The sequence below is a fragment of the Dyadobacter frigoris genome, from assembly GCF_005280585.1.
Taxonomy (GTDB): Bacteria; Bacteroidota; Bacteroidia; order Cytophagales; family Spirosomataceae; genus Dyadobacter; species Dyadobacter frigoris.
The window spans coordinates 1-57671 of record NZ_SZVO01000001.1 but is presented as its reverse complement, the minus strand read 5'-3'; the positions used below and the strand labels follow the sequence as shown (position 1 = coordinate 57671).

Sequence of the window (57671 nt, the reverse complement as noted above, 5' to 3'; positions counted from 1 at the left end):
CATCAGCAAAAACAGTTGGAATGTTGGGAATTAAGGCTTTCGAAAAAGGTGTATTTGAGGATATTGTAACTTTTGAGCCTTACTATTTGAAAGATTTTATGGCGCCTCCTACCCGCAAAGCTACGCCTGCGGTGTAACACAATCTTCACTTTTATTGGCTAGTTGAAAACAAACTTTCCATCATTTGTGTTATTCTTTCAAACACAGTAAAATCTATGGAAACCGAAGAAATTGTTAACCGTGTAGCCACCAGTGGCATTGTATCATTTGATCTTGAAGAACTTTTCCATCCTGGTGAAAGAGTTATTTACGATTTGAAAGATAATCTTTACATGGGCATGATCCTTCGTGAAAAAGATTTTCGTGAGTTTTTGAAAGTCAATGACTGGTCTCAATATACAGGTAAAAACATAGCGATTATCTGTTCAGAAGATGCTATCGTTCCAACCTGGGCATATATGCTGCTTGCAATCCAACTTCAACCTTACGCAAACGAAGTTGTTTTTGGGGACTTAAATGCTTTGGAAGACAAACTTTTTGCGGATGCAATTGGTAAAATCGACACGGAAAAATTCCGTGGTAAAAAAGTGGTGATCAAAGGATGCAGCAAGCTCCCAGTGCCAATTTCTGCTTATGTTGAAATTACAAATCTGCTGAAACCTGTTGCACAAAGTCTAATGTTTGGAGAGCCTTGCAGCACGGTTCCACTTTATAAAAAACCGAAAGTTTAGGCTTAGGAATTTCCTTCTTTAATATCAATTTCCGTTTCTTCGATTTCTTCTTTCAGTAATCGAAAACTCATGCGGTGATAGGAACATGTTCCATGTAATCTGATCGCTTTTCTATGATGAATTGTTGGGTAGCCAACGTTTGTTTCCCAGCCGTAATGCGGATGTAGAAGAGCTAGTTCACTCATCAGATTATCACGATACGTTTTCGCTAAAACAGATGCTGCCGCAATAGATAAGTAATGCGCATCACCTTTGATAATACAAGTATGCGGAATCATCGGATAAGGCGTAAAACGATTTCCATCGACCAGCAAATGTTCCGGCTTGGTATGTAGCTTATCCACAGCAAGATGCATCGCTAAAAAACTTGCTTTCAGGATATTAATTCTGTCAATTTCAAAATTATCAACTTCTGCGACTGCCCAGGCAATCGCTTCCTGCATAATTTCCTTTTGCAAAATCTCCCGCTGAAGCCGGGTAAGTTGTTTTGAATCGTTAAGAAATTCGTGGGTATAATCTAACGGTAGAATTACAGCCGCTGCAACCACCGGTCCGGCCAGACAGCCTCGTCCTACTTCATCCAATCCCGCTTCACGGACGTCTTTGTTGTAATAAGATTTTAACATCAGTCTTCAAGAATATTAGCCATAAAGGTACTCTTTGTGCTCAAAGCAATCAAGAGCAGCGTCACGGCCCAATAGAGATAAACACGGTAATAATCACTCACATCACGGGAAACCACATTCCGCGATTTTACTTTTTCAATCTGATTTATTTGTTTGAAAACAGATCCCAAAGCCGTATTATCCGTAGCCCTGAAATATTTTCCATTCCCCAAATCAGCTATTTTCTGTAATTCACTTTCGTCAACAACTGCATTTGAAACATTTAAACTGTCAGAAGCTTTGATCAATTTTCTGGTTTTCCCAACTGAAATACTATAAACCCGAACGCCAAATGCTTTTGCTAATTGCGCAGCGGTAGTCGGCCCCAGATTCCCGGAAGTATTATCACCGTCGCTAATTAAAATCGCCACTTTACTTTCACCCGAAGTTTCCCTCATACGGTTTACAGCAACTGCCAGTGCACTTCCAATAGCAGTTCCGGCCGTCGGGATCATGGTTGGCTCAATTTCATCCAGAAAACCATATAATAATTCATAATCCGTTGTTAAGGGACAAAGTGATACGGCTTCTCCAGCGAAAATAATGAGCCCGATACGATCTTGTAAACGTCCCTGGATAAATTGCCTGGCTACTTTTTTTGCTGCTTCCAACCGATTTGGACTAAGATCTTTTTCCAACATGGAATCCGAAATATCAATCAAAAGCATAATATCAATTCCCTCAGAAAACTGGTCTGTTCTTTCAGAAACAATTTGCGGACGCGCCAGTGCAACAAGAATTAATGCAAGCGCCAACGCAATACAAACCGGTTGAAAGAACCGCAAAAGTGTCAGCCAATCCATTCTTGACCGCTCCTTATTATAAGTGATGACAAGCCTCTGACGATGTTTTCGGTGAAACGCACTTCTCAGCCAAAACAAAAACGGAATAGCCGGAAGCGCATACAAAAAGTACGGATACACCCACTCATAAGACCTGAGCATATCCAGCGTAAACCACTTCAACGAAAACCATTCTCCCATAATCAGATTTCAGAAGGTAAATTATTTTCCAGGATTTGCCTGCGTTTATTCCTATAAAGCCGCATCGCACCCATTTTCAGCACTTCAAGGGATTTATCCATTTCTTTGGATTTGCCCTGGCCATAAATGATTCCATCCATATTTTTTAATGCTATGGCTAGTCCTTCATCTGGCATGTTATCCATAATTTCCCTCGTCGTATAGGTTGCAAAAGGTTTTTTCTCCAATCGTTCCAAATAATTTTTCCAGACAATAATGGCCTTTTCTGCGTCTTTAATATCGTTATGCTCTCTGGCATTTTTCAGCAAACGGTTATAAGTCCGGTTATATTCCATATGCCTCCGCTGAAGCTTGAACAATTGCCACTGTTTGTAAATATCGCTACCAAAAAGCCAGTATACACTTCCTGCTACACCAATGGCCAGTGTTAAAAAACCGATAAATATGGAAAAATTGAACTCATTTCTCAGCGGCAACAAACCGACTTCCGGTTTTAAAGAAGTTCTATCTGTTGTACCTTTAAAGTTACTTTTTCGTAAAAAAATAGAATCTGTTGTTGTAAAAACAGATGTACAATCTTTTCCATTAAAAACAAAAACAGGTATTTTCAGTGTTTGTCCCGGCGTAATATTAAAGGTGACCAATTGATAAACCGCACTGTCGAGACTGCCTTTCTGATCTGTGCTTGAAGTGAAATTTTTCTTGGAAAGGACTTCAAATGTGGAAAAATTATACGTTGTATCCGGAAAGAAAACTTCCGTTTTAGGAGCATGTCTAAAACTCAGCGCATAGAAAAACGGTTTTCCAACCTCAATACTATCTGACAAAAATTTCCCCTTTGGCAGCGATTGCCCCAAAACATTTCCAGAAAATATATTCCCCAAAACGATCACGCAAAACAAAAAGATTGTTCGCAAAAAATAATATCTGATACTTTGGAAAAAAAAGGAAAACAAAATTTCTAGGTTTTAAGCTGAGCTAAAATTCAAATTTAAGATGAAACCATTCCGCCTTTTGCATAACGTCTGACTTTGAAAAGGCGGATCAGTGCCGGTACATAATCCTCCTGGGTGTTGATTGAAATATAATCTGCACGGTTCTGGTGACAAAGTTTTTCCAATTCTGCACTTCTGCTTTGAAAACGATTTGCCATATCTTCACGGTATTGGCTGGATGAAGTATTTACCCAGGTCGTTTTTTGTTTTTCCGCGTCATAAAGCGGAATAATTCCCAGCCTCGGCAAACTCGTTTCCCGAAGATCATACAAATGAATGACGATCAGATCATGTTTTCTGGCCAGGGCTTTCAGGTTATGCTGGTAATTGGTATCAATAAAATCAGAAATCAAAAAAATCAGGCTTCTTCTCTTCAATAAATTTAATGCTACCAATATGGCCTCCGAAATGCTCGTTTTAGTAGATTCCGGTATCAGTTTATAAAGTTCTGAAAGCAAACCATACCCATGTTTCATCCCGTCAGACGGGCGAATATATCTTTCGTTTTTATCTGAAAAACAAAGCAAACCAACACGGCTTGCCTCCTGAATGGCGGATAAGGTCAATACACCGCAAATTTCTTTGGCGATGTCAATTTTTAGTTTATTCACCTCTCCAACACGTTGGGAAGCACTTACATCCAGCATGAAAAATGCCGTTTGCTCTTTATCTTCCTTAAAAATTTTTATAAAAGTCCCATGACCTTTTGCTGACGTATTCCAGTCAATAGCACGGACATCGTCGCCATACTGATACAGACGCAAATCATCGTATTCCAGTCCGGAGCCTTTAAAAACGGAATGAAAGTTTCCATGTCTTTCACTCGTGACCGCTTTCCGCATCCGTATTTCGTACTTTCGGAGTTTCCCCAAAAACAGTTCAAACATGTGTTTTCCGAAAAAATTACCACCTTTGCAACTTATTGCAGCTAAACAAAGATAGGTATTTTGGGAATTATGACGCGACGGATTATTAATTTCTCGTTCAGTTTGATACTGATGGGAAGTATGTCAATCATTTTTGCGGGTTGTAATAAGGAAGAAACGCCGCCGGATGGCACGCTTTCAGAAGAGAAAATGGCGGATATTTTAACCGATATTCATATAGCAGAATCCCGCGTGACGCGCTTACAATTAAAGTCTCTGGATTCTTCCATCCTTATATTTGATCAATTGAAACAGGGGGTTTGGAAGAAATATAAAGTGGATACGCTTGTTTACAGAAACAGTTATTCTTTTTACATGACACATCCGCAATATATGACGCGTATCTATGAAAACGTGGCTAAGCAAATTGAGCAGCGGGAAAAAACCAAAAATATAAAGCCCTGAAACGGTGACGGTAAACACTTCTTTAACTATAAACTAATTGCCAGTGAACCAAAGCATTGTAGTAATCCCCACCTACAACGAAATTGAAAATATTGAAGCGATTATCAGAAAGGTTTTCAGCCTTTCAAAACCTTTCGATGTATTAATTATCGATGATGGCTCACCGGATCAAACCGGCGCTGCTGTGAAAGAATTACAGACAGAATTTAGCGAATCTCTCCATCTTGTTGAACGCAAAGGAAAACTTGGTTTGGGCACCGCCTATATCCACGGTTTCAAATGGGCACTTGAAAAAGGTTACGAGTACATTTTCGAAATGGATGCGGATTTTTCTCACCCGCCGGAAGATTTACTTCGCCTGCACGAAGCTTGTGCTGAACAGGGACATGACGCCGCCATTGGATCCCGCTATATTACGGGGGTAAATGTCGTAAACTGGCCTATTAACCGTGTTTTGATGTCCTATTTTGCAGGATATTATGTAAGGACAATTACCGGAATGCCAATCATGGACCCTACTGCCGGATTTATTTGCTACACACGAAAAGTTTTGGAAACGATTGACCTGGACAAGATCCGGTTTATAGGTTACGCTTTTCAGATTGAAATGAAATTCAATTCCTGGAAATTCGGGTTTGACATTGTAGAGGTTCCAATCATCTTTACAGACCGGACAAAAGGAGCCTCTAAAATGTCCCGCGGGATTTTTAAGGAAGCAATTTTGGGTGTGCTCAGCCTTAAAATCAACAGTTATTTTAAAAGATATATTCCTGCTAACAGGCAAGTTCAGAAATAGCCAGCCAGCTCATGAGTCCGGGTGCTATTTCCAGTGATGTTTCGTCTACATCGAAGGTTGGGGTATGCACGCCGGAAATAATTCCTTTGGCCTCATTACGCGTTCCTAATCTGTAAAAACAAGAATCGACAACCTGGGAATAAAATGCAAAATCTTCTCCTGCCATCCACAGGTCAAGATCTACCACATTTTCGGCACCCATATATTCCGTAGCAGCGGTTCTTACGCGACGTGTCAGTTCAGGATGGTTTTTCAAAAACGGATATCCTTTTACAATTTCAAAGACACAGCTTCCACCCATGGCTTCTGCCATGCCTTCCGCCATTTTTTTCATTTTTTTCAATCCGTCTTCACGCCATTGTTCATCCATGCAACGCCAGGTTCCCTGTAAGGTAACTTCGTTTGGAATTACATTCGTAACGCCGTCCGCAATAAAACGGCCGAATGATAAAACGGCAGGATTAGATGGTTTTCTATATCGGCTGATGATTTGCTGCAAAGCCACCACAATGTGTGATGCGATTAAAATTGGATCGATCAGCTGGTCTGGCGCAGCTGCGTGACCGCCTTTCCCGATAACGGTAACATACAATTCATCCGTGCTGGCCATATACATTCCTTCACGGAAACCGATTTTACCAACCGGAATATTGGGTGCTACATGCTGCCCCATCATACTTATCGGCCTCGGATTTTCGAGAACTCCTTCTTTGATCATCAAAGAAGCTCCGCCTGGTGCTTTTTCTTCAGCAGGTTGAAAAACAAGTTTTATTGTTCCTTCAAACTGATCTTTTATTTGATTTAAAATTCTTGCAGTACCAAGTAAGGAAGCCGTATGCACATCATGCCCGCAAGCATGCATAACGCCTGGTACCAAAGATTTATATGGAACATCATTTGCCTCAACAATCGGCAGTGCATCCATATCAGCACGTAATCCGACAATTTTTTTACCCGGATTTTTTCCCTCGATCAAAGCAACAAGTCCGGTTCCTGCAATACCTTCCTGCGGTGATAGTCCTAATGCACGAAGTTCTTCTGCGACAAATTGTGCAGTTTTAAATTCTTCAAACGACAATTCCGGATTAGTATGTAAATGCCGGCGGTTGGCAATAACGCTTGACGCCTGTTCCTTCGCGAGTGACTTTATTTTTTGTTGCAGGTCAAACATATATACAAAGAGAAAATGAATACTATGCGCATACCAGAATTCATTGTTATTCCGGCATAAGCCCGGCAAAGGTACGAAGAAATAGAATCGGGCAGAATCAGGAAAACCAAGGATTGATAAAAATCAGAAGATTTATATAGTCCTTTTAGTAACATCAATGCCTAATTTTAAAGTACTTCTAAGAAAAAAAAGTAATTTTGGCTTAACACATCAATATAGCAAAAAACGTAATGACGCATCAGGATTTTCTTAAAGCGTTGGTTTGTCCGCTTACCGGCAGTCCATTAACAATCGCCGAAGACGGCAAAACGCTTACCAGTGAAGATGGTACAATATATGAAGTAGGCGACACAGGTATTGTCAACATGCTTTATCCTAAGGAGTTACTACCAGGCGACGCACACGAACAATATCTTTACGACCAGGCATTCCTTCGTTATGACAAAGGTGTTTCCTGGGTTTTTGAAACTTTAAATCATTCGGATGAAGCAGCAACACGCCGCTTTTTCATTGATCTAATGGATTTGAAACCAGGTATGAAAGCGCTTGAAGTAGGCGCCGGAACGGGAAAAGATTCTGCTTTGATTTTGGAAAAAGTAAAACCAGGAGGAACTGCGGTTTTATCTGATTTATCTCCAAATATGCTGAAACTTGCTCAGGAGAAACTTTCTACTGACGATGTTAACGTTCATTACTTTTTAGGAAATGGTTCTTATCTGCCATTTGCCGACGATACTTTTGACGCTGTGTTCCATTTCGGTGGTATCAATACTTTCTCTGAAAGAAAAAGAGCATTTGATGAATTGACCCGCGTTGTTCGTCCGGGCGGAAAAGTTGTTGTAGGCGACGAAAGTGTTGCGCCGTGGTTACGGAATACACCAACTTATGCTACTCTATTAAAAGCAAATCCGCTTTTCCGTGCTGAGGTACCGATTGAAGATGTTCCTGCAAATATTGAAAATTTCAAATTGCACTATGTTTTCGGGAATGCTTTTTATGTAATGGAATACACGGTTACTGCAAAAGCTCCGGAAGTTGATATTGATCTTCCGATTCCTGGAAAGGATTTCGTAGATAACTGGCGTTTGCGCGCTGAAAAAGCGGAAGCTTAACAGAAATTTAGCAGTTGCTTTTACAGCAAATCAGTTTGTTGTAAATAATTTGCCGCAAGGCAGACTTTTGAAATCAATAAAAATATGTGGGTTAAAAAAGGAGTAGTATACAAGCCGGATGGAACTTTGCCGCACAGTCTTTCACATGCACAGGTTCCGTTCGCTTACAAGCATAAAGATTTTTTACGCGTTTATTTTTCATCCCGCGATGCAAGCGGTCAATCCAGACCAACTTTTATCGACGTAGATTACGAAGATCCTACAAAGATTCTTTATATCCATGACAAACCGGTACTTGAATTAGGCGGTCCTGGAGAATATGATGAAACGGGCGCAATGCCTGCCTGGTTTGTAGATATGCCAAATGGCGATATCTGGCTTTATTACACCGGCTGGAACAGAACCTGGAATTCTTACCGTTTGTCGATGGGACTGGCAGTAAGTAAAGATGGCGGATTAACATTTGAAAAAATGTTCAAAGGCCCGATCATGGACCGCAGTATTCAAAATCCGATCTGGGCTGCACAACCTTCTGTTTTACGTGAAGACGACGGAACCTGGAGAATGTGGTACATTTCTGGACATAAATGCGAATATATCCACGGTTATCCTGAGCCATTTTATCGTGGGCAATCGGCCACTTCAAAAGATGGAATTCACTGGGATATCAGCGATATTCCAACACTTGATTTTGACGATTTCCTTCACGCAGTTGGTCGTCCGAGTGTTTTTAAAGAAAATGACATTTACAAAATGTACTATTCTTACAGAAATGCAACGGATTACCGCACGGACCGTAACCAAAGTTATCGTTTGGGTTATGCAGAATCAACGGATGGGGAAACCTGGGAACGCAAAGACAATCTGGTAGGAATTGCAAAATCAGAAAATCCGGAAGATTTCGATTACCAGATGATCAACTACGCCAACTATTATGAACATAACGGCAAGAAATATTTGCTGTATAATGGTAATGGTTTCGGGGCGGCAGGATTTGCCTATGCTGTTTGGGAAGATTAATTTCCCGATCACAAAAAAGAATAACCAAAGTCATTATCTGACTACAAAAAGAATTATAAATTTGCGATTAACAAATTGAGATTGCTGTAAAAATAAATTTAAACATTTAATTACCAGTCAGTTATGTAAATTTAAAATATCAGTTTTGCAATTTGTTTTTCATTTTATAAATCTAAAATAAACAACAAGATGAGCACACTTCAGCAGCAATTTAACAACGACGGGTTTGTTATCCTTCGTAATTTTTTAGATAAAGATTTAATCAATTCAATTTATACCGAGGCACGCAAAATTTTTGCTGCCCAGATAAAAAGAGTAACAGGCGTTTCTGTTGATATTAACGATAAAGATGCTTTTGAAAATTCAATGTTCGAGTTTTTTGAAAAGGATTTCAACGCTTTTGTCAATACAGGAAAAACGGTTCAGCATTCATTTTCTTTACACAGACTGGGTGTTGATCCGCAAATTGAAAATTTGTTGAAGCAAGTTGGTATATCAAATCCAATTATCGGAGCACGTCCTGCGATGCAGTTTAACAGTCGTTTTTTGTCAAAAGATGGCAGCAAACACTGGAAACTGGATGCACATCAGGACTGGCGCACAGGCCAGGGATCTTTGGATAGCACGGTAATCTGGTTTCCAATGGTTGATGCAGGTGCTGATATTGGCGCTTTGCAGGTCATTCCGGGAAGCCATAAAACGGGTTTGAAAGAATCCAATACTTCTGGTTACCAAGGTGGAATCACTGCCGGAATTAAAGATGAAGATTTTGTTCAGACAGAATTTTCAGTGGGTGATATTCTGATCTTTTCTGCTTTTCTGGTACATCAGTCCGGAAATAACATTACCAATAATATCCGCTGGTCGGTTCAGTTGCGGTATAACAATCTTGACGAGCCAACATTCATTGAGCGCGGATACCCGATGGCTTATATTTACGCTCCTGAAAAGGAACTTGTGACGCCGGATTTCCCTAGCGTGCAGCAATTACAGCACGTATTTAGCTGAGAAAGTAATGGCTTTGCCATTTTGTGACGAAACGTGAAGAATATCAGCTAATCCATTGACAGTAGAACATTATGAATAAGGTAAGTGTAGTTATACTTACGTTCAACCAGGCCGCTTTTATTGGTAAAACGATAGAAAGTGCTTTGAATCAAACGACAAATTTTGATTACGAAATACTTGTAGGCGACGACTTCTCAACCGATGGAGCGAGAGATATTATTTTAGATTATCAAAACCGGTATCCCGGAAAAGTAAAGGCCGTTCTGCATTCCAAAAATCTTGGGCAGAACGGTCTTTTCAATACAATTGAAACACTAAAACTGGCTGACGGCAAGTACATTGCACCTTTGGATGGTGATGATTACTGGACCGACGTTACCAAGCTTCAGAAGCAGGTCGATTTCATGGATTCACATCCTGATTATTCTGCCTGTTTTCACAATGCACTTATTACTTATGAAGACGGATCACCTTCTGTTGAAGTAAACCCGCCTGATCAGAAGAAAAAAATTGAAATGGAAGATCTCATCGGAGAAGATGAGATCTGGTTCATGGCGACTTCGGCTGTGATGTTTAAAAATCATTTGATGTATTATCCTGAGTGGTTTTTGAAATCAACGAGCGGAGATATTCCCCGTTATGTGATTCTGGCAAAAAATGGCCCGATCGGATATGTTCCGGGTGTTATGTCAGTTTATAGAAAAAATAAAGGCGGAGCCAGCTTTAAAGATCATTACCGCGATGTACGTTTTTTGCGTAACCGGATTATGATGTATAAAGGTATCAATGAAGAAACGAATCATCAGTTTGATAAATCTTTGCGAAAAAACATTGCGAGATATTATCGTATGTTGCTGGATGCCAAACAAATGTCAAGAAGTTACTTCAGGAAGGCTGGGCTGGCTGCAAATTATCTTTTTCTTAAAGGCGCGGATTTAACTGAATGCAAGGAAGTTACCCGTGATTATATTTTGCCAAGATGGTTAATGAGTGCTTATAGTTTTGTAGCCCTGTTACCATACCGCTTTCGTCAATCAAGTCATTGAAAAATCTATTCTGAATGGCTATGATCAAAGTTTCTGTTTGTGTTCCGACATTTAATCACGAAGAATATATTGAGCACATGCTGAAAGGCGCGCTCATGCAGGAAACTGATTTTACGTTTGAAATTGTAATAGGTGATGATGCCTCCACAGACAATTCCCAGCAAATTATTCAAAAATACGCTGAGCAATATCCTGAAATAATAAAAGCTTATTTGCACAAAGAAAATCAGGGACCAGATAACCCGCGGGAATTTGCCGGAAGAAATAATGTATTGCAATTACTGAAAGCCTGCAAAGGCGAATATGTGGCGATGTGTGAAGGTGATGATTATTGGACGGATCCGCATAAACTACAAAAACAGGTTGATTTTTTGGATTCGCATCCGGATTTTGCCATATGTCACCACAATATGCTGGTAACTTACGAAGACGGATCGCCCAGTCATACGTTTAATAAAAATTCACAACCACTGGTTTCCACGATTGATGATATTCTTCAGGATCGGTGGTTTATGGCCACTGCCAGCTGGATGTACCGGAATTATTTCCTGACAGAAGATTTTGCTCCCTGGCATGCGCTTGCTGCCGCGGGCGACTGGGCATTAAGTATTCAGCTTGCTGCAAAAGGGAAAATTGGCTACCTACCTGAAACCATGGGCGTGTATCGAAAACACAGTGCCGGCCTTAGTAATGTGCATTCCAATGTTAATGTATGGTTTTTGAAAAACCGAAAAGAAATGTTTGAAAATGTAAACCTTTGGCTTGATAAAAAGTACGATGTTACAATTATCAAGACCGTTGCCAACTATGGCGAACAACTACGAAAACTAGAAAAAATTGGCAGTTCAATATAATACTCTTTAATTTGTACTGTTTTTCAATCCGAATATAGATGAAGCTAAGTGTTGTAATACCAGCATATAACGAAGAAGAATCGATCACTGATACTTTAAGGTCTCTTTACAAAACCTTGAAGAAGTACAATATTCCGCACGAAATTTTCGTAACGAATGACAATTCAAAGGACGGTACCGTACGTGTTTTGGATGAGCTTTCCATCGAAATTCCAACGCTGGTTTATCAGACCAATCTTGGACCGAATGGTTTTGGATATGCAGTACGTTATGGTCTTGAACGTTTTTCCGGCGATTGTGTGGCGGTATTTATGGCCGACTTATCCGATGATCCTGAGGATCTTGTAAAGTATTATTTCAAGATGCTGGAAGGCGATTATGATTGTGTTTTCGGGTCACGCTGGGAAAAAGGTGGAAAAGTGATTGATTATCCGGCGTTGAAAAAAGTAATCAACCGGGTTGCCAATCTTATCGTCAGAGTGGTGATGGGTATCAAATACAATGATACGACCAACGCTTTCAAATTATACAAAAGAGAAACCATTGACGGTATTAAACCCTTCCTTGCGCCGCATTTCAACCTTACGATTGAGCTTCCTTTAAAGGCAATCGTTCGTGGTTACAACTATGCTGTTGTACCCAATAGCTGGACAAACCGGAAATATGGCGAGTCAAAATTGAAGATCAAAGAAATGGGAAGTCGCTATTTCTTTATTTTGATGTATTGCTTCATTGAGAAATTCTTCTCCCGTGGCGACTACATGAAAAAATCAGTAGCTCCCAAAAAAGAGGTTAGCAGATAATCTCAACAAAATATCTTTTTTAGAAAGCGTGCATTTATGTACGCTTTTTTTATTTTATCCATTCCTGAATAAATGTCATTTTATGTGCGATGTAGGAGATAAAAAATCCCCATCCTATCGCACTTAACGTCATGTAAAGAAAAATAGAAGTTCTTGGAACCCGGAAAGCTACGGCCAGGGCAGTTCCAAAAATCGGCGTAAATAACGGAGGTGTCAAAAGCGCAATACCAATGATCCCGAATTTCTTCCAGATCCGTACTGCCATCCGGTTTGTTTTACTAAATCTTTTTGGCTCTGCTTTTCTATGTTTTTTCAAAAGCGCCTGGATACCTTTTCCGACATAAGTCACAATCAAAACGCTAAACATCATACCTGCAATGGAACAAAGTGCGGTTTCAATCCAGGTAAGGTTTAAGATAACGCCGGTAATTGGTCCTCCAAAAAATTTAAGCGTACTGGCTAGCGCAACGGATATATATTTCAAAAAAATTCCTTTCATCTATACTTTTACTTGTATCATTTCCAAAGCAAAGCGCCTTGTAGCTTCATTGGTATTCACGTAGTCAAGATAGGTCGGATTTTCAACATAGCCAATTTTAGCGATGCTTTCTATGATCACATCCGAAATTTCCAGAAATCCAATCCTGTCCTGAAGGAACGCTTCAACTGCAATTTCATTGGCTGCATTCACGATACAAGCCGCATTTCCTCTTTTTTCCAAAGCCTGATAAGCAATGGCAAGGTTCCGGAAAGTTTCAAGATCCGGTTTTTCAAATGTTAACGATGGATACGCAGCAAAATCGAATCTTGGAAAAGATGATTTCAGTCGATATGGATAATGAAGTGCATACTGAATAGGTAATTTCATATCCGGCAAACCCATTTGCGCTTTAATGCTTCCATCTTCAAACTGTACCATCGAATGAATAATACTTTGCGGATGAACGATCACGTCAATCTGACTGGCAGAAAGATCGAATAACCATTTGGCTTCGATTACTTCCAGACCTTTGTTCATCAGCGTAGCGGAATCAATAGTAATTTTTGCACCCATGCTCCAATTGGGATGTTTGAGCGCTTGTTGTTTGGTAACAGAAGCTAAAAAAGAACTTTCTTTTCCTCTGAACGGTCCGCCTGATGCGGTCAGGATTATTTTTTCAATCGGATTATTTCCTTCTCCTGTCAAACACTGGAAAATCGCAGAGTGCTCCGAATCTACCGGATAAATACTGACATTATTTTCCTTGGCCAGATTAGTAATTAATTCTCCGGCAACAACCAGCGTTTCCTTATTCGCCAAGGCAATATTTTTCCCTGCTTTTATAGCATGAATCGTAGGCAACAAACCCGCGTAACCAACCATTGCTGTCAATACGATATCGATGGAATCAGATTCTACAACAGAAACCAAAGCAGAATTTCCACCATATACTTTTATGGGAAAGGAAGAAAGTGCAGCAGACACTTTGTCATAAAACGACTCATTGCCTATCACGACCACCTTAGGCAAAAACTTCACTGCCTGTTCAATCAGCAAATCAGCATTGTTCTGAGCTGTGAGCACTCCCACAGAAAAAATTTCGGGATAGGCTTCGATAACATCCAAAGCCTGCGTACCGATAGACCCTGTGGAGCCTAAAATGGCTATTCTTTTTTTTGACATGATTTCTTTAATAAAAGACTTACAACGAATTAATCTTCGTCAACGCATCCGCAATATTCCGGTCGTTGGAAAGTCTGGGTACTTTATTTTGCCCGCCCAATTTACCGCTGGCTCTCATATAATCAATAAAGGAATTTTTACGTAACGGAGTCATTACCAACTGCCGTAAAATGCTCCCTTTAATTAAATCATCGTAATAAACATTTAATTCTGTAAGCCTCCGGTCAATGTCGCTCACAAATTGCTCCATATTTACGGGCATTTTTGCAAACTCGACAAACCATTCGTGATAGGGCAAACTTCCCTGGTTTGGCGTCACCATAGGTGCAACGGTAAATTCAACAACTTCCACTTCCGGATGGCGTTCCATGGCATAACGAAGTGCTTTTTCAATTTCTTCACCAATAACATGTTCTCCAAAAGCAGAAATAAAATGTTTGATTCTTCCGGTTACTAAAATCCGATATGGATCGGTTGAAACAAACTTGATGGTATCACCAATGGAATAACCCCAAAGGCCGGCATTACTACTTACGACAACCGCATAATTTTTACCAATCTCAACCTCTTTGATCGAAAGTCTTTTAGGATGTTCATCAAAAAAGTTTTCAACCGGAATAAATTCGAAAAAGATACCTGAATTTAACAGCAAAAGCAGCCCTTCTTCCTTCTGAGAATCCTGATAAGCGAAAAAACCCTCAGATGCAGGATACAATTCAATCGAATCAATTCTTTTTCCAATCGATTCATAAAGTTTTGCCCGATACGGTTCAAAGTTTACGCCACCATAAATAAAGAGAGAGAAGTCAGGAAAAACGTCTTTGATCTTCTTTCCCGTTTTGTCAATAATCCTGTCAAAATACATCTGGACCCAGGGAGGAATTCCGGAGATCAGCGACATGGGTTGGTCTATCGTTTCATCAATGATTTTGTCCAGTTTTGTTTCCCAATCTTCAATACAATTGGTCTCGTAACTTGGTAATTGATTAGCCCGTAAATAGGCAGGAACGTGGTGATTGGATATGCCCGACAAACGTCCGGTTAGTACACCACCAGTTTCTGTCATCACAGGACTTCCTGAAAGAAAAATCAGTTTATTGTCCAGAAATTCCGCTTTCCCGGTTTCAGCAATATAACTTAAAATGGCGTTTCTGGCCGAATTGATATGATTTGGAATCGATTCCTTTGTTATTGGAATATATTTGGTACCCGAAGTTGTACCGGATGTTTTGGCAAAATAAAGCGGTTTTCCCGGCCAGAGAATGTCAGATTCTCCCGCTTTAAGATGAGTGATATAACCCTTCAAATCTTCGTAATCACGAACCGGAACTGCTTCTTTAAACTCTTCATAAGTATGAATATCTTTAAAAAAATGATCCTTTCCGAACTGCGTTTTCATGGCTTTTTCAACCAGTTTCGCGCGCCATTCTTCCTGCACTTGGGTGCTTCTGGCTATCCAGTTCTGTTGTTCTTCTACGATATATTTAGCCAAAGGATGGCTCAAAAGTGCTTTGATTCCCATATTAAAAACAAATGTACACAGGATTTATAAATTCTATTCTACAAGCCTAAAACACACTGGTATACAGGCTAAAAAACATCCCCCAAGTGAAATTTGTTAAATGCCTTTGTTTGTGGGTAATAATCTGTAATTTTGCACACTTGAAATCAAAGTGAGCGAAAATTTTAAAAATATATATGGGATTGTTTGATTTTTTGACAAGTGATATTGCGATAGATCTGGGTACGGCAAATACCCTGATCATCCATAAAGATACAGTAGTTGTTGATGAACCATCGATTATTGCCATGGATAAAACCACCGGCAAAGTGTTAGCGATAGGCCACACGGCTATGCAAATGCATGAAAAGACGAATGAGAATATTAAGACCATTCGTCCTCTAAAAGACGGTGTAATTGCCGACTTTACCGCTGCGGAAATGATGATCCGCGGCATGATCAAGATGATTGATACCGGCAGCCGCTTTTTCACTCCTTCTCACCGTATGGTTGTATGTATACCATCGGGAATTACCGAAGTTGAAAAACGCGCTGTGAAAGATTCATGCGAGCACGCTGGTGCTAAGGAAGTTTACATGGTGCACGAACCGATTGCTGCTGCTATTGGTATCGGCATTGACATTACCCAGCCAAATGGTGTGATGATCGTGGACATTGGCGGTGGTACTACTGAAATTGCGGTTATCGCGCTTTCAGGTATCGTTTGTGAGCAGTCTGTACGTATTGCAGGTGATGTTTTCACAAGAGATATCGTGGATTATATGCGTCGTGAACACAATCTTTTGATTGGGGAACGTTCTGCTGAATTAATTAAAATGGCGATTGGATCTGCTTCTCCTGAACTGGAAAATGCTTTGGAAGATTATCAGGTTCGCGGACGTGATTTGATGACCGGTATTCCAAAAGAAATTCGCGTTACTTATAGTGAAATCGCTTATTCATTAGATAAATCAATATCTAAAATCGAAGAAGGCGTGATGAAAGCACTGGAAATTTCCCCTCCTGAACTTTCAGCGGATATTTTCAAAAATGGTATCTGGTTAACAGGTGGCGGTGCTTTGATCCATGGTTTGGACAGACGTATCTCCCAAAAAACCAAATTACCCGTGCACATTGCAGACGATCCGTTAAAAGCGGTGGTAAAAGGTACCGGTGAGGTCCTTAAAAATCTGGAATTGTACAAACCCGTGTTGATTTCGTAGTATAGGATCGTTCACAACGTGTCAGTTGAAATTTCAGCTGACACGTTGCGTGTGAATATATTAGCCCATGCTTCAGTTAGTAGATTTCGTTGCCCGGAATCGTTTCTTTTTGGTATTTGTCTTGTTGGAAGTTTTCAGCGGATGGTTAATTGTGCGCAGTAATTCGTATTGGGGAGCAACGTATTTCAATACTTCGAATTACTACGTTGCTAAAACGCTGGCTCTTTCAAGTTCAGCACAGGAATATACACATCTGGATGAAGTTAATTCGGATCTTGCAGCTGAAAATGCGAGGTTAAACGCTTTGGTGGCAACATTAAGCCAGAAAAACGCGAAAGACGCTCCACTCGGCTATGTTCCTGATTCTGCTTTTAATTCAAGATTTACTTATACCGTTGCGAAAGTAGTTGATAACGAAATCAACAGGACCAACAATTACATCACAATCGACAAAGGTACTTCGGACGGAATTCAGCCCGACATGGGTGTTATTTCTGCCACTGGTGTTGTTGGCAAGGTTCGTTTCTGTTCAGAGAATTATTCGATTATTACTTCCATTTTGCATTCCCAGTTTATGGTTTCTTCCAAGCTGGTTCGCAGCAAGGAAATTGGTACTGCCAAATGGCCCGGGAAAGATCCTAATTTCCTTGACCTGGTGGACGTTTCACGTTATACCAAAGTCTTTAAGGGAGATTCTGCTGTAACATCCAATATGAATTCTGTTTTTCCGCCAGGTATTATGGTTGGGAAAGTAAAATCTGTGACTGTTCATCCGGATCAGACGTTTTACAACATAAGCCTGGAGCTGGCAACAGACTTTAGAAATCTTTCCTATGTCTATGTGGTGAAAAATCGGCAACTTGGGGAACAGGAAAAATTAAAACAACGCATAGGAGACCGTCAATGAGTTTACGCCAGGCAATACAATATTCCTTAATGGTTCTGCTTTACCTGCTGCTGCAGCTCTTCTTCATGCGCAATATGGTGTTGTTTAACTATGCCTTCTGTTTCATTTATATTGCCGGAATACTAATCCTTCCAACCGAAATCAGCAGAATGTATTTGCTCTTCATCGGTTTCGGGATTGGATTTACTGTTGATATTTTTTCCAATACTTTTGGAATGCATGCAGCGGCTACTGTGCTCATCGCTTATCTCCGCCCCTTCCTGATCCAATACCAGATGGAATCCAAAGGAGCAGAACGAACCGAAATTGGAATACGAAGTCAGGGAATTGGTGCCTTTTTGGCTTATATTCTTCCGCTTATTCTTATTCATCATGCAATGCTTTTTTTGATGGAGATGAATAATTTTGGCATGATATTGCATACATTGCTCCGAATTGCCGCCAGTGCCTTGTTTACACTAATAATGATTGTGCTCGTGGAACTTTTTTCAAGAAGGTAACATGACAATTTGACCTACCCTCCACACCTGGCTCGAAATTTGATGTTTATACATGAATTAACGATGGTCCCGTTTTTTTCGAGATCATTAATGTCAGGTAAAAGTCCTTTCAGCGAAAAAATGTGCATCCCGAAATAATGGCAGTTCAGGAACTTAGAAACGCCGTTCATCAAAATTTGCTTTGTACGATTTGGAGCTGTTGATAATCTTTGTAAATTCAGCATTCCTATGTCAGTTGCCATGTCAGAATCGATCACCACTAATGAATACACAGACGATCTCCGTTACGAGATTTTCAACCGTGAATTCATGCCACACATAGACTCCATGTATAACTTCGCCTTCCGCCTAACCATGGATGAGGACGATGCAAACGACCTGGTGCAGGATACATACCTGAAAGCTTTCCGGTTCATTTCTTCTTTTGAGCAAGGTACAAATGCCAAAGCCTGGCTTTTCCGTATCCTCAAAAACAGCTTTATTAACGATTATCGTAAAAAAAGTAAGGAGCCGTCCAAAGTAGATTACCAGGAAGTTGAAACTACATACAATTCGGAGGAAGCGTCGGATACTACATACACGGTTGATCTTCGCGCCGATGCCGTTCAGGAGCTTATTGGTGACGAAGTTGCCAATGCGTTGAATGCACTGCCTGTAGACTTCCGTACGGTCATCATTTTATGTGATATTGAAGGGTTTACTTATGAGGAAATGGCCAAAATTCTGGACATTCCAATCGGTACAGTCCGGTCAAGATTACACCGTGCGCGTAACCTTTTGAAAGAAAAACTAAAAAGTTATGCTAGTTCAATGGGCTATGATTCATAACCCATGAAACTTTTTTTATGTACTATGGGGTTATAGGGTACAGTCGTACATATATATTCCAAAAAACAACTTACCAGCATAATTTGTGATGAATGCATCTTCCCATACGCCTTCTGTTACAGAAGAAGCGCAAAAACAAACCATGAAGCATAGTTGCGAGCATCATGCTGAATGTATGAAAATCATTCAGTCGATTCTTGATGACGAAGCTACGGAAGCAGAAAAAGATCATTTCAGGGAAAACATGGATAAATGCCTTCCCTGTATCGAGGCGTACCGTCTCGAAAAATGCATTAAGGAATCACTAAGTCTCAAACTTGTGAAAAAACCTTGCCCTCAGAGTATTATGGATACGATTTTGTCCAAAGTAAATAGTTAGTCTGGTCCGCGTGAAAGGTAAGCTTATCATATTTTCTGCCCCATCAGGTTCTGGGAAGACCACAATAGTCCGGCATCTTTTAAATAAATATTCCTCGCAATTAGCGTTTTCGGTATCGGCTTGTACACGGCCTCGTCGCGAATACGAAGTGGATGGAAAAGACTATTACTTTTTATCCATTGACGATTTCAGACAAAGGATTGCAAATCAAGAGTTTGCTGAATGGGAAGAAGTCTATGCCGGAAATTATTACGGAACACTGAAAGCTGAAATTCAAAGGCTTTGGAATGAAGGAAAACATGTTGTTTTCGATGTGGATGTGAAAGGCGGGCTAAAACTGAAAGAAGCTTACGAAAAAAATGCACTGGCTGTTTTTGTAAAAGTTTCGTCTGAGAAAGAAATTGAACGCAGACTTGGAGGCCGCGGTACAGAAACCGAAAAAACACTGGCAACACGTCTGGCAAAAGTCCGTTATGAGCTAAGTTTTGAACACGAGTTTGATACTGTGGTGATTAACGATAATTTAGAAGACGCCTTACAGGAAGCAGAAAATCTTATTGAAGAATTTATTAAGGCCTGAAACTAATCCATGTCATGAATTTGTCAGTAATTTGTCATTTTTGTCATGAATATTATTTTTAATAATTCCTCAGCAATTTCTCCTCTATCAGCTTAAAGTCCCCAAAATTTTATGAAGATTGGTCTGTTTTTTGGATCCTTTAATCCAATACATATTGGTCATTTGATCATAGCCAACACCATGGCTACCGGGACCGATCTTGAACAGGTCTGGTTTGTAGTGAGTCCCCAAAATCCCTTCAAGAAAAATAATAGCCTTCTCCATGAATTTGACCGCTTTGATCTTGTATCAAGGGCTGTGGCTGATAATTCATTATTGAAAGCTACTGATATTGAGTTTCATATGCCAAAGCCCAGCTTTACCATTGATACGCTGATCAGGATGCAGGAGAAATTTCCTCAGCACGAATTCAAGCTGATCATGGGCGAAGACAATCTCGCACAATTTCCAAACTGGAAAAACCACGATAAAATACTGGAATATGTAGGCCTATACGTATATCCCCGGCCGAATTCCCAACCACATAAATTTAAAGATCATCCGGCTGTAAAATTTGTCCAGGCTCCCCTGCTTGACATTTCTGCCACGTATTTGAGAGCCTGTCTTAAAAGTGGAAAATCGATACGTTATATGGTTTCTGAGCCGGTTGAGGAGATGATTCGGATTAAGAAGTTTTATGCCTGAAATACGTTTTTTCACTTAATCGCTTTCAATTCGTCCAGCATCGCAGGTCTTCTTGGATATTTTGTCCTTAAAACCTGTACAGCGTCCAAAATTCTACCCCGGCTTGCAGGCATGAGCTTGATGACCGCAATCATATAAGACGCAATTCTTGCATAACCAGACCTGGAATCGGCCCGGTCACCTGCAATCAACAGTGCAGGATAGAGTAAATCGATGAGTTCTGGCTGATAATCTTTCGCCAAATATTTCATATAATTGAGTAAAACTTCAAGACTAGGATAGCCTTCCACGAGTTGATAAAGCTTGTCAAACTGTTTTTCCTGCAGATATATGGGCGCGAGCCTGTTAAGCAAAGCATTGTTTTTGGACCACCAATGATTGTTCAGGTGCCGTTCTGCTTCCCGTTCAACCTCGTCAACGATTTTCTGAATTAAACCGTCGAACTTCACTTCCCATTCGGTTTGCTGGAAAGTGTCCTTCCAATTTTTATAGTATTCCGGATTGAAACCACGGTCAAAGGCAAAAAGTAAATTGAAATGTCGTTGCATAACCAGATCCCCCTCTAAACCGGCAATACGAAGAAGTGTCTTTTGCCACTCTGAAATCGTCCCGGGATGTTGCCTTTTTTGGGCCAGAACAATTCCCTGGTAAATCAATTCTTTTGCTTCGGCGTACTCCTTCCTCTCAATAGCCTCATCAACAACACCTTGTCTTACTTCAACGATATCCATATGCTGCCGGATCAGCTTTTCTGCTTCAATCGTATTTCCTGTTTCTTTAAAAAACAGTATGGTTTGTTTGATAAAATATTCTGCCCGATAATTGTCTGCCCACAGTTCCATAAATGCCAGAAATGCATCAGGCCTTTTTAGTTGAACGGACAAATACCTGAATATTTCGAAACATTCGTCGCCAAAGTCACCATAATCAAAATAGTTATCGTTAGCGAGTTCGCTGGCTAAAAAATCATGCATGTTTTCTTTCAGTTCCTGTGCGCAAAACTCCGATTCGGCTACTATTCTCAGTATGGAAATTGCATTGGAGATCGTATCGCCGATATCACCATTCGAATCATCCGCATTTGGAATAACATCTTCCACCAATTGTTTCAACGCCACCCTCGAAATCATGACAGCATCTTTAAAATTTTGGTTTTCAATAGCTTCCTGCGCTTTATCCAGAAAATTATCAATTTTGCCCGACAAATCTCCGGCTGAGTAATAGTTTACATAACCCTGGCTCATGGTGGAACGGATGACTTTTTTTATCAGATCCGTATATTTCTTTTCTACATCGATCTTTTCGTCTTTGTATGCAAAATGAAGTTCAAACTGGTTTTTGAAATTTTTGTCACTTTTAGCGAAGAGTTCAACGAATTCTTTTAGTTCGGAAACCCCCACTTTTTTCATCAACTCACTAAAAGACAAAGCATGATCTTTCTTCTTTTGGGGTTCCAATTTGATTATTTTAACCGCGTCTTTCAGTTCATAAAATACAGCCACAATGTGTTTACACACATCTGCATCATGCGGACAATCACAAAAGAACGTATCTATTTCGCCGCTTTCACCCAACTGAACCTCGACTGTATAAACTTCTGATCCTTCCACATCTGCGTTCCATAATCCATTTTCTTCTTCTTCAAGATTAATTACAGCACCTTCGTTGTAATAGTCTTTTCCACGCTGAAGGATAATCGGGGAGATTTGTTGGTGAAAGTTTCTTAGGTTCATCTTGTATCCACGTCAACTTAGAATTGATTTTCAAAATTATTGTCCGTTCGGTATTCAAAAATAAATCTACTTCCATTTTTCACCAAAATTATCTGGTTTAAAATTGACACTTTTCTAAGCCATTTTTTCTTATCTCAATCTTTGTATTTCTTTGTTGCATACTTACTTCGTATTTTTAAGTAATGGGAGCGGCAATTAATAATTGAACAAGCCGCAGGTGATGGCGGGATGATGGTATTTTCAAATGTTCGTTCAGTACAGGACGTTAAATCTATGAGTGAATGGGTGGAAAAAAGAAAGGCTGCTATTTCAGCACTGTCACCAAGCTCGGCTGCTACTAAATAAACTTCCGATCCTTCTGTAATTCCATAACCAATTTCGCTCTTCTTTAAAATGTTATAACCGCCTTTTGCACTTAATCAGGCGGCTCCGATGGAGCCCCGTTGATTTGGTATACTTTCAATTTGCTATAAACAGGATGTTCCTAAAGGAACAAGTTGAAGTAGTAAGACTTTACCCAGCTCAGGTTTTTTAGTCACTCCGTAGGAGTATCCTGTTTATAGAAAAAAATGTGGAGTGAGGATTAATCTGGCTCCTTCGGAGACTCCTGGTTTACGTCAAAAGCCGATTGATTTTGTTGCCGGCATAGTCACTTGTTAGCAAATTACTATCATTTTTAAGTGTTCTGCATTTCACCAATTCTTCTAACATAACTGTCTCGGCTGAGTAATCTCCACTAAAATATGCAATTGATTTGCAATCAAGTGTTGTTTCTAAATTTTCGGAAATTCTATTATTTCTAAAAAGACTATAACCTCTTGGACTTGTAATTTTATAATAGTTGGTGAAAATATATCTATCATGGTGGTACTTTTGAATAATTGTCAGGTTAATGGAATATTTGAATTCTTCGCTCAAAAACTTTTGCAATCTATCTTTTTCTTTTTCTACCTGATAGCGTTGTTCTGGATCTTGATGTGCTCCAATAATTGTTAAGTGAAACTCAAAATTTTCTTTAAGGGTATTCGGCATAATATTCTTTAAAATGGAAATCATATTTTCATGACTTCGATCATTGAAAAAAATATAATTATCCGTAATTATTAGAGCGTTACATGGATGTTTAATCAAGCTCAGAAAATTCCAGTTTCTATACTTTTGATTCACTCTTATTTCCTTTACTTGGAAGAGAACTTCTGCTCTCCTTATGTTCGTTGTGTCTACAACAAAGCATCCAAAATTTTGCTCAATACTTAATTCAGGAACTTCATCCAAAAAGAAAATGTGTTGTTTAGTATGATTATGAAAGCTAGCTGCTTGGCATTCTTCTAAAAAATTGAAATTTTGAGACCGCGTTTTTTGTGCAAGTATTTTTCCGGCAATCCGTCGGAATATTACACCATTAGATGGATCTTGGCAGGCTTCAAAAAAATCAAAATTTAGTATAAGTTCTGCACTACTTTTAATTCTTATGAGAAATCTTTCAATATCTCGATAAACATCATCCTCCGACTCCATTGAAAAAAAATTTACCAAAAACGCCTTGTTCAAATAAACCTTCATAACTCAATTATTACGGTTTTTACTATTTTTCAAACGTATCAACTCCAACTCCCAGTTAGCTGCCTCATCAAAGAAATTAGGCCCGAAATCATCCGATAGACTGCCATCTTCTAAAATTTCTATTTTCTTAACCTGCTTTTTTTCGTCTTGGGGGATATTGTTTGGATCGTAGAAATAGTAAATGATCGTGTCGGTTGGGTTGACTTTATTATCCTTGCGAGCTGTAAGTACCTGTAATTTACGAATCAGATATTCACTGTGCGTTTCTATAATAAATTGGATTTTGAAAGTTTCTGCTACTTCAACGAAAAAATCTGCTAAAAGGCTCTGGAATTTCGGATGTAGGTTGGCTTCTGGTTCTTCTAGTATCATTAGCGATGACTCTTCATTAAACATATATCCCCCATTACTTGTAGAAACATATTTTTTTGCAATATGCTCGGCAACTTTAAAAATTATAGATGCGATTTGTGAATAGCCATAGCCAAAATTAATGAATGAATGTCCGCCAATGTTTGGGAAATATGTTCCCATTTCACTATCGTATTTTAAGTCAAATACACCGTCTATACTAAAAGATTTTGAACAGTCTTCAAAAAACTCATTGAATTTAAAACCCTTATTTCTTGCCTCATTTAAATACTTCATTGTATCCTTAAACTTCGAATCACTATCCTCCGAATAAGATCTTTTATATTCATTTTTGCTTGTTGCCAGATAATCTAACTTCGCTAAACTTACACCAATGGCCTGTACTTCTAATTTTTCCTTATCGTCAGAAATCCTAAGTTTTGAAAATACCAATTGTTCCAATTCTAATGCTTTCTCATCAGATACCTCATGTGCTTTGAACCAATCTTTAAGGCCAATTTTTGAAGTTGAGTAAACCTCTTTCATCGTGTTCTTAAACGTTTCACTTAATTTTGTTTCGTTTGATTTTAATAATTGATCAAATAACTCAACATCAAAATAAACGTTATGATCGGTAATTTTTAAGATTAGATCATTTTTGCTGTTTAGAATCTCAATTGCATTAAGTGACCTGGCTATACTTTTTTCAATATTAAAGCTAAGGCGATATTTACCTATGTTCGGGGATACATGCTCATCATAAATCTTTTGGTAAAGTTCTGGTTTTGTCTCCCTAATTTTTTGATGCAACTCATCAGAAGCTTTTTGAGCCAATTCCTCGTGGCTTAAATTCTTATTAGTAAAAAAATCTGGCTTTGAGGTAATAGTTTCTTCCAAAAACTCTTTTAATTCCTTGTGATCAATGTCTAAATCAAATGTTCCAGCTTTTACGTTATATTGGAAGACAAATGAGATTACATTACTTTCGCCACTTCGGCATTTTGTTGAATCCGGACTATTTAAGCCGTGAACGTTTCCATCAAATTCAATAGAACTTGGTTCAAAGGTCTGAATAAATTCCTGCTCTGTATCTGAAACAAGCCGTGACTTTTGAAAAATTTCGCTATACTCAGAAGAAGAGAATCCTTCAGCAATCATTGTGTAGAAGGGCGGCAGATTTCCCTTTTCAAAGTTATCCTTCATCAACATCAACGCCTTATTCAAAGAACTTTTCCCTGAACTATTTGGCCCGGTTAAAATCGTGATCGGAGCAAAATCGAACCAGGTGTAATCTTTAAAAACGCGGAAATTTTCGAGGCCGAAGCCTTTGAGGTGGGTTTGCATAGTTAATTTTTATATTTTGGAAAATAGTCTATTGAAGATCATTACGAGCAGAGGAAGTAGATTTCTATCATCACTTTGTAACATACTTCAAATCTTTACGAGCACGAAATACAATTATAGGGTCAGCGAATTTTTCGGGAACCAGATCGACTTTTGTATGGAGTATTTCTTGTAGTTTTATTTTTAACTGTTCACGAATTTTGTAATTCATATTTTGTTCGAGCAAAATATCAATATCCTGATAGGCTTCTCCCCGGGCGAACGATCCAAAGACCGCAAGCCTGTTAAGTCCAAATTCATCAAATATTTTTTCCCTGCGTAGTATGGTTTCTAAATCCTGAATCGTCATAACAAATTTGTTTACAACTAAAAAATTTCCCTTGTTGTCCAAAAGTTAATTTCCGGAACGTTAGTAGTTAAAATATTTCCAGAAGCCCATAGACTTCTGTTTGATAGAATTGTAGAATATCTGGTAATTTATTAATGAGTGGTTCTGAAATAAATCGGGTTGATGAGTTTCCCGTTCTTAACAAAATCACTTTTGGTGGAAAACCATTCACATTTGCCAGGTCCAGAAAATCCTCATCAAATGTTACGATTAGGAATTTATTGGCTTTTGCATAACTCCATATTTCACGATCTGTTGGTGGTCTATTTAAACCACTTTGGCTAATATGAATACTTTGCGGAACTGCATTGCTAACCTGTTTGACGATCCGGAATGAAATGTTTTCATCAAATAAAAATTTCATACCGTTGTTATCAAAATTTTTGTATTCTCCTCCCTGTTAGCAGCAAAAGCTAATGCTGCCAGGATATCACTACGTGTAAGTTCAGGAAAATCTTCTACTATTTCGTCATAGCTCATATCACTCGCAAGCCACCCCAAAATATCCCAAACTGTAATCCTCGTACCTTTAATGCACGGTTTCCCAAAACGTATTTCCGGATTGAGACTGATTTTTTCCTGCCAGTTTTGCATAGCTGTAAGATTCATTTTCTCAAATATACAACTTTTCACTTCTGCCACCAGTTACCGCCTTGCTCCCAACTTGTTACACTTTCGCGCGCCCGCGTTACAGCGGTATATGCGTACCGATAATCGTTTTCATGAAACCACGGATGCAGTAAAACATGGCTCCATTCGCCACCCTGTGCTTTATATCCCGTAAGTCCGTGTCCGTAACGCAGACGCATAGCGCCCATGTAGGGATCGTTGGCAGGGTGCGGATTATTACGATAATCATGATTTTTAGCCATACGGTCAGCTTTGAGATTTCTTAACAGCTCTCCGGCGACTTCTGCGGTTGGGGTTCGAAGTGTATCCAAAAGTACTTTTGTAGTAATAATTAATGGCTGGTGATCGGGATCACGGAATTCGATTTTAGCCGTTACAAATTCCAGCGCTGCACGTTTTTCAATAGCGCTGCCTATTTCCCGGACCAAACCGGTTTCGCCTTTTACGATAAGCTGCTCACCACCTATCCAATTCTCATTCACCACAACCTGATCTCCAACGGCCAGTATGCCCGTTAAACCCATACGATCTCTTACCATTGTATTAAACGTGTGTACGTTTTTATTAGATGCGCCTATCATCACAACGTTATCTGGCCGGGTTGCATCATACAAATTCATATAACGCGTTACGCCTGCGGTAAAATTATACAGCCGGTTTACAGCAAGTTTTCCCAAAGCACGGCCTTCGTCACTTTTGCGCCGAATATCATGCGCCAGGGATAAAACGGGTGACTGCCCGGTTTGTCGTTTTACTTCATTAAGTTCAGCCTGACGGCCGCTTAATTTATACTTTTTGAAAAAATATGTAAGATTTAAAGCAACAGATTCAGATTCATTAACCGGAGCAAGCTGATAACGGTCTCCAATAAAAACGATCTTGTTGCGCGCATTGCCCTGTTTTACAAAAGCCAACAGATCGGTCAGCACAGAATTTGGCGTAATAAAACTCCCTTCACGATTTTGCAGATCACTGATCATGGATGCTTCGTCTACAATAAAAATGCTGTATGCGTCCTGTGTGTTAATCCGCCGATCCATGATAATGCGCTCATCCTCTGTCGGGATTATTTTATAAATCGTATGGTGTACCGTGTGAGCAAGGCTATGTGTTTTGTAACCCAGCACTTTTGCCGCCCGTCCTGTCGGTGCGGTCAGGTAACAGCCAATTTCCTGTTTTTCCAGATAATCAACAACTGCTTTTACCAACGAAGTCTTTCCGGTTCCGGCAGCTCCGCGTAAAACAAAAACATCTTCTTTGGTATCAATTGCAAGAAATTCTTCCAACTGATACAATCCGTGCGCTTGTTCGCGGGTAGCCTCAAAGGAAAGAAAATCGAAAATTGCAAAGGATGTGTTTGCTATCATCGTGGGCGTTTGTTTGTTTTAACCATGACAAAAGTAGGCTGGTTTTTAACCCGTTAAAAATATCATATACAATTCTATTGTAGTTGATATATATTTGTGGCAAACACTTTGTATCAAAAACTTTAATATGCCAAGAACAGGCTCTTCCGCATCAGACAAACGTCTGCGCCGTATTTTTAAAATTCATCAGCAACTTCGGACTATGGGTTCCTTTTCCGCCGAAGAATTGGTAAAAGAATGTTTCAGTGTAGATCCGCTGATCCACGAACGTACGATACGGGCTGACATTCAATTTTTGCGTGATTTAGGTGCTATAATTCCAAAAGGAAACAAACATCAAAAATTTTATTACAAAGATGCCTTTTCTATGATCAACGCGTTGGAAGGAATAAAGTCGGAAGAAACGGATGAAATGCTCGCTTATCTTAATCAACTATATTACCAGGCGCCCAAAGCTGCACTTTTAGAACTGGACAAGGTTTTTCTTGCGTTGGAAAGAAGAGTCAGGGCCGCAGATGCGCAGGGAGATAAGCGTTTACAGTTTGAAAAAACGACCTATTCAGGGCAGAATTGGATTCGTATACTACATGATTATACGGTAAAGCAAAAAGTCCTTTTATTACATTATACACCTTTCGGAAGGGCTATGCAGATCAGGACTGCCCTTCCTGTATTTTTGAAAGAATATAATCACAGATGGTTTTTAATTGCTTACGATGCCGACAGGAATGTTTATCAGAATTTTGCACTCGACCGCATCAACGATGTCAGACTTTCGGATAAAAAATTAACACTGGACAATATTCCTGATCCTGAGAAATATTTTAATAACCTGATCGGCGTAAGTCTCGAGGGCGAATTGGCACAGGTTGTGGTCCGGATTAAAAAACCGCGCGCCTATTACATCCGGACAAAACATTGGCATTCATCCCAAATTGAAATTCAGGAAACGAATGACTTTATTGATTTTGAATGGTATGTCTATACCAACCGGGAACTAAACTCAAAAATTTTTGAATTGGGACATGACGCCGAAGTAATTTCACCTTCTTCCCTTAAATACCAAATTGAAAACAATCACAAAGGCCTACTCTGATAAGTAATCTCCGACATCAACCCGATCGCATTAAACTTCAATATCACTTTCCTGGCATCTGACTTTTTCGTAATGTCTTCACACTGCGCTCCTTTTTCCAAAAAATAAATATAGAATTTTGTATTGCGTTCGCCTAACTGGTGAATATCCGGTCTTCCTAAAATTTTTCCGATATCGTCTGCAAACTTTCCCAGCAATTGTTTTTGCTCAGCTTTCAAATCGGATATTAGCGACACGCGATCTCCTTTGCATCCTCCGCGGTCCTGACGCCATTTTTTAACATCCAGCTTGCCAAGTTTATCAGGAGGCGCTGAACAAGCCGTTAGCATCACGAAAAGTCCTAAAACTGAAAAGAATGATTTTATTTTTGTCATATTCATTTATTCGTATTCATTTATCCTAAATCAAGGGCGAATCTACTCATATAATCAGAAGGCAGGAAACCGTTTTGGATATAGATTAAAATCAAAAAAACCTTTCATTGCCCGCTGTTAGAAAATCATTAAGATTTGGCTAAAAATTTGCACATCACTTAGCTTTTTTGCAGATTTCATGAACTTTTCTACTATATCAACCTTAAACGCTTTATGAAAAGATTAATGCTTTTCGGCCTCCTTACTTTTGGCTCCGTTTCCGCTTATGCACAGGCTAGTTTTTCGTCGCCGCTGGATGCAACAGAGTGCTCCAATACATTTTTTAAAGCACTTTTGGATGAAGATAGTAATGCATTAAATAATGTCCTGGCTGATGATTTTTCCATTGTCAGTTTTGACGGACGACAAATTGACCGTGACATGCTTTCTCAGGCTGTTGCACAAGGTTACCTCACGGTAGAAACCGGGATGCTTTCCGGCTCACGTACGCGTGATTATGGTGATGTTGGCGTAGTAACCGGAACATGGAACGTGAAGGGAAAGATTGAATCCAATGGTTTTCAAAATGAAGTTACCTATACCGTTGTTTCCGTAAAAAAAGGGGGAAACTGGAAGGTAGCGACGGTACAACTAACGCCGGTTCAATAATATTTTACAAAAAATTATTTTTTGCAATGATAAGAATCAAAAAAAGAGCTGTCTCAAAAAGACAGCTCTTTTTCCAAATATTTTCTTTTCTTAATACTAAACGTTCATCAAAGATTCACGACGACGCATCTTACCAGCTGGAATTCCGAACATCATTTTGAAACGACGGCAGAAATAAGCTGTGTCTTTATATCCAACATCAGAACCGATAGCGCGGATACTTTTCTTAGAAGTACGAAGCAGGTCAACTGCTTTTTCCATACGTTGGTACTCAATATAATCCTGCGGGTTGATACCTGTCAGCATTTTGAAATACTGTCCAACGTAATCTTCTGATACGTTTGCAACGTTTGCCAAAACTTTGTTGGAAAGATCACCACCCAAATTATCTTTGATATAAGCAAAAATGTCAATCAAGCGAGGATCCTTGAAATACGTACTGTTTGTAACAAGTTGCTCAACAAACAATTTATTTTTAAGAATGTAACGAATAATTTCGATTACGACCTCTTCTGTTTTGATTTTAATGATACGTCCTTTACCAGGAATATCAAGCATGTCTTCTGTCAGGATCTGGTTAATTGTAGCCGCGATCTGATCGTCTCTTTTGATCAAAAACGGAGGAACGTCCAGGGAAGTAAAGAAGTTAACCGTGTCAAAAACTTTCGCTTCAAAAGAAATCAAACCGAATGTATTTGGCAGTTTTCCGATTAAAGCAGGGTCATGTCCGGCTTCCATATAATTATCCCGGTTTGTCATGAACTCCTCGTTCGATACCGTTTTCGCAGTTTGCGTGTTACCATAAGTTACAGTTGCATGTTTTCCACCCGGAATAAACAACATGTCGCCTTCCTCAACCTTATGAGATTCTTCGCTACCAAACGAAACTTCTCCATCGTACAAAATTGTAAGTGAATTCTGTACGTCGTAAAAATTCTTGATCGTGATCGGTTGTAAAATGCGGATATGTCTCGCCCTTACAAACTTCACGCCTAATGACTCGATAATCTTATTATAGTCTTCCATACATGTATATATTTAGGGCCCGAAAAGACCGTTTATTCAATTTTTGTACAAATCTAATAAATTGTACAAAACTAATACAAGCATGTATTAACAAAAAAGATAAAAAAAGTATCTTTTTAAGATGAAATTAATCCCACATTTAGAACAATATGCAGGAAAATGCCCAAAACGACCTATTTTAGCAACTCACGGGCAATTACTAATTTTTGGATTTCAGAGGTACCTTCATAGATTTGTGTAATTTTTGCGTCGCGCATCATACGTTCCACATGATATTCTTTCACATAGCCGTAACCCCCGTGAACCTGAACCGCTTCCGTTGTCACCCACATGGCAACATCGGACGCAAAAAGCTTGGCCATAGCGGCAGCCTGAATGTAATCTTTCCCCAGATCTTTGAGTCTCGCTGCTTTATAAACCAGTAATCTTGCTGCTTCAATCCGTGTTGCCATTTCTGCCAGCTTAAACTGGATCGCCTGATGATCGCTGATTGGCTTTCCAAAAGTTTTTCTTTCCTGAGCATATTTAAGCGATAATTCAAAAGCACCGGCGGCAATACCTAATGCCTGGGCAGCAATACCAATTCTTCCTCCGTTTAAAACCGTCATCGCAAACTTAAACCCGAAACCATCTTCCCCAATCCTGTTTTCTTTGGGAACTTTCACATCCGTGAACATCAATGTATGCGTGTCGGACGCCCGGATTCCCATTTTATCTTCTTTTCTCCCAACAGTAAAACCTGGCGATCCTTTTTCTACAATTAAAACATTGATCCCCTTATGACCCTTTTCAGGATGTGTTTGTGCTATGACCAGACAAATTCCGGATGAATTCCCGTTCGTGATCCAGTTTTTTGTACCATTTAATAGATAATGATCTCCCATATCCTCTGCCGTCGTATGTTGGGAAGTGGCATCGGAACCTGCTTCTGGCTCCGACAAACAAAACGCACCAATTTCATCGCCGGAGGATAACCGGGTCAGATATTTTTCTTTTTGTTCATCCGTTCCATAAGCCTGGATCCCCCAACAAACCAGAGAATTATTTACCGACATAATCACAGCCGCAGAAGCATCAACCTTGGAAATCTCTTCCATTGCTATCACATAAGAAATGGTATCCATTCCGCCTCCGCCATATTCCGGCTTCACCATCATACTAAGAAAACCGAGATCACCCATTTTTTTTATTAGAGCCTTATCAAATTTCTGATCGTTGTCCCGTTCAATAATACCTGCTGATAAAACGTTTTGAGCAAAATCCCGGGCAGCAAACTGTACCGCTTCATGTTCTTCGCTCAGATTAAAATCCATTCCGGTTAACTGTGCACTGTATGGCATAAGAAAAATACTTTTATTTCTAATGAATCGACCAAAAATAACATTTTGATGTATAGTATGCAAGCATACTATTTTCTAACTTATTAAATCTTTGCGTTTTGCTGATCATTTTGAAAAAAAGATATCTTAAGTTTGCGGCCTGGTATTCATTAACTCTGAACTAATCAGCACACTTCGTAAAAGACATTTATTAAAACATGCCCATTCTTACTGTTTTTTATATCAAGCTTTTCATCAACCTGGGTTTAACCCTGGGAATTTTTTGGGTGATAAGCCGGTCGGATCTTTTTGCAAAATGGCAGCAGGAAAAGGAAAAATCAATTTTTGCCATTGGTTTTATTCTGCTTCGCCTCATTCCCTGGATCGCCATTTTCCTTGTTGCCAACGAAGAGCCCCGCGGTGATATCCCTTTTTTCTTTTACAAAGCAGAAGCGGCCAAAGCCGGTGGTTTTGTATATCGTGATTTCTGGTCGTACCACGCACCGCTATACGCTTACATTATTACGATCCCCGTCTGGATATGGCATAATGCCCGTGCCATCGTACTTTTTATGGTTTTAATGGAAAGCGTAATTCTTTGGCTTACGTACCAAACTTATAAAGTCAAAAGCAGCCGGGCGTTACAGCTTGCTATTATTTATTTAATGTTGCCGGCTGGTTTTATGTATATTCTGGTCGACGGACAGGAAGAGGTCTGGTTTTGGGGAGCGGCTTTATTAATCTGGCGTTACACGATCAAACATAAAGAAAATTACGAAATTGGCGTGGGTCTGCTTTTTGCCCTGACTTTGCTAACGATCAAAGTAACCTTTATCTTTCTGCTTCCTGCGATTCTGGTTGTTGTTAAAAAACCGGTAAAAATGCTGATCGTTATGGCTGCTGTCGGAATTCCGGCTGTCGGGTTTTTATATTGGCAGATCGGAGATTTATTCCTGATGCCAATTCGTCACACGGAGCAATTGATGACGCCAAATCTTTTCTCGACCAGCCGGCCGTTCATTGAATTGTTCATTCATATCAATGAGAAAAAGTCGACGATGATCAACTGGATCGGATTACTTTTCACCGTTTTTATCCCGACTTACATGGCGTTTAAAGCGCGAAGAAGACATATCAGTGAAATTTTACCCGGAATATTTATTGCCGTTTTTGTTTGTATGATGATTTTTCAGGCCAGTGCCATGGGCGCTTACCTGATCGCTTATTTAATGGCAGTTCTGTTTGATGTTATTGATATCAAAAAAACCTGGCACGTTGCCGTTCTATTGGTTTTAAACTGGCTTACCGTTGTTCAGCCTTTCGTTTGGGTTTATATCGGCCAGCCTTCCTATACTTCTTTCGGCATGTTCGGGAATATTTCGAATCTGTTTGAATACGCTTTACAAATCCTGAATGTGTTATGTTATGTCTGGGTTTTACGCCAAACGTATCAAAACGTGGTAAACCCTGAAAAACTGGCAACGGCATGAACATTGTTTTAGGAAAATTAGGCATCAGCCTCGCAGCCATTGTTCTTTCAATTATTGTCATTTCCCAGAGGAAAAGAATTTCAGAATGGCTTGAAAATAAAAGTGTCAGAGTTTCTCTAATTGTTGGCTGGATTATCTTCCGGTTAATTCCTTTCATCGTCGTTTATCTTGTCGCCAACATTACTCCAACTTCTGATGTCTTAGGTTTTTGGGATGAAGGAAGTAAGGCTTCAATGGGACAAATCGTGTACCGAGATTTCTGGTCTCCTTATTCTCCCCTATATGCCTATTTCGTGGGGATCTGGCTGAAGCTTTGGTATGATCCGAAAATGATCGTACTTACCATGGCCGTGATGGACGGCGTTGCTTTATGGGTTTCCTGGCATTTTTTCCGGCCGTTTCAGTCGCGTGGCGCATTTTTATTCAAAGCTCTGGTTTATTTTATTCTTCCCGGATCTTTGGTGCTTTGCATCATCGGCGCTCAGGAAGATGTCTGGATGTGGCTTTTCGTTGTTTTAGCCTATCTGATAAGAGAAAAAACAGTTCGTATCGAATGGTTTGCTGTGGTTTTAGGAATCGGTTTATTGATGACAAAAGCCATTTTTGTGCTGATCCTTATTCCACTGTTTCTTCTTGAAAAACAAAAAATACGATTTGTTATTCCTATGGCGATTGTAGGAATTATCGCACTGGGGATACTTTATCCGCTGGTAGGTTTAGATTTTATGCAGCCGCTGGATGAAGCAAAAGTGTTACGCGCTCCCAATATTCTCTCCGTAATCAATCCCTGGTTTTTTAATGGAATCGGCGTTGGTGAAAAATTCTGGAACTGGATTGGTTTGGTCATTTCCGTCGGACTAGCCTGTATCGCTGCGTTTCGTTTGAAAAATGCTGATTTCAGAATTATGCTTTCACGCGTCTGGGTAGTTTTGTATGCCACGATGATGGTTGTTCAGCAAAGTGCTTACAGCAATTATATTTTCCTGTTTCTAATCCCGTTAGTTTTTTACGTAATCGACTGGACGAATAAAAAACAGATTATTTTACTGCTCATCTTCAATGTTCTTTGCGTCGTACATCCTTCCTACTGGTGGCGATTAGGGATGCGACGTTATCTCAATCCGTCCGATATCACAGCCTCCACAGATTCCTTAATTGATTATCTTTTCCAAATCAGCATTATCGTCCTGACGGCTTATTTCGTATGGCTTGCTTTTCCCAAAAAGCAAGTTTCGCAACAGGCATAACCGATTGATTTTTAACTATTTTTAAGAAAATTACTTTCCCGGATCTGTATACTTTTGGAGATAGCTAAATCTTCATGTATGCATTCCGTCGACAGTCACACGCTTGATGAATTACAAATTCAGTCCCGCAGTAGTAAAGAAGGAAGTATTCTTCAATTCTTTGACTATGCCAAAACACAAGGCGGGCAAGATGTTTTGAAACAACTGATTGTCAAACCAAAGACTTCTCTTCCGGAAATTTTATCCTTTCAATTACTATTAAAATCAATTTCTCAAAATATTGAACCCTGGCAGCTCAATGTGTCGAGAGCTTACATAGCGGCGGCGGAAAGTTATTATGCCTCCAACATCTCGTATACGATGTCTCAGGATGTGTTTAAACATTGGGTTGATACATTTTTCTATTCCCGTCGACATCCTGCTGAATTTTATCTTGTGCAAAGCGGATTAACTGCCACACTGATGTTGATGCGTGGTATGCGGGATCTTGTTTTTCGTTTTGAAAACGAACCTATTCCGGAAGATACACAGGATGATTTTGCCTTTTTAAGAAAATTTCTACTTTCCGACAGTCTCAATTCTTTTTTCAAAACAAAAGATGATCAGCTTTCGCTTAGTTCCGTTTTTTATCGGGATTATTTTTTCAGGGTCACGCATAAAGATTCTTTTCGAAGGCTTCTGGACATCTGTTATACTTTCGACGCCTATGTTTCAATTGCTCTGACACAACGAAAGTATAACCTCAGTTTTCCGGAATTTGTTGAAAATGAAACCGTTTTTGAAGCAGAAAAAATCTGGCATCCGCTGATAAAAAATGCGACTCCGAACAATTTCGTAATGGATCATAAAATACCGCTTTGCCTGCTGACTGGTGCCAATACCAGCGGAAAAACTACCTTTCTGAAAACCTGTGGTGTCGCCGTGTATCTGGCGCATCTTGGCTGGCCCGTTCCGGCCTCTAAGATGCGAACCTCGTTTTTCGACAAACTTTTTACCTCAATCCATCTTTCTGATAATCTCGAATTGGGTTACAGTCATTTTTACAATGAGATCATGCGGATAAAAGATATTGCGGAAGCATTAAGTCGGGAAGACAAATGTTTTGTCATTATCGACGAACTTTTTCGTGGTACCAATCAGGAAGATGCATTTCATTGTTCAAAAACGGTTGTGGATGGTTTTTCCAATCATTTCAATTCCGCCTTTTTGGTATCCACGCATCTTTACGAATTGCTGGAAATTTATAAAACTTCCGGTTCCATATCCTTTCGCTGTTTTAAAACAAAAATTACCGGAACTGATTTTGAAAATACATTTCAGATTGAAGAAGGGATTGCATCAGAGAAAATTGGTCAGCTGATTTTGAAAAAAGTTGGGATTCCGGAGCTTTTGCAGAAACACATTTCTACCTCAGGAAATGTATCCAAATGATTTTAAATTCTCTTGCGGATCCTTCAACAAAACACTGCGGCCGCCCGGAACAATGAGATACACGTTATCACTGGCCGTTAGTACATGTCGATAAAAATGATCTGACAGAATTATGCCCTTTTTACTTTTTTGTTCATGAATAACGACAAGCAATTGTTCGATAATAACGGGATCCAGATGCGTAAAAGGCTCATCCAGCAATACAAATGAAACTGGTGAAAGCAAAATCAGCAATGTTTCAACCAGCCTGATATTTCCTCCTGATAAATTCCAAAGCTTTTCTTTTTTGTTGTTTTTCAAAAATGGAAAATGAGAAATCATTTCCAAAAAGGAAACGCTATACAGACTGCATAACTTTTCAACCGTTAAACCTGGCGGAGCAAACGGAGCCTGTGGCAAATAACGCAGCAGATTTTTTTCAAGGTAAGGGTGTGAAATATAATTTCCATTAATTCTTACAGATTGGTTTTGACCTCTCAAAATACCAAATATCATCCTTAACAAACTCGTTTTCCCAGTTCCGTTTCTACCTAGTAAACCGGTTACTTTTCCAGTTACTACTTTCAAATAAATGCTTTGTAATACCTTCCTCCCATTATATTCCAGCCAAATACTGTCCGCTTCGAGAATATCCATAATCAGATTTATTTTAAAAAATTGATCAAATGGATGAAAAACATAAACACAAAAAATGCCAGAATATCCATTGCAAAAGCAGTAATAAAAAGCCTTAATTCCGATATTGAAAGATTGAAATAAAAAATTAATCGTGTAGGATTATTGCTTCTCAGATAATACCAGATAACGAGATCCGAAGCTATTTTCATCAGGAAATACAACTGCAAAAAGCGCCAGAACTCTGCAAATAATGGTGCGTCGACAACAATCCAGGATAAAATAGAGATCAATCCCGTATAAACAGAAAATGAAAAGTAGAAAGAGAAGATTAGACCTAAACGCTTCATTATCTTTTTTGTACAAGATAAAAAATAGGTCTTCGAGGAAAAACGTAGTTAAGGTTATTTAACAAAAAAGCCCTCACAAAATGTGAAGGCTAATCATATCAAATATTCAAATCAAATCTTATTCAATCGTGTCAAATCCGCAGTAAGGTACCAAAACAGCCGGTACACGGATCGTTCCATCCGCTTGTTGGTTGTTTTCCAATAAAGCCGCAAGGATTCGTGGTAATGCCAAAGCAGAGCCATTAAGCGTATGCAGCAATTGCGTTTTCTTATCCGCCGTTTTGTAGCGAAGTTTCAATCGATTTGCCTGGTAAGTTTCAAAGTTAGAAACAGAGCTGCATTCCAGCCATCTTTCCTGTCCGGCAGACCAAACTTCAAAGTCGAAAGTCAACGCAGAAGTAAAGCCCATATCACCACCACAAAGGCGCAGGATACGGAAAGGTAATTCCAGTTTTTCCAGCAGCCCTTTCACATGGTTTGACATATCCGACAAAGCCTGGTAAGAATCTTCCGGCTTGCATATCTGAACAATCTCAATTTTATCAAACTGATGCAAACGGTTCAATCCACGAACGTGTGCTCCCCAGCTTCCTGCTTCACGGCGAAAACAAGGTGTATAAGCCACATTTTTAACCGGCAATTCATTTTCCGCAACAATCACATCACGGTATAAATTGGTAACCGGAACTTCTGCTGTTGGAATCAAATAAAGATCATCCTGAGCATCATGATACATCTGGCCTTCTTTATCCGGCAATTGTCCCGTTCCAAAACCCGAATCCGCATTGATAAGGATGGGAACTTGAACTTCGGTATAACCTGCTTTTCCTGCTTCGTCCAAAAAGAAAGCGATCATGGCACGTTGCAAACGCGCCGCTTTTCCTTTGTAAACCGGGAAACCAGCAGCGGTAATTTTATTACCAAGTTCAAAATCAATAATTGGAGCAAGTTTTCCGCCCAGTTTTTTGATTAATTCCCAATGTGGCTGCGCGCCTTCAGGAAGAACTGGCTTAGCACCTTCTTCAAGCTCATTCACATTATCCTCAGCTGCACGACCTTCCGGAACACTTTCATGCGGAAGGTTAGGAAGTTTTACCAGCTCGCTTAGCAATTCCTCTTCTGTTGCTTTGTGCTGCTCGTCAAGTACTTTTGATCTTTCTTTTAAAGCAGCCGTTTCACCTTTTGCAATTTCCGCTTCGCCTTTTTTGCCTTCCTTCATCAAACCGCCAATTTCCTTTGCTTTTGCATTGGATTGAGTTAGCACAGCATCAAGTTCCTGCTGTGTCTCACGACGCAAACGGTCAAGTTCTATAATTCGGTCAACAGCCGCTTCCGGATCTTTGTAATGTTTTTTTGTCAATCCGGCGATTGTCAATTCTCTGTTTTCGCGGATAAAAGTTGTTTGTAACATAGAGCTATTTGCTGTCAGCGATCGGCTAACAGCTAAACGCCAAAAGCCAATCGCTAAATAATAAGTTTATCAGATTTAAAAAATCACGGTGCCGTGAAAATATCTTTCATCGCATCTTCATAATAAAAAAGACGCTCGTTAAGCACATTAAGCGCTTCTGCTTTGTATTTCGAATGAATTAAAAGCGAAAGATTATGTTCCGAAGCACCATACGAAATCATTCGTATAGGAATATTTTTCATTGCTTCCAGCACTTTTAACGCAATTCCTTCTTTGTCTGCACTGAAATTTCCAACAACGCAAATGATGTTCTGATCACTGTCGTTTTCTTCCAGATCTGCAAATTCACGAAGTTCAGCGGTAATTGCTTCCAGATGTTCAGAATTATCAATTGTTACTGAAACCGAAACTTCGGAAGTGGTGATCATATCCACCGGCGTTTTGTATTTTTCAAAAATCTCAAAAACGCGTCTCAGGAAGCCATATGCATTCAGCATACGGGTCGAATGAATGTATATCGCTGTAATATTATCTTTCGCAGCGATCGCTTTAATTTCCCTGTCAGAAGATTTGTTAGCGATAAGCGTTCCCGGAGCTTCTGGCTGCATTGTATTTTTCAAACGAACCGGTACACCACGAAGTTTCGCAGGCGTGATCGTGCTTGGATGAAGAATTTTTGCTCCGAAATAAGCTAATTCCGCCGCTTCTTCAAAAGTCAGCTCACGGATTGGGAACGTACGTTTCACGATGCGAGGATCGTTATTATGCATTCCGTCAATATCCGTCCAGATCTGAATTTCCTCTGCACGAATTGCGCCACCGATCAAAGAAGCTGTATAATCAGATCCGCCGCGTTTCAGGTTATCAACTTCTTCACGTGGGTTTCTGCAAATGAATCCTTGGGTAACGATCGTCTGTTTGTCAGGATGCTGCGCCAAAATCGCCGTTAATTTTTCTTCGATTTTTTCAAGTTCCGGTTCGTTGTCCGCATCGATACGCATAAATTCCAACGCAGGAAGTAAGACAGAACTATCTCCTTTTTCTTCCAGATATCCCTGAAAAAGCTGCGTACTTAACAACTCCCCTTCTGCAACAATTTCCTTTTCCTGTTTTGATGCAAAAGGTTTAATACCAACCAACGACCGGATAAATCCGAATTCATTATCAATAATTTCCTGGCCTTTGGCTAGACCCGCTCCGGTTGAATACAGCTCCTTAATGAAAGCATCGTAATGCGCCTTCAAATCATCGATTTGCTTTGAAGCTGACGCATCTTCGTTTGCCTTGGCAGCTTCTCCTATCGCAATAAGCGCGTTGGTTGAACCCGACAGAGCGGATAATACTACAATTTTCCGACTTGGATCCGTCAAAAGAAGTTCACGGATTGAATGCATACGTTCAGGTTTCCCAACCGAAGTGCCGCCAAATTTCCAGACTTGCATAATTATTAATTGAAATTTTTGATTACTAAATAAAATGTCAGGGATTGTAATTTTTTGTCAGGAGGTTGTCAGGGATTGTTATTGATCGTAAACAATATCTGACTATTCCTGACCACCCTTGACCGCGCGGCGGCCGCAACAAATGACAATTTCCTGACAACAACTGACCACCTCTTGACTATTTCCTGACTATTTCCTGACAAAAACCTGATCCTTCAGCCCCACCATCTTAATGGCCGTCATCGCTGCTTCGTCGCCTTTGTTTCCGAATGCTCCGCCTGCTCTGTCGATGGCTTGTTCCATGTTATTTGGTGTCAGGACACCGAAAATCACGGGTTTGTTATTTTGGATACTGATGTTTGTAATTCCTTGGGCAACGGCGTGATTGATGTAATCGTTGTGTTTTGTCTCTCCCTGGATTACTACGCCTAAGGCGATTACGGCATCGATATCTGCGCGTTGTGCGAACCAATGTGCGCCTAACGTCAACTCGAAACTGCCCGGAACATTTCCTCTTTCGATATTGGATTCCGATGCGCCGTAGGTAACTAAAGTCTGATACGCACCTTCAAAAAGTTTTTCAGTAATCTCGCTGTTCCATTCTGCAACTACGATTGCGAATTTTTTATTGCTGATATCAGGAAGTCCCGCTGTATTGAAAACGCTTAAATTTTTATCTGCACTTGACATATAAGTACTTGTTAATGATCGATTTTGATTTAAAATATTTTATATAAAAAAAGGATAAAACCGTTGTCGGCTTTATCCTTTTTTGGAACAATAATGTATTACCATTTATTTGCCGACTTGTCCCTCTAACAATCCCATGTACTTCTTCGCATTCACAACTTCCGATGAAAGTGGGAACTCGTCAATAACACGTTTATAGGAAGCAACAGCGTCAGCAGCCTGATTCGCTTTTTCCTGAGCGATAGCAAGCTTCATCAAATATACTGGCGTGAAATATTCGTTTTTGTCGTAGTCAGATGCTTTTTTGTAATAAGAAATCGCCTCAGCAGGCTGATTTTTTTCAAGATAAGCGTCACCAATTAATGACTGAGCACGTGCATGAACCAACAGATCAGAAGAACTGAAAGATTCAAGATGACTGATCGCGTCGTCGTATTTGCCTTGTTTAAGCAAAGCAACACCTGCATAGAAATTCGCAAGGTTAGCAGCTTCTGTACCTTTATAGCTGTCAGCAATAGACAAAAGCCCTTCGTTTCCTCCGCTGCCGTTCAATGCTTTTGACAAAGAATCAGCTTCGAAATCATAAACAACAGAAGAAAGCGCCTTTTGTGCCGTTCCTTCTTGTCCATCTATATAAAAACGATATCCTGCAAACGCTACAACCGCAACAAGGATCACTCCGCCAATACCAGTAAGTACCTTACGATTTTTAAGGAAAAAAACCTCAGCCTTATTGATTTGTCCGGCTAATGCTTCCGGCTTTTCAATAATTTCAAACCCGGACTCGTCCGTATTTTTCTTGCTCATGTCAATTAATTCGTATTTTGGAGTGCAAAGTTATGAAAACTTATTTAAGTCAAAACACTTCTCGCACAATTCTTTACACATCATTTAAATTGCTCTTCCCTCTTATATTAACTTTTTGTTTGAAATTTTAGTATTTGACCACAATTTTTCTTCCGAAAATAAGTTAAAAAATCTTTTTCAAACAAAAATAAAACTGCGTAACGCATACATTTTCAGTACCATTACGCAGTTAAATTCTTCCAACAAAGAGCGAATCTTAGCTATATAACGGATATTCTGTCATCCAGTTATTAATCTCCTGTTTCACAGCTGCGATTTTTGTATCCTGATCATGATTAATCAAAACAGTATCGATCAAATCAACAATACGCTCCATATCCGTTTCAAGCAGACCGCGAGAAGTCATGGCAGCGGTACCTAAACGCATACCCGACGTTACCATCGGAGATTTGTCGTCAAAAGGAACCATATTTTTATTGATCGTGATATCAGCTTTTATCAAAGTATTTTCGGCAAGCTTACCTGTAAGCCCTGATGCAACACCATTTTTAGTACGCAAATCGATTAGCATCAAGTGATTGTCTGTACCACCGGAAATAATTTGATAGCCTTTTTCTACAAATGCTTTTGCCATTGCCTGTGCATTTTTGGCAACCTGCACAGCGTAGTTGTAATATCCTTCGCTAAGCGCTTCACCGAAAGCAACCGCTTTGGCAGCTATAATATGTTCTAACGGTCCGCCTTGTGTTCCAGGGAAAACGCCTGAATCCAATAAAGATGACATCGTACGAAGTTGTCCTTTTTGCGTTGTGATACCAAAAGGGTTTTCAAAATCATCACGCATCATGATTACACCACCGCGAGGACCGCGTAATGTTTTATGCGTTGTTGTGGTAACAATATGGCAATGTCCCATCGGATCATTCAACAAACCTTTTGCGATAAGCGCAGCCGGGTGAGAAATATCAGCCAAAAGAATGGCTCCGATCTGGTCAGCAATATTACGAAGTCTTTCATAATCCCAGTCACGGCTATAAGCAGACGCACCGCAGATCAACAACTTCGGACGTTCTTTCAAAGCAGTTTCCTCAACTTTATCCCAGTTGATAAGACCTGTTTCAGCTTCAACACCGTAAAATACCGGTTGAAAATATTTACCTGAAATATTAACAGGGGAACCGTGAGAAAGGTGACCACCGTGTGCCAGGTTGAAACCCATAATTTTATCACCAGGATTCAAACAAGCCACAAATACGGCCATATTTGCCTGAGCACCCGAGTGAGGCTGAACGTTTGCCCACGTTGCGCCGAATAATTCTTTCAAACGGTCAATCGCAATTTGTTCCACTTCATCGACTACTTCACAGCCTCCGTAGTAACGTTTTCCCGGAAGACCTTCTGCATACTTGTTTGTAAGCACACTTCCTGACGCTTCCATCACCTGCTTGGATGTAAAATTTTCGGAAGCAATCAGCTCAATACCTGATTCCTGGCGATGTTTTTCCTTATTAATTAAGTCAAAAATTTGGGTATCACGTACGACGCTTGTGAGTGTAGACATGGTATTTCTCTTGAAATGATGTGATGTTTTTTTAACAAGCAACAAATCTACAATAGATTATTCGGTTATGAAATTTTCACACACACTTTATGTTGAATTCCTGCTTTGCAACTTGCGTGTACGAGCACTCCAATGCATTAACGCTAAGTTATTTTTTAAATTTTTTTAATAATATTCACTTTGTGTTGTAATTTTGCAGACGAAATTTATATCATTACCTTATGTTCTAATTAAAATCAGCATAAACGCCGTGGTATTAAATTACTGTCTGTCAGTACTATCTCAAATCAACTGTTCTTTTTTCGTACTAAACTCTTGATTAAAATCACATTTTATTAAAAACATGGACCAACAATCTCTCAATCCGGAAACAATTTTAATGCAGGCGGCGGACAACGCACTCTCAGGCGGAAGTGTAGGACAACCTATTACATACGAAAAAATACCTACCCAGATTTTTGCTGATTCAAAAGACGCTTCCAATGCAGTAGCACAGGAAATCGCTGATTTGATTCGTCAGAAGCAAAAAGAAGGCAAAAATTGTGTACTTGGCCTTGCCACAGGATCTTCTCCAAAAACCGTTTATGCCCGACTGGTTAAAATGCACAAGGAAGAAGGCCTGAGCTTTAAAAATGTTATTTCATTCAATCTGGATGAATATTATCAAATGGAACCGGATTCTATTCATAGCTATCACCGGTTTATGAAAGAACAATTGTTCGACCATGTTGATATACCAAAAGAAAATTATTTCCTGCCAGACGGAACAATTCCGGCGGCTATGGTGCGTGACTACTGTACTTCATACGAAAATAAAATTAATGCTGTTGGCGGACTTGATTTCCAGCTTTTGGGAATTGGTGGAAATGGACACGTTGGTTTTAACGAGCCAGGTTCATTAATCAATGCACGTACAAGGCTGATCACACTTGACCATTCTACGCGCGCAGCCGCTGCGATGGAATTTGGCGGATTGCATAAAGTGCCTCGTAAAGCGATCACATTAGGAGTCGCGCCAATTTTAAGTGCACGTCGTATTGTTTTACTTGCATGGGGTGAGCGCAAAGCTTCGGTAATTAAAGGCGCTGTTGAAGGCCCCGTTACTGAACGTAATCCAGCATCTTATCTTCAGGCACATCCAAACGTTGCTTTTATCCTGGATGAAAGCGCCGCTTCGGAACTGACTCGCGTAAAATCGCCATGGGCTGTTGATTCTGTCGTTTGGGATAATAAAATGATCAAAAAGGCAGTGACACATTTGTCTCAAAGCCTTAAAAAACCAATTCTGAAACTTACAGATAAGGATTATAACGACAATGGTATGAGCGATTTGCTTGCACAATATGGTGCCGGTTATGAAATCAATATCAACGTTTTCAATCAATTACAACATACCATTACAGGATGGCCGGGTGGAAAAGCGAACGCCGACGATACAAATCGTCCGGAACGTGCGCAGCCTGCCAAAAAACGCGTGCTTATTTTCAGCCCGCATCCGGACGACGATATTATTTCGATGGGTGGTACTTTCCAGCGTTTGGTTGATCAGGGACATGAAGTGCATGTTGCTTACCAAACTTCCGGAAATATTGCCGTAGCGGATGATGAAGCACTTCGTTTTATTGATTTCGTTGTTGATTTTAATAAAGAATTTGGCATCAGCAGTCCGGAAGCAACAAAAATATTTACCGATGCAAAAGACTTTTTGAGACATACCAAAGACAGTGAAATTGATACTTTGGAAATTCGTCATGTAAAAGGAGCTTTACGTCGTGGAGAAGCAAAGGCGACTTGCCGTTTTGTTGGAATACCAACAGCCAATGCGCACTTCCTGAATATGCCATTCTACGAAACAGGTACAGTTCAGAAAAACCCGATCGGTGAGGAAGATATCAAAATCATTGAAAACCTGATTGAAGAAATCAAACCTCATCAAATTTACGCAGCTGGCGACTTTGCCGATCCACATGGAACGCACAAAGTATGCTGGGATGCGATCGAGGCAGCACTTGGCCGTTCGAAACATAAAAATTTCATGAAGGATTGCTGGGTTTGGTTATACCGCGGAGCCTGGGCCGAGTGGGATATCTACGAAATCGAAATGGCAGTTCCAATGAGCCCGGATCAGGTTTTGAAAAAACGTCAGGGAATTTTCAAACACCAGTCGCAAAAAGATGGTGTGGTATTCCAGGGTGAAGATTCACGTGAATTCTGGCAACGTGCCGAAGAGCGCAACCAGGGAACCGCCAAACTGTATAACAATTTAGGTCTTGCGGAATACGAAGCAATGGAAGCTTTTGTTCGCTGGAAATTTTAATTGACATAGAGTTAAAAAGGAAAGAGCTGTAAATTTGATTTACAGCTCTTTCCTTTTTTGTTAGTAATTATATTCTTCTGAGTGTATATCCTTGATAGTTGTGCGAAATGGTTTTCATCCCAAAAAACGGCATGAAAGATTTAATTAAAGAGATTGCAGGGCATTAAAGCTCCATATCAATCCACATGCGCTGAGCCATTTTCTCAACCATGCTTAAAACACCCTGAACTGCTCCGAAAAAAATACAAAGAGGCAATATCACAGGTAAAAAGATTAGCCATTGTAAGGCCATTGCAAAATTGAACTTTTTAAAAATGGGTGCTTTCATAAGATCGGGGTTAGTTACACAGGACCAAAATTTGATTCACAAATTAACTATAATTTACTAATAATCAACGCTAACATAAAATTAAACGTTTCTTTGATATTAAAAATTTCAATAAATAATGTAATTATTTCGATGCTTATTGTTTACAAAGCAATTTCGGGTTTACAGCTACTTGTCAAAATAACCCTCCGTGTAGAAAAAAATTTGTTTATTTGTTATAGTAAAGCAAACCTACATCATTAAAATATGACGTCTTCCGACATCATTCAATTATTACCCGATTCCATAGCCAATCAGATCGCCGCCGGAGAAGTGGTTCAGCGACCTGCATCGGTTGTGAAAGAACTTCTTGAAAATGCCATAGATGCCAAAGCTGGTAATATTCAGGTTATTTTACGTGAGGCCGGCCGGACACTTATTCAGATTATTGATGACGGCTCGGGCATGTCCGAGACTGATGCAAGAATGTCTTTTGAACGTCATGCCACTTCAAAAATCCGTCAGTCAGAAGATCTGTTCCGGATTCGAACCATGGGATTCCGTGGTGAAGCTTTGGCTTCCATAGCTGCGATTGCACAAGTAGAAATGCGTACGCGCCAGGCAGATAATGAACTTGGTACCCTAATAAAAATTGAAGGCTCAGAAATAAAAACACAGGAATCCATTGCCTGCTTGCCGGGAACAAATCTTTGTGTCAAAAATCTTTTTTATAATGTTCCCGCAAGGCGCAATTTCCTGAAATCTAATTCAGTAGAAATGCGCCATATCCTGGATGAGTTTCAAAGAATAGCACTTGCACATCCGGAAGTTGGTTTTACATTACATCATAACGATACAGAGGTTTTTAATCTGTTACCAGGAAAACTGGTTCGCCGGATCATTGATATTTATGGCAGGAATTATCGGGAGCAACTAGCATTCTGTCAGGAAGATACATCTTATATCAGTGTACGAGGTTATATCGGAAAACCGGAATTTGCCCGGAAAACCAGAGGAGAGCAGTTCTTTTTTGTAAATGACCGGTATATCAAACATAATTACCTGCATCACGCAGTAACGAGTGCTTTCGATGGTACGATTCCGGAAGGAAGTCATCCGTTTTACGTTTTGTTTATTGAAATAGATCCGGCGCATATTGACATCAATATTCATCCGACAAAAACGGAAATTAAATTTGATGACGAGCGTTCGGTTTATGCGATCATCATGGCGGCAGTCAAAAAGGCCGTTGGGGTTTATAATCTCTCACAGTCGATTGATTTTGAGGATAATATTAATTTCTTAAATCCGTCGAAATCAGATCAGAACCATGACAGTATTCCTCGTACCGTAATGCCGGATTGGGCTGCACAGTCGAGACATGCAGAAAATGGTCCGTCGAAAACTAACCTTACCAATTGGAATAAATTATTTGAAGGTCTTCAAAATACCGATGACAGAAGTCGGGAACTGGCCGCTTTTGAAATGAATTCCACAACGGTTTCACGGCCAACTTCTTATCAGGAACAGCCGATGACCATTGCCAGCAAGGTTAACCGCATGGCTTCGGAAGTGATTTCTGCTCCTGAAAGTGACGCAGTTCTTTTTCAGCTTCATAACCGGTATATCCTTTCCCAGGTGAAAGACGGCATTATGCTGATTGATCAAAAAGCGGCTTATGAACGTATCTTATATGAGCGATATCGTAAAATGCTTACAAACCGCAATGGAGCCTGTCAGCAGCTTTTATTTCCAAAAACAATTCGTTTGACACATTCGGATATGCAATTGGTAAATGAAACAAAAAAGGAAATAAGGAGCCTTGGTTTTGAGTTTGATGAATTCGGTGCTAACGAATTAATTATTCGCGGCATTCCGGCCGATTTACCGGAAGAAAGCGAACAGGATCTTTTTGAAGAATTGATTGAACAATTAAAGCAAAGTTATTCCGACCTGAAATTGAACAAACCTGAAAGTTTATCGCGTGCTTTAGCCCGCCGGTTTTCGGTGCGTTATGCGGTGAAACTTTCCTTTCTGGAAATTCATACTTTGATAGACCAGCTTTTTGCCTCAACCGATCCAAACAGGACTCCAAGTGGTGAAGCGATTATTGTTTTATTGACGATGGATAAGTTAAGCAGTATCTTTAAGGGATAAGGAAACGAAAACATTTCTTAAAGAGTTATAGATTACAAACTTTTGATTTTGAATTAGAATGTTACAAATAACGCCGACGGTTAGAAATTTACTGATCCTGAATGTTCTGTTTTTTATTGTTGATGCATACATTTTACCAATCAGCAACAGATTTGCATTAATGCCAATCCTGTCGTCGGGTTTTATGCCTTATCAATTTGTTTCATACATGTTTTTGCATGGCGGGTTCGGGCATTTATTTAGTAACATGTTCGGTTTATTTATGTTTGGGCCTTTGCTTGAAAGGATGTGGGGACCTAAAAAATTCCTGTTCTTTTACTTCTTTACCGGGATAGGCGCAGGACTTCTTTTCTCTGGAATCGGGTATTATGAAAACGCACAATTGCTTAAATCTGTGGAAGTTTATGTTCAATATCCCACTCCCGACGGGCTTGTTGACTTCATGAGTCACCATGCAAAAGGTTTTTATCAGGCCAATCTGGATTTTTTTAATGCTTTTGAAGAAAATCCTACCAATCCTTCGTATATTCAAAATAGTATTGTCGCTGTCAAAAGCGTATATCAGGCAAGCATTGATACACCAATGGTTGGAGCGTCAGGGGCAATTTTTGGGATTCTAATGGCGTTTGGAATGTTGTTTCCAAACACGGAGCTTTTTATGCTCTTTATTCCGTTTCCGATCAAGGCGAAATACTTTGTTGCGTGTTATGGATTATATGAACTGTATTCAGGGATACAAAATGCACAATCTGATAATGTTGCGCATTTTGCACACGTTGGAGGAATGCTATTTGCATATATATTGTTGCGTTACTGGGGCACACAAAGACAAAATTTTTATTGAAAGAAGAAGATGAGCAATATTGTTGACGACATTAAGAGAGAATTTGAGAAATCGGAGAATTCGCTCGTAAAAATTATTTTAATTAATACGGCCGTTTTTCTGGTATTGTTATTGGTAAAAATCATTTTTACACTTAGTCAGTCATCCAATATTTATAGCTGGATTATTGATATGCTTGAGCTTCCGGCATCACCTCAGGAATTTATCCGAAAGCCGTGGACGCTTATAACTTATTTCTTCACACACGAAGATATCTTCCATATTTTATTCAATATGCTGTTTTTCTATTGGTTTGGTAAACTGATAGACGAGTATTTGGGTGCAAAACGTGTTGTTGCTCTTTATTTTTTAGGTGGAATTGCAGGTGGTTTGATTTACATGCTGATCTACAATGTGCTGCCTTTCTTCCAGACTCAAGTGGAAAGTTCGACCATGTTAGGTGCTTCTGCAGCAGCTTTTTCCGTTGCAGTTGGAGCCTCTACACTTCTCCCGAATTATACTTTCAATTTGATTTTTTTAGGTCCGATACGGATCAAGTTTATTGCACTTTTTTATATTATATTGTCACTTGCACAGACTGTTGGACCTAATGCAGGTGGTAATTTAGCACATTTAGGTGGAGCACTGGTTGGGTATATTTTTATCAAACTGTTGCAAAACGGTACCGACTTGGGTAAACCTGTCTACGCTATTATGAACGGATGGACCGGACTTTTCCGCAGACGTCCTTCGATGCAGGTCACTTATCGTGAAAAGCAGGTATACAGAAGCACCAGTGTATATTCTTCTTCATCGACTTCCTCGACCATAGAAATGCCTGACCAACATGAAATTGATACTATTTTGGATAAAATTTCCAAGTCAGGATACGAGAGCCTTACCAAAGAAGAAAAGCAAAAATTGTTCAAAGCGAGTCAGCAAAAATAAAAAGCAGTAGTCATCATCTATTTGCTTAATTTTGCACATCTTTTTATGTTAAGGCCGATTACCAAAATCTGATTTTCAATAGCTTTCTATATGCTTATTACACCAGGAAAACTACTTGCTAAGATTGATTCTCCCGAGGATTTAAGAAAGCTGGACCGTACTCAACTTCCACAGGTTTGTAACGAGTTGCGTCAGTATATCATTGATAATGTTTCTGTTTACGGAGGTCATTTCGGCGCGAGCCTTGGTGTGGTAGAATTAACAGTAGCACTTCATTACGTATTCAACACGCCCGACGACCAGCTTGTATGGGACGTAGGGCATCAGGCCTATGGCCATAAAATATTAACCGGACGCCGGGATAATTTTCATTCAAACCGTACATATGGCGGGCTTTCAGGCTTTCCAAAACGCAAGGAAAGTATTTACGATGCTTTTGGTGTAGGCCATTCATCTACTTCTATTTCTTCTGCATTGGGAATGGCTGTCGCGTCTGCATTACAAAATCATCATGAACGCCAGCATATCGCGATCATTGGCGATGGCGCTATGACAGCCGGTCTGGCTTTTGAAGGAATGAATCATGCAGGGGCAACAGATTCCAATCTGCTGATTATCCTGAATGATAATTGCATGGCCATCGACCCGAATGTTGGTGCGCTGAAAGAATATCTGACAGATATTACCACGTCTCATACCTACAATAAACTTAGAGACGAAGTCTGGAATATGCTCGGCAAAATGAGCAATTTTGGAAAGAGTGCACAAGAAGTTGTTTCAAAAGTTGAAACAATGATGAAAACTGCAATTCTTCGTCAAAGCAATCTGTTTGAATCGTTGGGGCTACGTTATTTTGGCCCGATTGATGGTAATGATATCGGTCATTTAACAGAAGTATTGAATGATCTGAAAAGTATTCCAGGGCCTAAAATTTTACATTGTTTAACTGTAAAAGGAAAAGGATATGGTCCTGCGGAAAAAGATCAGACCAAATGGCATGCACCCGGAGTTTTTGACAAAATCACGGGAGAGATCAAGAAAAAAGTTTACGATACACCACAACCTCCTAAATTCCAGGATGTTTTTGGAAATACATTAGTTGAGTTAGCAGAGAAAAATTCAAAGATTGTTGGTGTTACTCCTGCGATGCCTTCCGGATCTTCTTTGAATATCATGATGAAAGCAATGCCCGACAGAGCTTTCGACGTGGGGATTGCTGAACAACATGCGGTAACCTTTTCTGCCGGAATGGCAACCAGAGGTGAAGTGGTTTACTGCAACATTTATTCAACCTTCATGCAGCGGTCATACGACCAGGTTGTGCATGATGTGTGTATGCAGGAACTTCCTGTCATATTTTGCCTTGACAGGGCCGGTTTAGTTGGCGCTGACGGACCAACACACCATGGTGCTTATGATATTGCATTTATGCGTTGTGTCCCGAATATGATCGTTTCTTCCCCCATGAATGAGCAAGAGCTACGTAACCTGATGTATACGGCACAACTTGATATCATACAAAAGGGTAGCCAGGCATTTACAATAAGATATCCACGTGGAAACGGAGTAATGCCTCAATGGCAAACGCCTTTCGAAGAAATAAAAATCGGCAAAGGCCGGAAAATTAAAGAGGGTACTGATATTGCAGTGCTGACATTAGGGCCGGTCGGGAATTATGTCGTAGATGCTTATTCAATTCTTGAAAAGGAGGGTATTGATGTTGCACATTACGATATGCGTTTTGTAAAACCCTTGGATGAGGCTATGCTTCATGAAATTTTCCGCCTTCACGACCGTGTAATTACAGTGGAAGACGGTTGCTTACAAGGTGGTTTTGGAAGCGCTGTATTGGAATTTATGATTGATAACGGATACAATTCCCGTGTCAAACGACTTGGAATACCAGATTCTCTGGTTGAGCATGGTGAACCTGCCGAATTACATCATGAATGCGGATTTGACATCGAAGGTATACTGGACGCAATACGTTCCTTAATGCATACAGGCGCAACTGTCAGTTTCTGATTATAGCTTAAAAGATTTTGTAAACCTCTGAAAGTAGCTTAACGGCTGTTTTCAGAGGTTTATTTTTTATATAAATTTGCCTTTTTCGCTACTAAAAAGAGGCTTTTTCAAAAGATCATCCCGATTTTTTCAAGCTATTAAATCCTTAACAATCAGATTTGTTTATTTAAAAATATCAGGTTCCTGCACAAAAAACAGTAAAAGTATACTCTTGTACACTTATTATCTCAAATTTGATATGTAACCGCAACATAATTATTGGAAACTGCGTAATCTTAATTTTAACCAGTTAATGCAATTTTGTTTTCGGTAACAAATGGGACAAAAATACCTTACATGACTAAACGCGACAATTCATTAGATGTTTTAAGGGGGATATTGCTGGTAATGATTACAATAAACCATATCGGTGGGCCGCTGTGTACCGTTACATTCCAACCTATGGGTTTCGTTTCGGCAGCAGAGGGATTTGTTTTTCTATCAGGGTATATATTATGCCTTGTTTATGGCAAAAGATTAATAAGGGGACAATCTGTAACTCTGGCAACAATTTTTAAGCGATCTCTGAAAATTTATTGGTATCACCTTACTGCTCTGTTCATACTTTTAATCCCCTATTTTCTAAATACCCCCTTTCTAAAACAATGGCAATTTAGCGGATTGGCTACTTTTGTTGAAAGGCCGCATGAAGCCGTTTTAGCTTATTCTCTGCTGTTATTTCAACCTGAGCATTTGGATATATTACCTATGTACATTCTGTTTATTCCAATCGGGTTTCTGGCTCTGAAAACTTTTATGAATCAAAAAGCATTATTGATCCTATCTTTTAGCTTTTTACTTTGGTTCGCAAGTCAATTTCAAGCTATCAATTCACAATTTTCTAATCCATTTAGTTTAAGTTCAGGCTTCTTTAATCCTTTTAGCTGGCAAATATTATTTATAGTTGGCTGTTATTTTGGATATTCCAGATCAATTGGAAAAAAGATTATTCCAAAGTCCAAAAAATTTCTTTTCCCTTCTTTAATTATTTTCTTAACTCTTGCCTTCGTCCGATATCACAAAGAGACGGATAGAGAAATTTTTCAACTAATTTTAAATCACTCAAATAAACCGAACCTGCAATTTTTTAGGCTGTTGAATGTATTCATCACAGCTTATATTATCGACTATGCAATAAAATTTAAGTATTTCCCTCATATAAAACCACTTGCATTTTTAGGTCGTCACTCATTACAAGTGTTTGTATTTCAAGTGCTATTAGTATACTTCTATGAGCCATTCAGGCCAGAAATTTTCAACTTCGGATACGCAGGTCGAATTGGAGTTCAAATCTTGGCTTCTTTGACTTTGTTTATTCCTGCATTTATGCATTATTACTCGCAAAATTCTACCAATAAAAAGCTTGCTGCCACGGATAGTAATAACGTAAGAGGTGAATTATTTCAAACTCAAAATAACAGAATGATGGAGGTTAATAGGAAATGACACCCTGCTACTAACACTATATTAAACTTAAAATTTCCATTTCAGATTCTGCTATTGAAGCAAGTTTTTTATTGAGATTATCATAGGCTCCCAACATTTTCCTACCTGCGTCTGTAAGCTCAGTTCCTCCCCCACTTTTACCACCCTTTTTCGCTATTACGTACGGTTCCTGGGCTCTGGAATTCATATCATCCACCATAGCCCAGGCCTTTTTGTAAGACATTCCCATCGCCTTAGCAGCATTTGCAATAGATCCTGATTCTTCTATATGTTTAAGCAATTGGGCACGCCCAAGACCGAAAAACTTATTTCCATCCAGATAAATCCAATATCTTACTCGTAATTCCTTTACCGACTCCATACAATACAAAATTAGTGAACCTCTTTACTTACGCAAATTACCATAGTCCCAGGCATTTTATCTTTTACCGCAAACTTTTGTAAAACATTCAAATAAAGTAATAAAGAGAAGACCGCAGGGATCAACATCTGTGCGGTCTTCTCTTTATTACTACGGTTGACTTGTTGAACTTATACCGTATGTTTTACCAGGTTCAACACCCATGTAAAAAACCAGTTCACCACCCGTCATTATATTTTTATGTGAAATATAGGTGAAAGGATAAGGCCTTCCATTGTATTCAATTTTCTGGATATACTTATTTTGCCCGCTGTTGTTCTTCGTTTTTATTGAAAATGTTTTGCCATTTTCCAGATGCAGTTTTGCCGAATCAAATAAGGGTGAGCCAAAAACATATTTTCCCTCCATCGGATTAACAGAATACATACCTAACGCGCTGAACGCGTACCAGGCACTCATTTGTCCGACATCTTCATTCCCGCAGAGGCCGTTAGCTTTGGTAGTATAGAATTTTTGAACAACATCACGGACCAACTCAGCAGTTTTCCATGGTTCTCCCAGATAATTATACAAATAGGTGATATGATGACTTGGTTCATTACCATGAGCATATTGTCCAATCAATCCGGAAACATCCGGGGCAGTACCTTTACCTAACTCCGAAGACATGGTGAATAAGCTATCCAATCGTGACTTGAAAATCTTTTGTCCTCCAAGTTGCTGGATCAGCCCACGTACATCATGCGGTGCTAAGAAGAGGTATTGCCATGCGTTGCCCTCGGTATAATCAGAAGTAACGGGAACGGAATATAATGGGTCGAATGGACGGCGAAATTTACCACCAGCAAAACGACCATTGAAAAATCCAGCGGATTTATCATAATATAGCTTGTATAACTGACTTCTCTTTAAAAAATAATCTCCATCCACCTTCTTGCCTAAAGCAAAGGCTGCCTTGGCTATCCCGGCATCCGCTATCGCATACTCCATTGCCCAGGCGACAGATTCATGCATTTTGTCCGCGGGAATATAGTTAAGCTTGTTAAGATACTGAAGGCCCATTGAGTCTCTCATAGCTGTGCGTTTCATTGCTTCATAAATCTGTTCTTGTTTTTGTGTAGGAATAAGCCCTTTGACGAATGCGTCAGCTAAAATAATAATAGCTGGATTTCCTACCATACAATCAGTTTCGCTGCCCACCAAAGGCCATACCGGTAAGCGACCCTGTTGCTGATCAATTGCCAGCATCGTCGATGCAATGTCGTTAATCAAACTTGGCTTAACAATCGACATAAAAGGAGCCCAGCCACGGTAAATGTCCCAAAGAGACATAGTAGTGTAATTTTTAAAATCAGCACCTTTGTAAACCTTTTTGTCAGTTCCACGATAGTCGTTATTGGAATCATTAAACAATGTGGGCCCAAGGAACATATGATATAAAGCCGTGTAGAAAACTTCCTTATCCGTTTTGTTCTTCGTTTCTACTTCGATTGCACCTAATGTCTTTTCCCATATTTGATCAGCTTTAAGACGAAATCCTTCGAAATTCCCAACAGGAGCCTCAATGTTCATATTAGCTAAGGCATTTTCTTCGCTTACAGGAGAAATTGCAACTTTAAGCACCATATCCGGATTGCGTGTCGCATCAAAATATAACACAGCTTTGGCATGTCCACTCTCAACCTTTCTGGAATTTTGAAGTGTACTATCACTGTAAAATGCTGCTTTGGTAATTGGTTGGGATGTTCGGATGGAAAAATATAAGCGTTGATCCTTTGACCACCCGGTAGAGAAGCGGTAGCCCGTGAAGGTAGAATCATTAACTTGTTTGATAAAAGTTTTTACCGGTTTATCCCAGTTCATGGCAAATCCCAGATCTACCAAAATATGAGCATTATCCGTTTTGTCGTAGTGATATTTATGAATACCTACCCGTTCGGTTGCCGTTAATTTGGCTTCAACCTTATACTTGTCCAAATACACTTGGTAATATCCCGGACGACATATCTCTGTCTTTTTTGAGAACAGAGAGCCATAACCCGTTGCCGGCTTTTCAAACTTCATTGGATATAATTGCACAGGTCCATTTGCAGGAACAATCATTATGTCATTCAGATCACCAATTCCTGTTCCGCTAAGATGGGTGTGCGTAAAACCCAGGATTTCCTGACTTAAATAGTTATACCCTGAACACCAATCCCAGCCATTAAATTGATCCCAGCCACGTCCAATCTGAGTCGGGCCCAACTGAACAGCACCAAATGGCACATTGGCACCAACGAATACATGACCGTGCTCTTCGGATCCAATAAATGGATTGACATAACTTGTTAAAGATTTGTTTTGCGCTTTTATCGTGGCACTAGCTGTGAAGATGAGGAGACTGGCAACGATTACTTGTTTAATTACATGCTTCATAAAAAAAGGAAAATTATTGGGATCGGAGTGACTAAAAATAGCCATTTCTGCGTGAATATAACAAAGGTTTAGATAATGTAAGGTCTTAGATATTGTTTGGACAACAATTGAAACCTTAGAAAATGTACGTTAGAATCGCAACACGATTTTAAATCTTGGGAAGGCAAAATACTTCTGCAAATTGTTCAATGTCAGAAAATTTATAAAAAATTAGTAAGAATCCTGCTAGTATTGAATATCTATTTTAAGAATATGAATAGGTAATTTTTGGTCAATGGACATATTTATCCAGACATTGCGGGGATATAGCATCGCATTAGCTGTAAAGATAAAATTCCGTATTTAAGAGTACATTACAACTTATATTTTGATGGGGATCTTCAATATCAATAAAAGTGTAGAGAGTTAACTTATGTAGTCAATAGATAAGTCTTAAGCAGAAAGACCATTCTTGTCATATGATTTTTTGTATTGATTGTAAATGGATTGTAGTGAGACTAGTTGTTTCCCAGTATTACAGTTGATTTTGGGTAAAGCCCCGCAGACTAGGTACGCTTGGTTTGCCCAGTCAATATGACCCGACCACACTTAAATTCACTGTTGGGAAAAGAAGTAAAATTATTGTCGCCCCAGGACCTGGCCTTAAGCAAAAAAAAGACCATCCTATTGAGATGGTCTTTTTTGATTATAATAGTATTGTGGCGGCTACCTACTTTACCAGATTTGACCCAAGTATCATCGGCGGTTCCGGGCTTAACTTCTCTGTTCGGGATGGGAAGAGGTGAACACCGGGCCAATAGCCACCAACAAGATTTTCTGTTGATTTGTGGTATGAGAAGAGTTGAAGCGAGTGTCGCCCCAGACCGTTCCAATAGCCACCAACAAGATTTTCTGTTGATTTGTGGTATGAGAAGAGTTGAAGCGAGTGTCGCCCCAGACCGTTCCAATAGCCACCAACAAGCTCTTTGTGAGTGTACAATGTTTGAATGATTGAATGATAGAGTTTTGAATGGTGGCTGCCGATGCAGTCATTCATTTATTCACTCATTCAAAATTCACTCATTGAATTTCATGTCATATTGGAAGCAAAAGAGAATGAGAAAAGATTGTGCAAGCTGTTGGGTAATTAGTACTGCTCAGCTGAATGTATTTCTACACGTACACCTG

56 protein-coding genes and 1 rRNA gene (1 of these 57 running past the window's edge) are annotated in these 57671 nt (G+C 39.6%); 28 read left to right on the top strand and 29 right to left on the bottom strand.

Annotated elements, in window-relative coordinates; translation table 11 throughout:
• Positions 1-137, top strand: partial view of a tRNA (adenosine(37)-N6)-threonylcarbamoyltransferase complex dimerization subunit type 1 TsaB gene (tsaB, locus tag FDK13_RS00285; protein ID WP_137337979.1) — the end only. 559 nt of this gene lie to the left of the window's left edge; the window shows 137 of its 696 coding nt (coding positions 560-696); its start codon lies off the left edge, out of view; the stop codon is at positions 135-137.
• Positions 138-215: 78 nt separating this feature from the next.
• Positions 216-731 carry a DUF2480 family protein gene (locus FDK13_RS00280; protein ID WP_137337978.1) on the top strand — a complete coding sequence of 172 codons (516 nt, stop codon included), beginning with the start codon at positions 216-218 and terminating at the stop codon, positions 729-731.
• A 2-nt stretch (positions 732-733) separates the two neighbouring features.
• Here FDK13_RS00280 and rnhB read toward each other — a convergent pair whose 3' ends face one another.
• The 4 genes from rnhB to FDK13_RS00260 all read right to left on the bottom strand — a co-directional run bounded on the left by rnhB (position 734) and on the right by FDK13_RS00260 (position 4261).
• Positions 734-1357, bottom strand: coding sequence for a ribonuclease HII (gene rnhB, locus FDK13_RS00275; RefSeq protein ID WP_137337977.1), 624 nt, complete (start codon positions 1355-1357; stop codon positions 734-736).
• Positions 1357-2379, bottom strand: a complete 1023-nt coding sequence (locus FDK13_RS00270) for a VWA domain-containing protein (protein WP_137337976.1) — start codon at positions 2377-2379, stop codon at positions 1357-1359. Before FDK13_RS00270 ends, rnhB begins: the two co-directional genes overlap by 1 nt.
• Before the next feature lie 2 nt (positions 2380-2381).
• Positions 2382-3296 carry a hypothetical protein gene (locus FDK13_RS00265; protein WP_229215849.1) on the bottom strand — a complete coding sequence of 305 codons (915 nt, stop codon included), beginning with the start codon at positions 3294-3296 and terminating at the stop codon, positions 2382-2384.
• Between the two features lie 74 nt (positions 3297-3370).
• A complete protein-coding gene (locus FDK13_RS00260) occupies positions 3371-4261 on the bottom strand; it encodes a DUF58 domain-containing protein (RefSeq protein WP_137337975.1) in 891 nt (296 codons plus the stop codon).
• A gap of 120 nt (positions 4262-4381) precedes the next feature.
• Between FDK13_RS00260 and FDK13_RS00255 the strand changes: the two genes are divergently transcribed.
• Both FDK13_RS00255 and FDK13_RS00250 read left to right on the top strand, forming a co-directional pair.
• A complete protein-coding gene (locus FDK13_RS00255; protein ID WP_229215848.1) occupies positions 4382-4705 on the top strand; it encodes a DUF4296 domain-containing protein in 324 nt (107 codons plus the stop codon).
• A gap of 43 nt (positions 4706-4748) precedes the next feature.
• Positions 4749-5501: a polyprenol monophosphomannose synthase gene (locus FDK13_RS00250; protein ID WP_137337973.1), complete on the top strand. Its 753-nt coding sequence runs from the start codon at positions 4749-4751 to the stop codon at positions 5499-5501.
• Here FDK13_RS00250 and FDK13_RS00245 read toward each other — a convergent pair.
• On the bottom strand, positions 5479-6672 hold the full coding sequence (locus FDK13_RS00245; RefSeq protein WP_137337972.1) for a M20 metallopeptidase family protein: 1194 nt from the start codon (positions 6670-6672) through the stop codon (positions 5479-5481). The genes FDK13_RS00250 and FDK13_RS00245 overlap by 23 nt on opposite strands.
• Before the next feature lie 230 nt (positions 6673-6902).
• Between FDK13_RS00245 and FDK13_RS00240 the strand changes: the two genes are divergently transcribed.
• From FDK13_RS00240 to FDK13_RS00215, 6 genes are all read left to right on the top strand, one after another.
• Positions 6903-7784 carry a class I SAM-dependent methyltransferase gene (locus FDK13_RS00240; RefSeq protein ID WP_137337971.1) on the top strand — a complete coding sequence of 294 codons (882 nt, stop codon included), beginning with the start codon at positions 6903-6905 and terminating at the stop codon, positions 7782-7784.
• An 84-nt stretch (positions 7785-7868) separates the two neighbouring features.
• Positions 7869-8804, top strand: a complete 936-nt coding sequence (locus tag FDK13_RS00235; RefSeq protein ID WP_137337970.1) for a glycoside hydrolase family protein — start codon at positions 7869-7871, stop codon at positions 8802-8804.
• A gap of 189 nt (positions 8805-8993) precedes the next feature.
• Positions 8994-9812, top strand: coding sequence for a phytanoyl-CoA dioxygenase family protein (locus FDK13_RS00230; protein WP_137337969.1), 819 nt, complete (start codon positions 8994-8996; stop codon positions 9810-9812).
• Between the two features lie 71 nt (positions 9813-9883).
• Positions 9884-10858: a glycosyltransferase family 2 protein gene (locus FDK13_RS00225; RefSeq protein WP_137337968.1), complete on the top strand. Its 975-nt coding sequence runs from the start codon at positions 9884-9886 to the stop codon at positions 10856-10858.
• Positions 10859-10872: 14 nt separating this feature from the next.
• Entirely contained in the window at positions 10873-11712 is an 840-nt protein-coding gene (locus tag FDK13_RS00220; RefSeq protein WP_229215847.1) for a glycosyltransferase family 2 protein, read from the top strand.
• 38 nt (positions 11713-11750) lie between these two features.
• The gene (locus tag FDK13_RS00215; RefSeq protein ID WP_137337967.1) at positions 11751-12515 is read left to right on the top strand and encodes a glycosyltransferase family 2 protein; all 765 of its coding nucleotides are present in this window, start codon (positions 11751-11753) and stop codon (positions 12513-12515) included.
• A 49-nt stretch (positions 12516-12564) separates the two neighbouring features.
• Here FDK13_RS00215 and FDK13_RS00210 read toward each other — a convergent pair whose 3' ends face one another.
• The 3 genes from FDK13_RS00210 to FDK13_RS00200 are packed head-to-tail and all read right to left on the bottom strand — an operon-like array spanning position 12565 to position 15700.
• On the bottom strand, positions 12565-13014 hold the full coding sequence (locus FDK13_RS00210) for a hypothetical protein (RefSeq protein ID WP_137337966.1): 450 nt from the start codon (positions 13012-13014) through the stop codon (positions 12565-12567).
• Positions 13015-14178, bottom strand: a complete 1164-nt coding sequence (locus FDK13_RS00205; RefSeq protein ID WP_137337965.1) for a 1-deoxy-D-xylulose-5-phosphate reductoisomerase — start codon at positions 14176-14178, stop codon at positions 13015-13017.
• A gap of 19 nt (positions 14179-14197) precedes the next feature.
• On the bottom strand, positions 14198-15700 hold the full coding sequence (locus FDK13_RS00200; protein WP_137337964.1) for a GH3 auxin-responsive promoter family protein: 1503 nt from the start codon (positions 15698-15700) through the stop codon (positions 14198-14200).
• Between the two features lie 176 nt (positions 15701-15876).
• Here FDK13_RS00200 and FDK13_RS00195 point away from each other — a divergent pair, with 176 nt between their 5' ends.
• From FDK13_RS00195 to nadD, 7 genes are all read left to right on the top strand, one after another.
• Positions 15877-16902, top strand: coding sequence for a rod shape-determining protein (locus FDK13_RS00195; RefSeq protein ID WP_137337963.1), 1026 nt, complete (start codon positions 15877-15879; stop codon positions 16900-16902).
• Between the two features lie 67 nt (positions 16903-16969).
• Positions 16970-17809, top strand: a complete 840-nt coding sequence (gene mreC, locus FDK13_RS00190) for a rod shape-determining protein MreC (RefSeq protein WP_137337962.1) — start codon at positions 16970-16972, stop codon at positions 17807-17809.
• The gene (locus FDK13_RS00185) at positions 17806-18309 is read left to right on the top strand and encodes a hypothetical protein (RefSeq protein ID WP_137337961.1); all 504 of its coding nucleotides are present in this window, start codon (positions 17806-17808) and stop codon (positions 18307-18309) included. The genes mreC and FDK13_RS00185 overlap by 4 nt, the downstream gene beginning before the upstream one ends.
• A 228-nt stretch (positions 18310-18537) precedes the next feature.
• Positions 18538-19137, top strand: a complete 600-nt coding sequence (locus tag FDK13_RS00180) for a sigma-70 family RNA polymerase sigma factor (protein WP_137337960.1) — start codon at positions 18538-18540, stop codon at positions 19135-19137.
• Between the two features lie 88 nt (positions 19138-19225).
• Positions 19226-19516 (top strand): phosphohydrolase, encoded by a 291-nt coding sequence (locus tag FDK13_RS00175; protein ID WP_137337959.1) that lies wholly within the window; start codon positions 19226-19228, stop codon positions 19514-19516.
• Between the two features lie 10 nt (positions 19517-19526).
• Complete coding sequence (gene gmk, locus FDK13_RS00170; RefSeq protein WP_137337958.1) at positions 19527-20096, top strand: guanylate kinase; 570 nt, start codon at positions 19527-19529, stop codon at positions 20094-20096.
• Between the two features lie 111 nt (positions 20097-20207).
• A complete protein-coding gene (gene nadD, locus FDK13_RS00165) occupies positions 20208-20780 on the top strand; it encodes a nicotinate (nicotinamide) nucleotide adenylyltransferase (RefSeq protein ID WP_137337957.1) in 573 nt (190 codons plus the stop codon).
• 11 nt (positions 20781-20791) lie between these two features.
• Here the strand turns inward: nadD and FDK13_RS00160 are convergent, their stop codons facing one another.
• The 7 genes from FDK13_RS00160 to FDK13_RS00130 form a co-directional block, all read right to left on the bottom strand.
• Positions 20792-22513 (bottom strand): SWIM zinc finger family protein, encoded by a 1722-nt coding sequence (locus tag FDK13_RS00160; RefSeq protein WP_137337956.1) that lies wholly within the window; start codon positions 22511-22513, stop codon positions 20792-20794.
• A gap of 612 nt (positions 22514-23125) precedes the next feature.
• Complete coding sequence (locus FDK13_RS00155) at positions 23126-24076, bottom strand: hypothetical protein (protein ID WP_170982683.1); 951 nt, start codon at positions 24074-24076, stop codon at positions 23126-23128.
• 3 nt (positions 24077-24079) lie between these two features.
• Positions 24080-25771, bottom strand: a complete 1692-nt coding sequence (locus FDK13_RS00150) for an AAA family ATPase (protein ID WP_137337954.1) — start codon at positions 25769-25771, stop codon at positions 24080-24082.
• Between the two features lie 70 nt (positions 25772-25841).
• Positions 25842-26120 carry a nucleotidyltransferase family protein gene (locus tag FDK13_RS00145; protein WP_137337953.1) on the bottom strand — a complete coding sequence of 93 codons (279 nt, stop codon included), beginning with the start codon at positions 26118-26120 and terminating at the stop codon, positions 25842-25844.
• Positions 26121-26187: 67 nt separating this feature from the next.
• Positions 26188-26523, bottom strand: coding sequence for a DUF5615 family PIN-like protein (locus tag FDK13_RS00140; protein WP_170982682.1), 336 nt, complete (start codon positions 26521-26523; stop codon positions 26188-26190).
• Positions 26520-26768, bottom strand: coding sequence for a DUF433 domain-containing protein (locus FDK13_RS00135; RefSeq protein WP_229215846.1), 249 nt, complete (start codon positions 26766-26768; stop codon positions 26520-26522). The genes FDK13_RS00140 and FDK13_RS00135 overlap by 4 nt, the downstream gene beginning before the upstream one ends.
• Before the next feature lie 20 nt (positions 26769-26788).
• Positions 26789-28156 carry an ATP-dependent DNA helicase gene (locus FDK13_RS00130; RefSeq protein WP_137337952.1) on the bottom strand — a complete coding sequence of 456 codons (1368 nt, stop codon included), beginning with the start codon at positions 28154-28156 and terminating at the stop codon, positions 26789-26791.
• A gap of 127 nt (positions 28157-28283) precedes the next feature.
• Between FDK13_RS00130 and FDK13_RS00125 the strand changes: the two genes are divergently transcribed.
• A complete protein-coding gene (locus tag FDK13_RS00125) occupies positions 28284-29252 on the top strand; it encodes a helix-turn-helix transcriptional regulator (protein ID WP_137337951.1) in 969 nt (322 codons plus the stop codon).
• On the opposite strand, the gene FDK13_RS00120 is transcribed toward FDK13_RS00125, so the two are convergent.
• On the bottom strand, positions 29234-29626 hold the full coding sequence (locus FDK13_RS00120; protein ID WP_170982681.1) for a hypothetical protein: 393 nt from the start codon (positions 29624-29626) through the stop codon (positions 29234-29236). The two genes, FDK13_RS00125 and FDK13_RS00120, sit on opposite strands and share 19 nt — an antisense overlap.
• A gap of 213 nt (positions 29627-29839) precedes the next feature.
• Here FDK13_RS00120 and FDK13_RS00115 point away from each other — a divergent pair, with 213 nt between their 5' ends.
• Positions 29840-30274, top strand: a complete 435-nt coding sequence (locus tag FDK13_RS00115) for a nuclear transport factor 2 family protein (RefSeq protein WP_137337950.1) — start codon at positions 29840-29842, stop codon at positions 30272-30274.
• Between the two features lie 96 nt (positions 30275-30370).
• Here FDK13_RS00115 and FDK13_RS00110 read toward each other — a convergent pair whose 3' ends face one another.
• Positions 30371-31300, bottom strand: a complete 930-nt coding sequence (locus FDK13_RS00110) for an AraC family transcriptional regulator (protein ID WP_137337949.1) — start codon at positions 31298-31300, stop codon at positions 30371-30373.
• A 173-nt stretch (positions 31301-31473) separates the two neighbouring features.
• On the bottom strand, positions 31474-32613 hold the full coding sequence (locus FDK13_RS00105) for an acyl-CoA dehydrogenase (RefSeq protein WP_137338636.1): 1140 nt from the start codon (positions 32611-32613) through the stop codon (positions 31474-31476).
• Between the two features lie 224 nt (positions 32614-32837).
• On the opposite strand from FDK13_RS00105, the gene FDK13_RS00100 reads away from it, so the two are divergent.
• The 3 genes from FDK13_RS00100 to FDK13_RS00090 all read left to right on the top strand — a co-directional run bounded on the left by FDK13_RS00100 (position 32838) and on the right by FDK13_RS00090 (position 36787).
• On the top strand, positions 32838-34109 hold the full coding sequence (locus FDK13_RS00100; protein ID WP_137337948.1) for a hypothetical protein: 1272 nt from the start codon (positions 32838-32840) through the stop codon (positions 34107-34109).
• Positions 34106-35356: a hypothetical protein gene (locus FDK13_RS00095; RefSeq protein WP_137337947.1), complete on the top strand. Its 1251-nt coding sequence runs from the start codon at positions 34106-34108 to the stop codon at positions 35354-35356. The genes FDK13_RS00100 and FDK13_RS00095 overlap by 4 nt, the downstream gene beginning before the upstream one ends.
• Positions 35357-35434: 78 nt before the next feature.
• Positions 35435-36787 carry a MutS-related protein gene (locus FDK13_RS00090; protein WP_137337946.1) on the top strand — a complete coding sequence of 451 codons (1353 nt, stop codon included), beginning with the start codon at positions 35435-35437 and terminating at the stop codon, positions 36785-36787.
• Here FDK13_RS00090 and FDK13_RS00085 read toward each other — a convergent pair.
• The 7 genes from FDK13_RS00085 to glyA form a co-directional block, all read right to left on the bottom strand.
• The gene (locus FDK13_RS00085) at positions 36767-37423 is read right to left on the bottom strand and encodes an ATP-binding cassette domain-containing protein (RefSeq protein WP_137337945.1); all 657 of its coding nucleotides are present in this window, start codon (positions 37421-37423) and stop codon (positions 36767-36769) included. The two genes, FDK13_RS00090 and FDK13_RS00085, sit on opposite strands and share 21 nt — an antisense overlap.
• Positions 37424-37431: 8 nt before the next feature.
• Positions 37432-37752 (bottom strand): hypothetical protein, encoded by a 321-nt coding sequence (locus tag FDK13_RS00080; RefSeq protein WP_137337944.1) that lies wholly within the window; start codon positions 37750-37752, stop codon positions 37432-37434.
• 118 nt (positions 37753-37870) lie between these two features.
• Positions 37871-39163: a serine--tRNA ligase gene (gene serS / locus FDK13_RS00075; protein ID WP_137337943.1), complete on the bottom strand. Its 1293-nt coding sequence runs from the start codon at positions 39161-39163 to the stop codon at positions 37871-37873.
• Positions 39164-39246: 83 nt separating this feature from the next.
• Positions 39247-40605, bottom strand: a complete 1359-nt coding sequence (locus FDK13_RS00070) for an aspartate kinase (protein WP_137337942.1) — start codon at positions 40603-40605, stop codon at positions 39247-39249.
• Positions 40606-40794: 189 nt separating this feature from the next.
• A complete protein-coding gene (gene ribH, locus FDK13_RS00065) occupies positions 40795-41295 on the bottom strand; it encodes a 6,7-dimethyl-8-ribityllumazine synthase (RefSeq protein ID WP_137337941.1) in 501 nt (166 codons plus the stop codon).
• 105 nt (positions 41296-41400) lie between these two features.
• Positions 41401-42102 carry a tetratricopeptide repeat protein gene (locus FDK13_RS00060; RefSeq protein ID WP_137337940.1) on the bottom strand — a complete coding sequence of 234 codons (702 nt, stop codon included), beginning with the start codon at positions 42100-42102 and terminating at the stop codon, positions 41401-41403.
• A 256-nt stretch (positions 42103-42358) separates the two neighbouring features.
• Entirely contained in the window at positions 42359-43663 is a 1305-nt protein-coding gene (glyA, locus tag FDK13_RS00055) for a serine hydroxymethyltransferase (protein ID WP_137337939.1), read from the bottom strand.
• 379 nt (positions 43664-44042) lie between these two features.
• Between glyA and nagB the strand changes: the two genes are divergently transcribed.
• Positions 44043-45980: a glucosamine-6-phosphate deaminase gene (gene nagB / locus FDK13_RS00050; protein WP_229215886.1), complete on the top strand. Its 1938-nt coding sequence runs from the start codon at positions 44043-44045 to the stop codon at positions 45978-45980.
• A 163-nt stretch (positions 45981-46143) separates the two neighbouring features.
• Here the strand turns inward: nagB and FDK13_RS35255 are convergent, their stop codons facing one another.
• A complete protein-coding gene (locus FDK13_RS35255; protein ID WP_170982680.1) occupies positions 46144-46308 on the bottom strand; it encodes a hypothetical protein in 165 nt (54 codons plus the stop codon).
• A gap of 246 nt (positions 46309-46554) precedes the next feature.
• Between FDK13_RS35255 and mutL the strand changes: the two genes are divergently transcribed.
• The 5 genes from mutL to opgC all read left to right on the top strand — a co-directional run bounded on the left by mutL (position 46555) and on the right by opgC (position 53725).
• On the top strand, positions 46555-48444 hold the full coding sequence (gene mutL, locus FDK13_RS00045; RefSeq protein WP_137337937.1) for a DNA mismatch repair endonuclease MutL: 1890 nt from the start codon (positions 46555-46557) through the stop codon (positions 48442-48444).
• A gap of 58 nt (positions 48445-48502) precedes the next feature.
• On the top strand, positions 48503-49288 hold the full coding sequence (locus tag FDK13_RS00040) for a rhomboid family intramembrane serine protease (protein ID WP_137337936.1): 786 nt from the start codon (positions 48503-48505) through the stop codon (positions 49286-49288).
• Positions 49289-49297: 9 nt separating this feature from the next.
• A complete protein-coding gene (locus FDK13_RS00035; protein WP_137337935.1) occupies positions 49298-50215 on the top strand; it encodes a rhomboid family intramembrane serine protease in 918 nt (305 codons plus the stop codon).
• Positions 50216-50305: 90 nt separating this feature from the next.
• Positions 50306-52240, top strand: coding sequence for a 1-deoxy-D-xylulose-5-phosphate synthase (dxs, locus tag FDK13_RS00030; protein WP_137337934.1), 1935 nt, complete (start codon positions 50306-50308; stop codon positions 52238-52240).
• A 336-nt stretch (positions 52241-52576) separates the two neighbouring features.
• Positions 52577-53725 carry an OpgC domain-containing protein gene (gene opgC, locus FDK13_RS00025; RefSeq protein WP_137337933.1) on the top strand — a complete coding sequence of 383 codons (1149 nt, stop codon included), beginning with the start codon at positions 52577-52579 and terminating at the stop codon, positions 53723-53725.
• A gap of 16 nt (positions 53726-53741) precedes the next feature.
• Here the strand turns inward: opgC and FDK13_RS00020 are convergent, their stop codons facing one another.
• The 3 genes from FDK13_RS00020 to rrf all read right to left on the bottom strand — a co-directional run bounded on the left by FDK13_RS00020 (position 53742) and on the right by rrf (position 57312).
• Positions 53742-54086 carry a winged helix-turn-helix domain-containing protein gene (locus FDK13_RS00020; protein WP_137337932.1) on the bottom strand — a complete coding sequence of 115 codons (345 nt, stop codon included), beginning with the start codon at positions 54084-54086 and terminating at the stop codon, positions 53742-53744.
• A 150-nt stretch (positions 54087-54236) separates the two neighbouring features.
• Positions 54237-56504, bottom strand: a complete 2268-nt coding sequence (locus FDK13_RS00015; protein WP_137337931.1) for a GH92 family glycosyl hydrolase — start codon at positions 56502-56504, stop codon at positions 54237-54239.
• Between the two features lie 696 nt (positions 56505-57200).
• Positions 57201-57312: ribosomal RNA gene (gene rrf / locus FDK13_RS00010) — 5S ribosomal RNA — on the bottom strand.
• Between the last annotated feature and the right edge of the window lie 359 nt (positions 57313-57671).

Coding starts and splice junctions, on each gene's coding strand:
- FDK13_RS00280 (WP_137337978.1), top strand. CDS start 216: ATGGAAACCGAAGAAATTGTTAACCGTGTAGCCACCAGTGGCATTGTA.
- rnhB (WP_137337977.1), bottom strand. CDS start 1,357: ATGTTAAAATCTTATTACAACAAAGACGTCCGTGAAGCGGGATTGGAT.
- FDK13_RS00270 (WP_137337976.1), bottom strand. CDS start 2,379: ATGGGAGAATGGTTTTCGTTGAAGTGGTTTACGCTGGATATGCTCAGG.
- FDK13_RS00260 (WP_137337975.1), bottom strand. CDS start 4,261: ATGTTTGAACTGTTTTTGGGGAAACTCCGAAAGTACGAAATACGGATG.
- FDK13_RS00255 (WP_229215848.1), top strand. CDS start 4,382: ATGTCAATCATTTTTGCGGGTTGTAATAAGGAAGAAACGCCGCCGGAT.
- FDK13_RS00245 (WP_137337972.1), bottom strand. CDS start 6,672: ATGTTTGACCTGCAACAAAAAATAAAGTCACTCGCGAAGGAACAGGCG.
- FDK13_RS00240 (WP_137337971.1), top strand. CDS start 6,903: ATGACGCATCAGGATTTTCTTAAAGCGTTGGTTTGTCCGCTTACCGGC.
- FDK13_RS00235 (WP_137337970.1), top strand. CDS start 7,869: ATGTGGGTTAAAAAAGGAGTAGTATACAAGCCGGATGGAACTTTGCCG.
- FDK13_RS00230 (WP_137337969.1), top strand. CDS start 8,994: ATGAGCACACTTCAGCAGCAATTTAACAACGACGGGTTTGTTATCCTT.
- FDK13_RS00225 (WP_137337968.1), top strand. CDS start 9,884: ATGAATAAGGTAAGTGTAGTTATACTTACGTTCAACCAGGCCGCTTTT.
- FDK13_RS00220 (WP_229215847.1), top strand. CDS start 10,873: ATGGCTATGATCAAAGTTTCTGTTTGTGTTCCGACATTTAATCACGAA.
- FDK13_RS00215 (WP_137337967.1), top strand. CDS start 11,751: ATGAAGCTAAGTGTTGTAATACCAGCATATAACGAAGAAGAATCGATC.
- FDK13_RS00210 (WP_137337966.1), bottom strand. CDS start 13,014: ATGAAAGGAATTTTTTTGAAATATATATCCGTTGCGCTAGCCAGTACG.
- FDK13_RS00205 (WP_137337965.1), bottom strand. CDS start 14,178: ATGTCAAAAAAAAGAATAGCCATTTTAGGCTCCACAGGGTCTATCGGT.
- FDK13_RS00200 (WP_137337964.1), bottom strand. CDS start 15,700: ATGGGAATCAAAGCACTTTTGAGCCATCCTTTGGCTAAATATATCGTA.
- FDK13_RS00195 (WP_137337963.1), top strand. CDS start 15,877: ATGGGATTGTTTGATTTTTTGACAAGTGATATTGCGATAGATCTGGGT.
- mreC (WP_137337962.1), top strand. CDS start 16,970: ATGCTTCAGTTAGTAGATTTCGTTGCCCGGAATCGTTTCTTTTTGGTA.
- FDK13_RS00185 (WP_137337961.1), top strand. CDS start 17,806: ATGAGTTTACGCCAGGCAATACAATATTCCTTAATGGTTCTGCTTTAC.
- FDK13_RS00180 (WP_137337960.1), top strand. CDS start 18,538: ATGTCAGTTGCCATGTCAGAATCGATCACCACTAATGAATACACAGAC.
- FDK13_RS00175 (WP_137337959.1), top strand. CDS start 19,226: ATGAATGCATCTTCCCATACGCCTTCTGTTACAGAAGAAGCGCAAAAA.
- nadD (WP_137337957.1), top strand. CDS start 20,208: ATGAAGATTGGTCTGTTTTTTGGATCCTTTAATCCAATACATATTGGT.
- FDK13_RS00160 (WP_137337956.1), bottom strand. CDS start 22,513: ATGAACCTAAGAAACTTTCACCAACAAATCTCCCCGATTATCCTTCAG.
- FDK13_RS00155 (WP_170982683.1), bottom strand. CDS start 24,076: ATGAAGGTTTATTTGAACAAGGCGTTTTTGGTAAATTTTTTTTCAATG.
- FDK13_RS00150 (WP_137337954.1), bottom strand. CDS start 25,771: ATGCAAACCCACCTCAAAGGCTTCGGCCTCGAAAATTTCCGCGTTTTT.
- FDK13_RS00145 (WP_137337953.1), bottom strand. CDS start 26,120: ATGACGATTCAGGATTTAGAAACCATACTACGCAGGGAAAAAATATTT.
- FDK13_RS00140 (WP_170982682.1), bottom strand. CDS start 26,523: ATGAAATTTTTATTTGATGAAAACATTTCATTCCGGATCGTCAAACAG.
- FDK13_RS00135 (WP_229215846.1), bottom strand. CDS start 26,768: ATGAATCTTACAGCTATGCAAAACTGGCAGGAAAAAATCAGTCTCAAT.
- FDK13_RS00130 (WP_137337952.1), bottom strand. CDS start 28,156: ATGATAGCAAACACATCCTTTGCAATTTTCGATTTTCTTTCCTTTGAG.
- FDK13_RS00125 (WP_137337951.1), top strand. CDS start 28,284: ATGCCAAGAACAGGCTCTTCCGCATCAGACAAACGTCTGCGCCGTATT.
- FDK13_RS00120 (WP_170982681.1), bottom strand. CDS start 29,626: ATGACAAAAATAAAATCATTCTTTTCAGTTTTAGGACTTTTCGTGATG.
- FDK13_RS00115 (WP_137337950.1), top strand. CDS start 29,840: ATGAAAAGATTAATGCTTTTCGGCCTCCTTACTTTTGGCTCCGTTTCC.
- FDK13_RS00110 (WP_137337949.1), bottom strand. CDS start 31,300: ATGGAAGACTATAATAAGATTATCGAGTCATTAGGCGTGAAGTTTGTA.
- FDK13_RS00105 (WP_137338636.1), bottom strand. CDS start 32,613: ATGGATTTTAATCTGAGCGAAGAACATGAAGCGGTACAGTTTGCTGCC.
- FDK13_RS00100 (WP_137337948.1), top strand. CDS start 32,838: ATGCCCATTCTTACTGTTTTTTATATCAAGCTTTTCATCAACCTGGGT.
- FDK13_RS00095 (WP_137337947.1), top strand. CDS start 34,106: ATGAACATTGTTTTAGGAAAATTAGGCATCAGCCTCGCAGCCATTGTT.
- FDK13_RS00090 (WP_137337946.1), top strand. CDS start 35,435: ATGCATTCCGTCGACAGTCACACGCTTGATGAATTACAAATTCAGTCC.
- FDK13_RS00085 (WP_137337945.1), bottom strand. CDS start 37,423: ATGGATATTCTCGAAGCGGACAGTATTTGGCTGGAATATAATGGGAGG.
- FDK13_RS00080 (WP_137337944.1), bottom strand. CDS start 37,752: ATGAAGCGTTTAGGTCTAATCTTCTCTTTCTACTTTTCATTTTCTGTT.
- serS (WP_137337943.1), bottom strand. CDS start 39,163: ATGTTACAAACAACTTTTATCCGCGAAAACAGAGAATTGACAATCGCC.
- FDK13_RS00070 (WP_137337942.1), bottom strand. CDS start 40,605: ATGCAAGTCTGGAAATTTGGCGGCACTTCGGTTGGGAAACCTGAACGT.
- ribH (WP_137337941.1), bottom strand. CDS start 41,295: ATGTCAAGTGCAGATAAAAATTTAAGCGTTTTCAATACAGCGGGACTT.
- FDK13_RS00060 (WP_137337940.1), bottom strand. CDS start 42,102: ATGAGCAAGAAAAATACGGACGAGTCCGGGTTTGAAATTATTGAAAAG.
- glyA (WP_137337939.1), bottom strand. CDS start 43,663: ATGTCTACACTCACAAGCGTCGTACGTGATACCCAAATTTTTGACTTA.
- nagB (WP_229215886.1), top strand. CDS start 44,043: ATGCAGGCGGCGGACAACGCACTCTCAGGCGGAAGTGTAGGACAACCT.
- FDK13_RS35255 (WP_170982680.1), bottom strand. CDS start 46,308: ATGAAAGCACCCATTTTTAAAAAGTTCAATTTTGCAATGGCCTTACAA.
- mutL (WP_137337937.1), top strand. CDS start 46,555: ATGACGTCTTCCGACATCATTCAATTATTACCCGATTCCATAGCCAAT.
- FDK13_RS00040 (WP_137337936.1), top strand. CDS start 48,503: ATGTTACAAATAACGCCGACGGTTAGAAATTTACTGATCCTGAATGTT.
- FDK13_RS00035 (WP_137337935.1), top strand. CDS start 49,298: ATGAGCAATATTGTTGACGACATTAAGAGAGAATTTGAGAAATCGGAG.
- dxs (WP_137337934.1), top strand. CDS start 50,306: ATGCTTATTACACCAGGAAAACTACTTGCTAAGATTGATTCTCCCGAG.
- opgC (WP_137337933.1), top strand. CDS start 52,577: ATGACTAAACGCGACAATTCATTAGATGTTTTAAGGGGGATATTGCTG.
- FDK13_RS00020 (WP_137337932.1), bottom strand. CDS start 54,086: ATGGAGTCGGTAAAGGAATTACGAGTAAGATATTGGATTTATCTGGAT.
- FDK13_RS00015 (WP_137337931.1), bottom strand. CDS start 56,504: ATGAAGCATGTAATTAAACAAGTAATCGTTGCCAGTCTCCTCATCTTC.